At 75.1% G+C, this 55,480-nt stretch carries 50 protein-coding genes and 1 pseudogene (1 of these 51 only partly in view); 19 read left to right on the forward strand and 32 right to left on the reverse strand.

What is annotated here, in order from left to right:
* Positions 1 to 197 precede the first annotated feature (197 nt).
* Positions 198 to 806: an AraC family transcriptional regulator gene (locus ACH5AR_RS27150; RefSeq protein WP_396304131.1), complete on the forward strand. Its 609-nt coding sequence runs from the start codon at positions 198 to 200 to the stop codon at positions 804 to 806.
* A 37-nt stretch (positions 807 to 843) separates the two neighbouring features.
* Here ACH5AR_RS27150 and ACH5AR_RS27155 read toward each other — a convergent pair whose 3' ends face one another.
* Together ACH5AR_RS27155 and ACH5AR_RS27160 are read right to left on the reverse strand one after the other, a co-directional pair.
* Positions 844 to 1,569, reverse strand: a complete 726-nt coding sequence (locus ACH5AR_RS27155; protein WP_396304132.1) for a hypothetical protein — start codon at positions 1,567 to 1,569, stop codon at positions 844 to 846.
* Positions 1,570 to 1,607: 38 nt separating this feature from the next.
* On the reverse strand, positions 1,608 to 2,189 hold the full coding sequence (locus ACH5AR_RS27160) for a hypothetical protein (RefSeq protein ID WP_396304133.1): 582 nt from the start codon (positions 2,187 to 2,189) through the stop codon (positions 1,608 to 1,610).
* A gap of 289 nt (positions 2,190 to 2,478) precedes the next feature.
* On the opposite strand from ACH5AR_RS27160, the gene ACH5AR_RS27165 reads away from it, so the two are divergent.
* Entirely contained in the window at positions 2,479 to 3,690 is a 1,212-nt protein-coding gene (locus tag ACH5AR_RS27165) for a serine hydrolase domain-containing protein (RefSeq protein ID WP_396304134.1), read from the forward strand.
* Positions 3,691 to 3,794: 104 nt separating this feature from the next.
* Positions 3,795 to 4,322 (forward strand): hypothetical protein, encoded by a 528-nt coding sequence (locus tag ACH5AR_RS27170; protein WP_396304135.1) that lies wholly within the window; start codon positions 3,795 to 3,797, stop codon positions 4,320 to 4,322.
* 51 nt (positions 4,323 to 4,373) lie between these two features.
* On the opposite strand, the gene ACH5AR_RS27175 is transcribed toward ACH5AR_RS27170, so the two are convergent.
* Complete coding sequence (locus ACH5AR_RS27175) at positions 4,374 to 4,961, reverse strand: DUF3592 domain-containing protein (protein WP_396304136.1); 588 nt, start codon at positions 4,959 to 4,961, stop codon at positions 4,374 to 4,376.
* A gap of 208 nt (positions 4,962 to 5,169) precedes the next feature.
* Here ACH5AR_RS27175 and ACH5AR_RS27180 point away from each other — a divergent pair, with 208 nt between their 5' ends.
* Entirely contained in the window at positions 5,170 to 6,123 is a 954-nt protein-coding gene (locus tag ACH5AR_RS27180; protein WP_396304137.1) for an aldo/keto reductase, read from the forward strand.
* Between the two features lie 62 nt (positions 6,124 to 6,185).
* Here ACH5AR_RS27180 and ACH5AR_RS27185 read toward each other — a convergent pair whose 3' ends face one another.
* The 4 genes from ACH5AR_RS27185 to ACH5AR_RS27200 all read right to left on the reverse strand — a co-directional run bounded on the left by ACH5AR_RS27185 (position 6,186) and on the right by ACH5AR_RS27200 (position 10,670).
* Entirely contained in the window at positions 6,186 to 6,788 is a 603-nt protein-coding gene (locus ACH5AR_RS27185) for a GNAT family N-acetyltransferase (protein ID WP_396304138.1), read from the reverse strand.
* A gap of 83 nt (positions 6,789 to 6,871) precedes the next feature.
* Positions 6,872 to 7,555 carry a nitroreductase family protein gene (locus ACH5AR_RS27190; protein ID WP_396304139.1) on the reverse strand — a complete coding sequence of 228 codons (684 nt, stop codon included), beginning with the start codon at positions 7,553 to 7,555 and terminating at the stop codon, positions 6,872 to 6,874.
* A gap of 98 nt (positions 7,556 to 7,653) precedes the next feature.
* Positions 7,654 to 9,291: an ABC-F family ATP-binding cassette domain-containing protein gene (locus ACH5AR_RS27195; protein WP_396304140.1), complete on the reverse strand. Its 1,638-nt coding sequence runs from the start codon at positions 9,289 to 9,291 to the stop codon at positions 7,654 to 7,656.
* Positions 9,292 to 9,425: 134 nt separating this feature from the next.
* Entirely contained in the window at positions 9,426 to 10,670 is a 1,245-nt protein-coding gene (locus tag ACH5AR_RS27200) for a trypsin-like serine peptidase (protein ID WP_396304141.1), read from the reverse strand.
* A 463-nt stretch (positions 10,671 to 11,133) separates the two neighbouring features.
* Here ACH5AR_RS27200 and ACH5AR_RS27205 point away from each other — a divergent pair, with 463 nt between their 5' ends.
* Positions 11,134 to 12,747: an ABC-F family ATP-binding cassette domain-containing protein gene (locus ACH5AR_RS27205; RefSeq protein WP_396304142.1), complete on the forward strand. Its 1,614-nt coding sequence runs from the start codon at positions 11,134 to 11,136 to the stop codon at positions 12,745 to 12,747.
* Positions 12,748 to 12,779: 32 nt separating this feature from the next.
* Here the strand turns inward: ACH5AR_RS27205 and ACH5AR_RS27210 are convergent, their stop codons facing one another.
* On the reverse strand, positions 12,780 to 14,273 hold the full coding sequence (locus ACH5AR_RS27210; protein WP_396304143.1) for a S41 family peptidase: 1,494 nt from the start codon (positions 14,271 to 14,273) through the stop codon (positions 12,780 to 12,782).
* Positions 14,274 to 14,536: 263 nt separating this feature from the next.
* On the opposite strand from ACH5AR_RS27210, the gene ACH5AR_RS27215 reads away from it, so the two are divergent.
* Both ACH5AR_RS27215 and ACH5AR_RS27220 read left to right on the forward strand, forming a co-directional pair.
* The gene (locus tag ACH5AR_RS27215; protein WP_224280451.1) at positions 14,537 to 14,749 is read left to right on the forward strand and encodes a hypothetical protein; all 213 of its coding nucleotides are present in this window, start codon (positions 14,537 to 14,539) and stop codon (positions 14,747 to 14,749) included.
* Positions 14,746 to 15,135 (forward strand): toxin Doc, encoded by a 390-nt coding sequence (locus tag ACH5AR_RS27220; RefSeq protein WP_396304144.1) that lies wholly within the window; start codon positions 14,746 to 14,748, stop codon positions 15,133 to 15,135. The genes ACH5AR_RS27215 and ACH5AR_RS27220 overlap by 4 nt, the downstream gene beginning before the upstream one ends.
* An 87-nt stretch (positions 15,136 to 15,222) precedes the next feature.
* On the opposite strand, the gene ACH5AR_RS27225 is transcribed toward ACH5AR_RS27220, so the two are convergent.
* The 9 genes from ACH5AR_RS27225 to ACH5AR_RS27265 form a co-directional block, all read right to left on the reverse strand.
* Positions 15,223 to 15,873 (reverse strand): Pr6Pr family membrane protein, encoded by a 651-nt coding sequence (locus tag ACH5AR_RS27225; RefSeq protein ID WP_396304145.1) that lies wholly within the window; start codon positions 15,871 to 15,873, stop codon positions 15,223 to 15,225.
* A gap of 227 nt (positions 15,874 to 16,100) precedes the next feature.
* A complete protein-coding gene (locus tag ACH5AR_RS27230) occupies positions 16,101 to 16,853 on the reverse strand; it encodes a response regulator (protein WP_396304223.1) in 753 nt (250 codons plus the stop codon).
* 17 nt (positions 16,854 to 16,870) lie between these two features.
* The gene (locus ACH5AR_RS27235; protein ID WP_396304146.1) at positions 16,871 to 18,142 is read right to left on the reverse strand and encodes a sensor histidine kinase; all 1,272 of its coding nucleotides are present in this window, start codon (positions 18,140 to 18,142) and stop codon (positions 16,871 to 16,873) included.
* Positions 18,139 to 19,116: a hypothetical protein gene (locus ACH5AR_RS27240; protein ID WP_396304147.1), complete on the reverse strand. Its 978-nt coding sequence runs from the start codon at positions 19,114 to 19,116 to the stop codon at positions 18,139 to 18,141. The genes ACH5AR_RS27235 and ACH5AR_RS27240 overlap by 4 nt, the downstream gene beginning before the upstream one ends.
* An 81-nt stretch (positions 19,117 to 19,197) precedes the next feature.
* On the reverse strand, positions 19,198 to 19,797 hold the full coding sequence (locus ACH5AR_RS27245) for a GNAT family N-acetyltransferase (protein WP_396304148.1): 600 nt from the start codon (positions 19,795 to 19,797) through the stop codon (positions 19,198 to 19,200).
* A gap of 82 nt (positions 19,798 to 19,879) precedes the next feature.
* On the reverse strand, positions 19,880 to 20,914 hold the full coding sequence (locus ACH5AR_RS27250) for a hypothetical protein (RefSeq protein ID WP_396304149.1): 1,035 nt from the start codon (positions 20,912 to 20,914) through the stop codon (positions 19,880 to 19,882).
* Positions 20,915 to 21,008: 94 nt separating this feature from the next.
* Complete coding sequence (locus ACH5AR_RS27255) at positions 21,009 to 22,070, reverse strand: hypothetical protein (protein ID WP_396304150.1); 1,062 nt, start codon at positions 22,068 to 22,070, stop codon at positions 21,009 to 21,011.
* A gap of 4 nt (positions 22,071 to 22,074) precedes the next feature.
* Positions 22,075 to 24,186 carry a hypothetical protein gene (locus ACH5AR_RS27260; protein ID WP_396304151.1) on the reverse strand — a complete coding sequence of 704 codons (2,112 nt, stop codon included), beginning with the start codon at positions 24,184 to 24,186 and terminating at the stop codon, positions 22,075 to 22,077.
* A 21-nt stretch (positions 24,187 to 24,207) separates the two neighbouring features.
* Positions 24,208 to 24,543: a hypothetical protein gene (locus ACH5AR_RS27265; RefSeq protein ID WP_396304152.1), complete on the reverse strand. Its 336-nt coding sequence runs from the start codon at positions 24,541 to 24,543 to the stop codon at positions 24,208 to 24,210.
* A gap of 463 nt (positions 24,544 to 25,006) precedes the next feature.
* Here ACH5AR_RS27265 and ACH5AR_RS27270 point away from each other — a divergent pair, with 463 nt between their 5' ends.
* The 4 genes from ACH5AR_RS27270 to ACH5AR_RS27285 are packed head-to-tail and all read left to right on the forward strand — an operon-like array spanning position 25,007 to position 30,798.
* Positions 25,007 to 26,128, forward strand: a complete 1,122-nt coding sequence (locus ACH5AR_RS27270) for a CaiB/BaiF CoA transferase family protein (RefSeq protein ID WP_396304224.1) — start codon at positions 25,007 to 25,009, stop codon at positions 26,126 to 26,128.
* Between the two features lie 2 nt (positions 26,129 to 26,130).
* Positions 26,131 to 27,273 (forward strand): acyl-CoA dehydrogenase family protein, encoded by a 1,143-nt coding sequence (locus tag ACH5AR_RS27275; protein WP_396304153.1) that lies wholly within the window; start codon positions 26,131 to 26,133, stop codon positions 27,271 to 27,273.
* 42 nt (positions 27,274 to 27,315) lie between these two features.
* The gene (locus tag ACH5AR_RS27280; protein WP_396304154.1) at positions 27,316 to 28,530 is read left to right on the forward strand and encodes an acetyl-CoA C-acetyltransferase; all 1,215 of its coding nucleotides are present in this window, start codon (positions 27,316 to 27,318) and stop codon (positions 28,528 to 28,530) included.
* A gap of 27 nt (positions 28,531 to 28,557) precedes the next feature.
* Positions 28,558 to 30,798, forward strand: coding sequence for a 3-hydroxyacyl-CoA dehydrogenase NAD-binding domain-containing protein (locus ACH5AR_RS27285; RefSeq protein WP_396304155.1), 2,241 nt, complete (start codon positions 28,558 to 28,560; stop codon positions 30,796 to 30,798).
* A 126-nt stretch (positions 30,799 to 30,924) separates the two neighbouring features.
* Here ACH5AR_RS27285 and ACH5AR_RS27290 read toward each other — a convergent pair whose 3' ends face one another.
* The 4 genes from ACH5AR_RS27290 to ACH5AR_RS27305 form a co-directional block, all read right to left on the reverse strand.
* Positions 30,925 to 31,812, reverse strand: a complete 888-nt coding sequence (locus ACH5AR_RS27290; protein ID WP_396304156.1) for a MerR family transcriptional regulator — start codon at positions 31,810 to 31,812, stop codon at positions 30,925 to 30,927.
* A 161-nt stretch (positions 31,813 to 31,973) separates the two neighbouring features.
* On the reverse strand, positions 31,974 to 33,017 hold the full coding sequence (locus tag ACH5AR_RS27295; RefSeq protein ID WP_396304157.1) for an isopenicillin N synthase family dioxygenase: 1,044 nt from the start codon (positions 33,015 to 33,017) through the stop codon (positions 31,974 to 31,976).
* Between the two features lie 407 nt (positions 33,018 to 33,424).
* Complete coding sequence (locus ACH5AR_RS27300; RefSeq protein WP_396304158.1) at positions 33,425 to 34,072, reverse strand: response regulator transcription factor; 648 nt, start codon at positions 34,070 to 34,072, stop codon at positions 33,425 to 33,427.
* Positions 34,024 to 35,478, reverse strand: a complete 1,455-nt coding sequence (locus ACH5AR_RS27305) for a histidine kinase (protein WP_396304159.1) — start codon at positions 35,476 to 35,478, stop codon at positions 34,024 to 34,026. The genes ACH5AR_RS27300 and ACH5AR_RS27305 overlap by 49 nt, the downstream gene beginning before the upstream one ends.
* A gap of 242 nt (positions 35,479 to 35,720) precedes the next feature.
* Here ACH5AR_RS27305 and ACH5AR_RS27310 point away from each other — a divergent pair, with 242 nt between their 5' ends.
* Together ACH5AR_RS27310 and ACH5AR_RS27315 are read left to right on the forward strand one after the other, a co-directional pair.
* Positions 35,721 to 36,434 carry an ABC transporter ATP-binding protein gene (locus ACH5AR_RS27310; RefSeq protein ID WP_396304160.1) on the forward strand — a complete coding sequence of 238 codons (714 nt, stop codon included), beginning with the start codon at positions 35,721 to 35,723 and terminating at the stop codon, positions 36,432 to 36,434.
* Positions 36,431 to 38,824 (forward strand): FtsX-like permease family protein, encoded by a 2,394-nt coding sequence (locus ACH5AR_RS27315; protein ID WP_396304161.1) that lies wholly within the window; start codon positions 36,431 to 36,433, stop codon positions 38,822 to 38,824. Before ACH5AR_RS27310 ends, ACH5AR_RS27315 begins: the two co-directional genes overlap by 4 nt.
* Before the next feature lie 112 nt (positions 38,825 to 38,936).
* Here ACH5AR_RS27315 and ACH5AR_RS27320 read toward each other — a convergent pair whose 3' ends face one another.
* The 4 genes from ACH5AR_RS27320 to ACH5AR_RS27335 form a co-directional block, all read right to left on the reverse strand.
* The gene (locus ACH5AR_RS27320; RefSeq protein ID WP_396304162.1) at positions 38,937 to 39,695 is read right to left on the reverse strand and encodes a MerR family transcriptional regulator; all 759 of its coding nucleotides are present in this window, start codon (positions 39,693 to 39,695) and stop codon (positions 38,937 to 38,939) included.
* Between the two features lie 222 nt (positions 39,696 to 39,917).
* On the reverse strand, positions 39,918 to 40,457 hold the full coding sequence (locus ACH5AR_RS27325; protein ID WP_396304163.1) for a DUF2332 family protein: 540 nt from the start codon (positions 40,455 to 40,457) through the stop codon (positions 39,918 to 39,920).
* A complete protein-coding gene (locus ACH5AR_RS27330) occupies positions 40,454 to 41,002 on the reverse strand; it encodes a DUF2332 family protein (protein ID WP_396304164.1) in 549 nt (182 codons plus the stop codon). The genes ACH5AR_RS27325 and ACH5AR_RS27330 overlap by 4 nt, the downstream gene beginning before the upstream one ends.
* Before the next feature lie 54 nt (positions 41,003 to 41,056).
* The gene (locus tag ACH5AR_RS27335) at positions 41,057 to 41,944 is read right to left on the reverse strand and encodes a LysR family transcriptional regulator (RefSeq protein ID WP_396304225.1); all 888 of its coding nucleotides are present in this window, start codon (positions 41,942 to 41,944) and stop codon (positions 41,057 to 41,059) included.
* 55 nt (positions 41,945 to 41,999) lie between these two features.
* On the opposite strand from ACH5AR_RS27335, the pseudogene ACH5AR_RS27340 reads away from it, so the two are divergent.
* A pseudogene (locus ACH5AR_RS27340) lies at positions 42,000 to 42,194 on the forward strand (MFS transporter); the annotation flags it as partial.
* Between the two features lie 95 nt (positions 42,195 to 42,289).
* Here the strand turns inward: ACH5AR_RS27340 and ACH5AR_RS27345 are convergent.
* Complete coding sequence (locus ACH5AR_RS27345; protein WP_396304165.1) at positions 42,290 to 43,423, reverse strand: SUKH-4 family immunity protein; 1,134 nt, start codon at positions 43,421 to 43,423, stop codon at positions 42,290 to 42,292.
* 220 nt (positions 43,424 to 43,643) lie between these two features.
* On the opposite strand from ACH5AR_RS27345, the gene ACH5AR_RS27350 reads away from it, so the two are divergent.
* Positions 43,644 to 44,204 carry an ATP-binding protein gene (locus ACH5AR_RS27350; protein ID WP_396304166.1) on the forward strand — a complete coding sequence of 187 codons (561 nt, stop codon included), beginning with the start codon at positions 43,644 to 43,646 and terminating at the stop codon, positions 44,202 to 44,204.
* 144 nt (positions 44,205 to 44,348) lie between these two features.
* On the opposite strand, the gene ACH5AR_RS27355 is transcribed toward ACH5AR_RS27350, so the two are convergent.
* Positions 44,349 to 44,939 carry a DinB family protein gene (locus ACH5AR_RS27355; RefSeq protein WP_396304167.1) on the reverse strand — a complete coding sequence of 197 codons (591 nt, stop codon included), beginning with the start codon at positions 44,937 to 44,939 and terminating at the stop codon, positions 44,349 to 44,351.
* Between the two features lie 158 nt (positions 44,940 to 45,097).
* Between ACH5AR_RS27355 and ACH5AR_RS27360 the strand changes: the two genes are divergently transcribed.
* Entirely contained in the window at positions 45,098 to 45,937 is an 840-nt protein-coding gene (locus ACH5AR_RS27360; protein WP_396304168.1) for a class I SAM-dependent methyltransferase, read from the forward strand.
* 37 nt (positions 45,938 to 45,974) lie between these two features.
* On the opposite strand, the gene ACH5AR_RS27365 is transcribed toward ACH5AR_RS27360, so the two are convergent.
* The 3 genes from ACH5AR_RS27365 to ACH5AR_RS27375 all read right to left on the reverse strand — a co-directional run bounded on the left by ACH5AR_RS27365 (position 45,975) and on the right by ACH5AR_RS27375 (position 48,237).
* On the reverse strand, positions 45,975 to 46,547 hold the full coding sequence (locus ACH5AR_RS27365) for a dihydrofolate reductase family protein (protein ID WP_396304169.1): 573 nt from the start codon (positions 46,545 to 46,547) through the stop codon (positions 45,975 to 45,977).
* Between the two features lie 158 nt (positions 46,548 to 46,705).
* Entirely contained in the window at positions 46,706 to 47,485 is a 780-nt protein-coding gene (locus tag ACH5AR_RS27370) for an SRPBCC domain-containing protein (protein WP_396304170.1), read from the reverse strand.
* Positions 47,482 to 48,237 (reverse strand): ArsR/SmtB family transcription factor, encoded by a 756-nt coding sequence (locus tag ACH5AR_RS27375; protein WP_396304171.1) that lies wholly within the window; start codon positions 48,235 to 48,237, stop codon positions 47,482 to 47,484. Before ACH5AR_RS27375 ends, ACH5AR_RS27370 begins: the two co-directional genes overlap by 4 nt.
* Positions 48,238 to 48,388: 151 nt before the next feature.
* On the opposite strand from ACH5AR_RS27375, the gene ACH5AR_RS27380 reads away from it, so the two are divergent.
* From ACH5AR_RS27380 to ACH5AR_RS27390, 3 genes are all read left to right on the forward strand, one after another.
* Positions 48,389 to 49,135 (forward strand): hypothetical protein, encoded by a 747-nt coding sequence (locus ACH5AR_RS27380; RefSeq protein WP_396304172.1) that lies wholly within the window; start codon positions 48,389 to 48,391, stop codon positions 49,133 to 49,135.
* Between the two features lies 1 nt (position 49,136).
* On the forward strand, positions 49,137 to 50,855 hold the full coding sequence (locus tag ACH5AR_RS27385; RefSeq protein ID WP_396304173.1) for a DNA polymerase Y family protein: 1,719 nt from the start codon (positions 49,137 to 49,139) through the stop codon (positions 50,853 to 50,855).
* 64 nt (positions 50,856 to 50,919) lie between these two features.
* Positions 50,920 to 54,225: an error-prone DNA polymerase gene (locus tag ACH5AR_RS27390; RefSeq protein ID WP_396304174.1), complete on the forward strand. Its 3,306-nt coding sequence runs from the start codon at positions 50,920 to 50,922 to the stop codon at positions 54,223 to 54,225.
* Between the two features lie 35 nt (positions 54,226 to 54,260).
* Here ACH5AR_RS27390 and ACH5AR_RS27395 read toward each other — a convergent pair whose 3' ends face one another.
* Together ACH5AR_RS27395 and ACH5AR_RS27400 are read right to left on the reverse strand one after the other, a co-directional pair.
* Positions 54,261 to 54,764, reverse strand: coding sequence for a hypothetical protein (locus ACH5AR_RS27395; RefSeq protein ID WP_396304175.1), 504 nt, complete (start codon positions 54,762 to 54,764; stop codon positions 54,261 to 54,263).
* Positions 54,765 to 54,849: 85 nt separating this feature from the next.
* Positions 54,850 to 55,480, reverse strand: the 3' portion of a protein-coding gene (locus tag ACH5AR_RS27400; protein ID WP_396304226.1) for a TIGR03084 family metal-binding protein. Its footprint extends 221 nt past the window's final position; the window shows 631 of its 852 coding nt (coding positions 222-852); the start codon falls outside the window, past its right edge — the gene reads right to left on this strand; the stop codon is at positions 54,850 to 54,852.

Genomic DNA, 55,480 nt, shown 5'->3' on the forward strand with positions numbered 1-55,480 from the left:
CCCCACCCCCCCCCCGGGGGGCCCCCCCCCCCCCCCCCCCCCCCCCCCCCCCCCCCCCCCCCCCCCCCCCCCCCGCCCCGCCCCCCCCCGCCGGGGGGGGGGTGGGGGGGGGCCCCCCCCCCCCCCCCCCGGCGCCGGACGACCGGTGCGCGGCAGGGGTGCGAGACTGGAGGCCCGCCCTGTGAGGAGGAACAGTGATGCAGGTAGCCGTGGTCACCTTCGACGGGTTCAACGAGCTCGACAGCTTCATCGCCGCCGCACTGGTCAACCGCTGCCGCAAGGACGGCCTGGAGGCCTTCATCACGACGCCGACGCCGGTGGTCACCTCGATGAACGGCGTCGAGGTGACGGGGCAGCGCCCGATGGAGTTCGCGGCCGAGGCCGACGCCGTGCTGATCGGCAGCGGGGTGCGGACCCGCGACGTGGTCGCCGACAGCCGGCTGCTCTCCCGGCTGCCGCTCGACCCGGCGCGGCAGCTGATCGGCTCCCAGTGCTCCGGTGCGCTCGTGCTGGCCCACCTCGGGCTGCTGGGCACCATGCCCGTGTGCACCGACCGGACGAGCCGGCCCTTCGTCGAGGCCCGCGGCGTCACCGTGCTCGACGCGCCGTTCCACGCGGAGGGGAACATCGCCACCGCCGGCGGCTGCCTGGCCTCCCAGTACCTCGCCACCTGGGTCATCACCCGCACGCTCGGCGAGGCGGCCGCACGCGCGGTCCTCGACTACGTGGCCCCGGTGGGCGAGAGCCAGCAGACCGTCGACCGCGCCCTGCGCGCCACCCGCCCGCACGAACCGGCCCGCCCCTGACCCCGCCGGCCCCGTCGGCCCCGCCCCCCGGCCGTGGTCAGCGCCCTCCACCGGCCGCCGGGGCGGCCGTGGCCTGGCGCAGCAGCACCGCCGGTGACGGCGCGACGGCGCACCAGGTGTTCGCGGTGTCGTCCGCGGCCGGTGCCCAGGCGGCGACCACCGGCAGTTCGCAGTGGTCGCCGGCCTCCAGCGGGGGAAGCGTCCAGGACAGCCCGCGGTAGCCGCCGTAGTCGACGCCCCACCCGTGGAACGAGCGCTCGTACACCGCGTCGAGCAGCGCCGCCCACCGCCGGGGTGCCTCACCGCCCTCGGCGGCCCAGCAGATCGCCTCCTCGTCGTGGCCGCCGAGGGTGAGCCTGGTCCGGTCGTCCTCGACGGTGACGGCGGCCAGCGCCTGCCCGCCGTCGTACCCCGCCTCGGCGCCCTCCGGAAGCCCCGCCGACAGCTCCGCCGAGAACCGCACGCGGCGCAGCGGGGCGAGGGCGTCGATCCGCCAGACCGCCGCCTGGCAGCCCGTCAGCGGTCCGAACGCCTCGGGGTCGAGTTCGGGGTCGAACGGCGTCCGGAGCAGCTCGACGCGGGCTTCGGGACGTGCCCAGCGGGCGACGGTAGGGCCGCCCGGCAGGGCGTACAGCTCGTCGGGCAGGAGCGGCAGGCCGGTGTTCCCGACGGCCGTGGTGAAGGCCAGCGGGCCGAACGGCGTGTCGACGGTCGGCCGGGCGACTGGATTCAGGCGGGTGCGGGGCACGGCGGGGAGCAGCACCGCCCCAGCGTAGTGGGCCCCCGGCGCCCGCGGGCCGGCTACGCGGTCCGCGCGGCGCCGTAGTGGGCGGTCAGCGCGGCCGCGTAGCCGGCCGGGACGGTGCCCCCGCGGAAGATCGTCGGCAGCCAGTGCGCCACCGCGTGGGCGGCGTCGAAGCACGGTCCGTACCGGGCGATCCACTCCCGCCGCGCGGCCGCGTCGGGGAAGCCCCGGAAGACGGCGACCTCCGGATCCCGCTCGCCCCAGCAGCCCCAGCGGCCGGAGGGGCCGGTGACCGCGACGGTGTTCGCCATGACGTGGACCGAGTCCAGGAAGTCGCGGCCGCCGTCGTCGTCGAACCCGACCGCCGCCCAGTAGTCGTCCGGCGTGGCACCGACGGGCAGCGACACCGCCGTTGCGGTGGGAGCACCCGCCTCGACGACGAGCAGGTCGACCTGCCGGTCGCCGTGCAGCCGGGCCAGCGCGGCGAGCGCAGGCCAGGCCTCCGTGGTGAGCAGCACGGCGAAGTCGCAGAACACCGCGTCGTCCGAGAGCGTCCGGAAGGCCTGTGCCGGCAGCCTGGCGCCGAGGTCGAAGACGGCGGCGGCGCGGGCGCGGACGGCGTCCGGGGTCTGGGTCATGAAGCGGTGCCCTGGTCCTCGCTCTGGTGCGGTCGCCCCCGGTGGCGCACCTGACGGCGTCTTCGGAGGACGGGGCCAGGGTATCGCCACCGACGGAAGGCCCCGTGCTGGGGCCGCGCGGGAAGTCGGCCCGGCCGACTTCCCGCTCCGCGCCTCCGGGAAAACCCTGACGCGGAATCAGGGGACGGCGGCGCCCCGACCCTGATGTTCCGGGCGGGCGCGGCCGGAAGACTCGTCGCCGGGCCGGAAGCCGCCGGCCCGCACGACGACCAGTCTGGAGCCGGACTCCGTGAACCCGCACCCGCACCGCACCCGTTGGGCCGTCCTGGCCGCCGCCGGCGCCCTGGTGGCCGCGCTGGCCGCCGGGGCCGGCACGCCCGCCCTCGCCGCGGCGCCCTCCGCCCCGGCGTCCGCCACCGCCACGCGGCCCGCGCTGCCGCCGCTGGACCGGGCGGCGCTGCGGGCCGCCCTCGCCGACCGGCCCGCCGCCGACGTCTCCGCCGGGTTCGTCCGGGTCACCGGACCGGCGGGGAGGTTCGAGGGCAGCTCGGCGGAGCCCGGCATGCGGGTGGACCCGAGCGGCAGGTTCCGGATCGGGTCGGTCTCGAAGGTCTTCACCGCCACCGTCGTGCTCCAGCTCGCCGGCGAGGGCCGGGTCGACCTCGACGGCAGCGTCCGGCGCTACCTCCCGGACTTCCCCTTCGCGGAGGTCACCGTCGGGCAGCTGCTCAACCACACCAGCGGACTGCCCGCCGGCACCGACGACTTCTGGGGCGACGGCACCACCGGCTGGTTCGAGCGGCACCGGTTCGACGCGCCGACCCCCGAGGAGATCGTCGCCGGGCTGAACGGCCGGGCGCTGGCCTTCGACCCCGGCACCGCCCAGCGGTACAACGGCATGAACACCTTCGTCGCCGGGCTGGTGGTCGAGGCCGTCACCGGCCACCGCTACGCCGACGAGCTGCGCGACCGGATCATCCGCCCGCTCGGCCTGCGCGACACCGACCTCCCGGACGGCGACGACCCCGGGCTGCGGCACCCCGCGACCCGCCCGTACCTGACCGTCCCCGACGCGGGCGGCGGCTCGCACCGGGTGGACGTGACCGAGCAGAGCCCCTTCCCCTGGGCGGAGGGCGGCATGATCTCCAGCGCCCCCGACCTGGAGCGCTTCATGACCGCCCTGTTCCGCGGCCGGCTCCTCCCGCCCGCGCAGCAGGAGAAGCTGTTCACCGTCCCGGACGTGCCCGTCGTCCCGGGCGGCAACCACTGCCCGGACGGTACCGCGTGCATGAGCATGGGGCTCGAGAGCGGCGAGGCGGACGGCATCGTGGTCTGGGGCAAGACCGGCTCCCGGCCCGGCTCCACCAGCGGCGTCTTCGCCACCCGCGACCTCTCCCGCACGGTCGTCTACTCGGTCGACCCGACCGCGCTGACGGGTGCCGAGACGCCGTACGCCCTCGGGCTGCTGACGACCGCCTTCGGCCTGGCGCCCCGGCACTGACGGGCCCCTCCGCCTGCGGGAGGAGGGGCGGTCGGCTCGTTCGGGGGAGGCGGAGGGGCCGTGCGGGGGAGGTGCGGCCGGGCCGGGCCCGGGACGGTGGACCCATGCTGAAGAACATCCCGGTGGGCGACACCGAACGCCCCGTTCCCGGCTGGGCCCTGCGCCTGGCCAAGGCCCTCCCGTTCGTGGTGCTGCCGCACTGCCTGTGGCGGCTGCCGTTCGCCTTCGACTTCCGGATGGGCACCGTCGACCCGCACGCCCCCGCCTACGTCTGGTGGTGCACCCCGTACGTGATCGGCCTCAGCGTGCTCACCGAGGCGCTGACGGTCCTGACCCTGGGGCTGGTCAGCGGGTGGGGCGAGGTGTTCCCGCGCTGGGTGCCCGGGCTGCGCGGCCGGCGGGTGCCGCCGCTCGCGGCGGCCGTGCCGGCCGTGCTCGGGGGCCTGGTCCTGACCGCCCTGTTCGACGGCATCCCGCTCGCCTGGCTGGGCGTGTTCGAGGAGGTCGGCTACCGCAACGGCTGGTGGCTGCTCCTGGGCCGGGCCTGCACCTCGACGGCGGTGCTCTGGGGCCCGGTCACCGTCGCCCTCGGCATCGCCTACTACTACCGCCGCCGTCCGGCCGCGGCGTGAGCACCCCGGGGGCCGGCCGGGGCGGAGCCGGACGGGCGGGCGCGTCGCCGCTCAGGAACAGGAGAAGCGGCCGGAGCTCGGGTCGAGGGTGCAGGCGGAGGACGGGTGCTCCCGGGCGGGCGCGGGGGTCGAGGCCGGGAACCCGGGCGGCCGGTGGTCGTTGCGGGAGCCGTCGAGGGAGCCGTAGCCGGCGATGAGCAGGCCCGCCCCGCAGGCGATCGCGATCAGGCCCACCACGACCTTCGCCCCGGCCCCGGCCGCGGCCCCGGCCCGGCCCCGGTCGGCGACCACCGCCCGGTGCGGCTGGTCGGGCAGGTAGCGCACCGCCACGCGGTCGCCCACGACGCGCGGCGCGCCGGAGGTGTCCGTCAGCCGGATCTCGTCGCCCTCCCGGGTGCGGAACCCGAGGACCACGTGCCGCCGCGCCCGGGTGCGCCGGCCGTACGCGTCCGAGCCCACCCGTTCGTGCGTCACGTACGCGTCCAGGCAGCGGGCCTCGGCCGGCAGCCCCTCGGTGAGGGTCCGGGCCGCGAGGCGGGCCCGGCGCACCCCGAGCACCGACCCGCCCACCCCCAGGCCGACGGCCAGCAGTCCGAAGACGCAGAACAGGACGCCGACGGCGGTTCCGCCCTGGGACATGTCCACCCCCCGTGGATCGTTCGGACCCCTGCCAGGAGGACGAGGAGCGCGGTGGTCCGGTTCCCCGCCGCCTGCGCCGCCTGCGCCGCACGGGCCGCCCGCGCCGCACGGGCCGCGCGAGGACGGGCTTGACCTTGAGCGCACTCCAAGGTGAATGCTGAAGCCGTTGATCACGCACCACCACGCGAACCACGATGGGAGCACCGTCATGCGCAACGCCCCGTTCGGTACCGACGGCCCGCAGATCGGCGTCATCGGTCTCGGCTGCATGGGGATGACCTGGGCCTACGACCTGCAGAACCGGGACGACGAGAACTCCGTCCGGGTGATCCGGCAGGCGCTGGACCTCGGCGTCGGCCTGATCGACACCGCCGACATGTACGGCCCCTACACCAACGAGGAGGTGGTCGGTGCCGCGCTGGCCGGGCCGTACCGGGAGCGCGCCTTCCTGGCCACCAAGGTCGGCATCGTGCCGGGCGGCAAGGGCCAGCAGGAGCGCGACGGGCGCCCCGAGCACGTGCGCCGCTCGATCGACGAGAGCCTGCGCCGGCTGGGCGCCGACCACGTCGACCTGTACCAGCTGCACCGGGTCGACCCGCAGGTGCCGATCGAGGAGACCTGGGGCGCCCTCGCCGAGGTCGTCGCGGCAGGAAAGGCCCGCAGCATCGGGCTCTCCGAGGTGACGGTCGAGGAGATCAGGCGGGCGCAGGCCGTGCACCCGGTGGCCTCGGTGCAGTCCGAACTCTCGCTGTGGACCAGGGATGTGCTGGCCGACGTGCTGCCGTACACCGAGGAGCAGGGCATCGCCTTCCTGCCGTTCTCGCCGCTCGGCCGCGGCTTCCTGACCGGCGGCATCACCTCCTTCGAGGAGCTGGCCGCGGACGACTTCCGCCGCCGGCTGCCGCGCTTCCAGCAGGACGCGCTGAAGGCCAACCTGGAGCTGGTCGGCACCGTCCGGACGGTCGCCGAGCGGATCGGCGCCACCCCGGCGCAGGTCGCGCTGGCCTGGGTGCTGGCGCAGGGGCGGTACGTCTTCCCGATCCCGGGCACCAGGACGCCCCGCTACCTGGTGGACAACGTGGGGGCGGCCGGGATCGAGCTCTCGGCGGCGGACCTCGCCGAGCTGGACGCGCTGCCGGCCGCGAGCGGCTCGCGCTACTGAGGCGCCACCCGAGGCGCTACCGAGGCGCTCGGGGCGCCCTCCGGCCCTCCGGGCGCGCGGCCTCAGCGCTCCATGACCCACACCAGCTGGCGGCCGGTCTCGCCCGGGGCCCGGACGGCGACCTCCGCGATCCGGTCCAGCCGGTAGCCGAGCTTGCGCGGGACGGCCGCGCTGGCGCGGTTCGCCTGGTCGCAGCGGATCTCCACCCGGGTGATCCCGGGCAGCGCCAGTGCGGCCTCGGTCAGCGCCCCGGCCGCCGCGGTGGCGATGCCGCGGCCGACGTGCCCGGTGGCGACCCAGTAGCCGATCTCCAGCGCCCCCGGGCCGATCCGCCCGTGCAGGCCGAGGGCGCCGATCACGCCGCCGGGTTCGGCGTCCAGGCCGGCCAGGTACATGAAGTCGGTGCCGGCCTCCCAGGCGGCCGCGCCGGCCCTGGTCAGCTCGGCGGTCTGCGCCCGGGAGGGGGCCTCGGCCGCCCACTCCAGCCAGGGCCGCAGGTGGTCCAGGTTGGCGCGGACGGCCCGGTTCAGCGCCGCCGAGTGGGTGCTGCGGCGGCGGCGCAGCCAGAGGCCGCCGGGCAGCCGCAGCCGTTCCGGCGGCCGCCCGGCGGTCACCGCCGCCACGGGTGGGGCGAGGCCGCAGGACCGTGGCTGTGCTTGGCTCATGACGGCGATTATGTCCTTGGCCCGGACCTGTCACCATCGGGTTTCCCCCCGGTGGCGGGCGCGCCCGGCCCCACCCCGGCGCGTCAGAGCCGGACCATCACCTCGTCGAGCTCCTTGCGCCGCAGGTCCGGCACGCGCGCCCCCTCGGCCGGGTAGCCGACCGGGATCACGTACGCCGCGCGCTCCTCGGCCGGGCGGTCGCACACCTCGTTGAGGAACTTCATCGGACTGGGCGTGTGGGTCAGCGTGGCCAGCCCGGCCTGGTGCAGCGTGGCCAGCAGCAGCCCGACCGCGATCCCCACCGACTCCTTGGTGTAGTACGGCCGCGGCGAGTCGGGGCCCTTGTGCACCTCGAACACCACGATCACGGCCGGCGCGTCCTCCAGGAACGGCTTGCGCCAGTCCGTCCCGATCGGGGCGAGCGCGGCCAGCCACTCCTCCGACGCCCGGTGGCCGTAGAACTCGCGCTCCTCGGCCTCGGCCGCCTCGCGCAGCCGCCGCTTGCGCTCCGGGTCGGTGATCACCACGAACCGCCACGGCTGGACGTGCGCCCCGCTGGGCGCGGTGCTCGCGGTCCGGACCGCCCATTCGACCACCCCCTCCGGGATCGGGCGGGTGGAGTAGGCGCGGACGGTCCGGCGCTGCGCCATCACGTCGTGGAAGGACCTGCTGCGGGCCTCGGCCTCGTGGGCGGGCACCGTCATGGGGGTGAGCGGGACGGTCGGGTGGGACGTCCCCGCCACGGCGCTGTCTGTGCTGTCAACCATGGCGGACAGCACAGCACATGACGGCCCGTCCGGGAAGAGGTCCAGACCGGGAGGTAGAGACCAATCCGGGAGGGAGGGGACGGGCCCCGGAGCCCGTCCTACAGCTCGTGCACCCGCCCGTCCCGGACCTCGATCCGCCGGTTCACCGCCACCGCGTCCAGCATCCGCCGGTCGTGGGTGACCAGCAGCAGGGTGCCGGTGTACGAGCCGAGCGCCGACTCCAGCTGCTCGATCGCGGGCAGGTCCAGGTGGTTGGTGGGCTCGTCCAGCACCAGCAGGTTGACCCCGCGGGCCTGGAGCAGTGCCAGCGCGGCCCGGGTGCGCTCGCCGGGGGAGAGGGTGCCGGCCGGGCGCAGCACGTGCACCGCCTTCAGGCCGAACTTGGCCAGCAGGGTGCGCACGTCCTCCGGCGCGAGCTCCGGCACGGCGGCCGCGAAGGCCTCCAGCAGCGGCTCGCCGCCCAGGAACAGGCCGCGCGCCTGGTCCACCTCGCCGACCACCACGCCGGTGCCCAGTGAGGCGCTGCCGCCGTCGAGCTCCAGCCGGCCGAGCAGGGCGGCCAGCAGGGTGGACTTGCCCGCGCCGTTGGCGCCGGTGATGGCGACCCGGTCGGCCCAGTCGATCTGGAGGTCCACCGGGCCGAAGGCGAAGTCGCCGCGCCTGGCGACCGCCGCGCGCAGCGTCGCGACCACCGAGCCGGAGCGCGGCGCGGTGGCGATCTCCATCCGCAGCTCCCACTCCTTGCGGGGCTCCTCGACCACATCCAGCCGCTCGATCATCCGCTGGGTCTGCCGGGCCTTGGAGGCCTGCTTCTCGGTGGACTCGGCGCGGGTGGCGCGGGCCTTCTTGTCGTTGTCGCCGCCCTTGCGGCGGGCGTTGCGGACGCCGTGCTCCATCCAGTTGCGCTGCATCTGCGCCCGGGCCTCCAGCGAGGCCCTGGTGTCGGCGTACTCCTCGTACTCCTCGCGGGCGTGCCGGCGGGCCACCGCCCGCTCCTCCAGGTACGCCTCGTAGCCGCCGCCGTACAGGTTGACCTGCTGCTGGTGGAGGTCCAGCTCCAGCACCTTGGTCACGGTGCGGGCCAGGAACTCGCGGTCGTGGCTGATCACCACGGTGCCCGCGCGCAGGCCCTTCACGAAGGACTCCAGCCGCTCCAGGCCGTCCAGGTCGAGGTCGTTGGTCGGCTCGTCCAGCAGGAACACGTCGTAGCGGGAGAGCAGCAGCGAGGCCAGGCCCGCGCGGGCGGCCTGGCCACCGGACAGCGCGGTCATCGGCAGGTCGAGCGAGACCTTCAGCCCGAGCGAGTCGGCGACCTCCTCGGCCCGCTCCTCCAGGTCGGCGCCGCCGAGGTCCAGCCAGCGGTCCAGGCCCGCCGCGTAGGCGTCGTCGGCACCCGCCCGGCCCTCGACCAGGCCCTCGGTGGCCTCGTCCAGCGCGGCCTGCGCGGCCGCCACGCCGGTGCGGCGGGCCAGGAAGTCGCGCACCGACTCGCCCTCGCGGCGCTCCGGCTCCTGCGGGAGGTGGCCGACGTTGGCGCTCGCCGGGCTCAGCCGCAGCGAGCCGCCCTCGGGGGTGTCCAGGCCGGCCAGCAGCCGCAGCAGGGTCGACTTGCCGGCGCCGTTCACGCCGACCAGGCCGATCACGTCGCCCGGGGCGACGACCAGGTCCAGGCCGGAGAAGAGGGTGCGTTCGCCGTGGCCGGCGCTGAGGTCCTTGACTACGAGTGTCGCGCTCATGATGGGGCCGATTGTAGGAGGATCCGGGCATGCGGCGGAAAAGGGCGGGGGCCGCGGCCTGCTCGGCCGCGGCCCCCGGGCCACCGTTCGACGGGTCAGGTGGCCCCGGTCACCCGGCGCCGGTCACCCGGCCGTCACTTGGCCTTCTTCGAGAAGTACTCGAACATGTGCTGGGCCACGTCCTCCAGGTACGGACCGGCCTCGTAGGTGTTCGCGCCGTTGCCGATGGAGGTGTCACTGACCAGGGCGGGCTTGCCGTCCTTGGTCGCGAACCAGCCGCCGCCGCTGCTGCCGCCGGTCATGTTGCAGCCGATCAGCAGCATCGCCGGGCGGCTCGGGTCGCCGGTCTTCCTGGACGGCTTGCCGCCGTCGCAGTGCTCCAGCTCCACGCCGTCGAACGGCTTGCCCTCCGGGAAGCCGTAGTTGCTGACGGCGCCGACCTGGTCACGCGGCGCGTTGAACCAGAGCGGGACGGAGCCGCCGACGGTCTCCTCCAGCGACTTGCCGCCCGGGTTGGGGTTGGCGACCTTGACGATGCCGAAGTCGTACTGGCTCCACGGGCCGCCCTTCTCCGGGTCGGCCTCCGCGGTCCACTGCGGCGAGACCATGCCGGACGTGGCGGTCCACTCGCCGTACGGCTCGGCGTCCTCCAGCTTGGCCTGCTTGTTGCCGTTGCTCAGCACGCCGTTGCTGTTGAAGGCCGGGGCGAAGGTGATGTCGGTGTAGTACGTGTTGCCCTTGCCGCCGTGCAGGCAGTGGCTGGCCGTCCACACCAGGTTGCTCTTGCCGGGGTTGGCCGGGTCGGAGACGACGGTGCCGGAGCACACGTAGTCCTCGTTGCCGTCCTTGAAGAAGATCTTGCCGTTGACGTGCATGTTCTTCGGGAACGGGTGCGCCACGGGCTTGGCCGGGACCATCGCGGGCAGCGGGTCCGCGCCGCCGGCGCCGCCCCCGGTGCCGCCGCCGGGCTGGGCCGCGGTGGGCTTGGCCGTGGGCTGCGCGGTGGGCGCGGCGGTGGTCGGCGCGGCGCCGGTGGGCTGGGCGGGCGGCTGGGTCGCGTCCGGGGCGGGCTGCGGCAGCGGCTTCGGCTTGGCCTCCAGCAGCTTCTGCAGCGTCCAGTAGCCCTTGACGGCCGGCTTGATGACGTTGGCCTGGGCCCACTTGTCCCAGTCCTCCAGCTTCCAGGTCTTCAGCTCGTCGAGCGTCGGAAGCTTGATCGGAGCCGCGCCCGGTGCGCCGGAGGCGCCGGCCGTGCTGCCGGGAGCGGCGGTCACGGCGGGGTCGGCGTTGTCGGGCCCGCACGCGGCGGCGGCGACCATGGTCAGCGCGGCGACGGAAGCGCCCAGGACGGCACGGCCCGACCGGGATATCGGTGACATGAGTTCAAATCCCCCTGTTGACTACCGCCATGCGGCCCGTCCCCGGGTGCGGCCCCACTCGGCCGCAGGCATGGCAGGGGAGGAGTCTGCCATGCGGCGCGGGAACTCCCGAATTCCGTGCGGGGCCCGGGAGGGGCCGTCACCGGACGGTCACGGGATCGGCACCGGGCCTTTGCCCGGTAATTCGGTTGCGCGCCGGTCGGGGGCTGCCTAGCGTGGTCCGGGTCGTCAGCCAGACAAGGAGAAGGCCGTTGCTCTACTGAGGTCCCGGGACACCGCCCCCGCCGCGCAGGCCCTTGTGCCGTCGTCGCGCGGTGCGCGAGTGTGCGACCTCAGTCACGGCCCGTGGCGCCCCCTTCGGTGACGCCCCCCTTCGCTCCCTTCCGGTCGTGCCCGTTTCCGCACCCGCGGTGTCTCCCCGTGTTGCTCACCACCCCTTCGGCAACCACCCCGGGAGGCCTGTATGGCACACCAACCCACCACCACCGCCGTCCTCTGCACCGAGCTGTCGTTCGAGTGGCCCGACGGCAAGCCCGTCCTGGACGGTTTCCAGCTCGCTGTCGGCCCCGGCCGCACCGGTCTGATCGGGCTCAACGGCGCGGGCAAGTCCACCCTGCTGCGGCTGATCGCCGGCGAGCTCACCCCGACCGGCGGCACCGTCCGGGTCGACGGTGAACTCGGTTACCTGCCCCAGGGGTTGACGCTCGACACCACCCTGCGGGTGGACGAGGCGCTCGGCATCCGCGCCGCCCGCGAGGCCCTGCACGCGATCGAGTCCGGCGACACCGACCAGCGCCACTTCGACGCGATCGGCGACGACTGGGACGTCGAGGAGCGCGCCCGCGCCACCCTCGACCGGCTCGGCCTGCAACGCCTCGGCCTCGACCGCGCCACCGGCGAGCTCTCCGGCGGCGAGGCGGTGCTGCTGCGGCTGGCCGCGCTGCTGATGGCCCGCCCCGACGTCCTGCTGCTCGACGAGCCGACCAACAACCTCGACCGGGCCGCCCGCGAGCGGCTCTACGAGGCGGTGGCCGGCTGGACGGGCGTGATGGTGGTCGTCAGCCACGACCGCGAGCTGCTCGCCCACGTCGACCGCATCGCCGACCTTCGGGACGGCGAGGTCACCTGGTACGGCGGCAACTTCGAGGACTACGAACGCACCCTCGCCGCCCAGCAGGAGACGGCCGAACGGCAGCTGCGCAACGCCGAGGCCGACGTCCAGCGCCAGAAGCGGGACCTCGCCGAGGCCCGGGTCCGGCTGGACCGCAGCGCGGCGTACGGCAAGAAGCGCTCGGTCACCCGCAACGACCCGCACATCCTCGCCGGAATGCTCAAGCGCAAGGGCCAGGAGACGGCCGGCCGGCTCCAGGGCATGCACGCCGAGCGCCTGGAGGAGGCCAGGGCGCGGCTCGACGCGGCCGAGGAGGCCGTGCGGGACGACGCCGAGATCCGGATCGACCTGCCGCGGACCGCCGTCCCGGCCGGGCGCACCGTGCTCACCCTGGACAGGGTCCGACTGCCCTACGGCACCACCGCCGAGCTCGACCTGCGCGGGCCCGAGCGGATCGCCCTGGTCGGCCGCAACGGCGCCGGCAAGACCACCCTGCTGCGCACCATCGCGGGCGAGCTCGCCCCGCTGGCGGGGGAGGTCGTCACCCCGGTGCCGCTGCGCCACCTCCCGCAGCGGCTCGACCTGCTGGACGACGGCCGCTCCGTGGTGGAGAACGTCAAGCGGTTCGCCCCGGCCGCCGGGGACAACGCCGTCCGCGCCCGGCTCGCCCGCTTCCTGTTCCGCGGCGCCCGGGCCGACCAGCCCGCCGCCACCCTCTCCGGCGGCGAACGGTTCCGCGCCACGCTGGCCGCCCTGCTGCTGGCCGACCCGCCGCCGCAGCTGCTGCTGCTCGACGAGCCGACCAACAACCTGGACCTCGCCAGTGTCCGCCAGCTCACCCAGGCGCTGGCCGCGTACCGGGGCGCGCTGATCGTGGCCAGCCACGACCTGCCGTTCCTGCGCGGCCTGGCCCCCACCCGGTGGCTGGAGCTGGACGGCGAACTGCGGGCGGTGGAGCCGATGTAGGCCGTCGCCGTTGCTGCTGCCGTGGCTCCGGGCTAGCCCTGTTCGTTCCCGGCGTCGGTGGCCTCCCCGGTGTCCGCGGCCTCCCCGGTGTCCGTGGCAGCCGCGGCGGCACCGGCCTCCGCCGTGTCCTCGGCGAGCAGCCGGCGGGCCGTGCTCAGGGCCGGGTCCCTGAGCGCGGCCAGGTCGGCCGGGGCGAACACCGGGACGCGCACGTGCGGCGGGATGCCCGGGCCGTCGAAGGTGCTGCCGTCGCGGGTGAGGAACTTCTCGTTCGGCAGCCCCACCAGGAAGTCCGGCGAGAGCGCCTTGACCAGCACGTCCGAGAAGACGCCCTGGGTGTTCTGGCCGATCCGCACGACGCGCGGGGAGCGGCCGATCAGCGCCTGGGTGAAGGTCTCGGCCGCGCTCATCGACTCCGGGGAGGTGAGCAGCGCGACCGGCCCGGTGAAGTGCGCCCCGGCCGAGGGCCGGACGGCGATCGGTTGCGGCCGGGTGTACCGGGTCGGATCGGCCGGGTCGTTGCGGGCCGCTTTGCGGTAGGCGACGTACGGGCGGTCGGTGAGCCGGGAGGCGATCCGTAGCCCGAGCTCGTCCGAGCCGCCGCCGTTGGCGCGGACGTCGATCACCAGCCCGGTGGTCCCGTCCGGGTCCGCCAGCAGCGCGTCCAGCGCGCGGTCGAGCTCCTTGGCCTGTTCGGAGAAGAACCCGGGGGCGTAGCCGCCGAACCCGTCCACCCGCAGGTAGCGCAGCCCGTCCGGGAGTTGGCCGACGGTCAGCCGCTCGTCGCCGAAGGACCGCTCCGGGCCGACGAGCTGAGCGCTGACGGCCTGCCGGAACCGGGCCAGCTCGGCGTCCGTCGGCGGCACGGTGTCCGGCCGCCGACCGAAGTAGACGCCGTGCGGGCGGTCGGTGATCCGGCCCAGGCTGATGTGCGCGTCGCCCATCTTCTCCAACAGGCCGATGAGGACCTGCTGGAGCTGGTCGGGGGTGGTGGCCGGGCCGATCCCCTGGCGCGCCCGCGCGCACTCGCGGGCCCAGTCGATGCCCTTGGCGGCGAAGAAGGGGTAGTTCTCGGCGAAGTCCTCCGCGAACCGGTCGAAGACCGCGAGCGGGTCGTTGGGCGCCGGCCGGGTGCAGAGCGGCGGCAGCGCGCCGATCCGGTCCAGCGTCTTCGTCCCGACCGAGCCCTCCTCGTGGTCGATCAGCCGGTTCGGGCCCTGCGGGGTGAGCGTCAGGGCGTGGTCCCCCTCGACGAACCGGACGGCGCCGTCCGGCCCCGGGGCGCTGCCCGCGTCCCGGTCCGCGACGATCCAGCCCGGTACGCAGCTGTGCGCGGTGACGTCGTAGCTGGTCAGGTGCCCGCCGGAGACCGTCACCACCAGGCCGTAGCCGTCCATCTGCCAGACCCCCTCCAGCGGGCCGGCCGGCCCGCCCCGGGCCGCGGCGGCCCCCGGCGCCGCGAGCCCCACCGCCGCCGCGAGCGCCACCGCCGCGGCCGCCGCCCTGCCCGTGATCCTGCGTGTCATCTCCGGCCTCCGCCGAATCCCCGGCCTCCCCCGCGGAACCCCTCCGCCACCGTGCCGACGACGCTACGGTCCGCCCGGGGCCCGGGCATCGGCCCACGGACCACACCCGGCCTGCGCCTGCGGGCGTACCCGTCTCCTCCCCGGGGCCCACCGCGGGCCGGGCGGACCGTCCCCCGGAAGGCTGGACGTGAACGGTTTTGACTGCGGGTGAAAATCCGTCGTCCCCGGCGCCAACTGCCCGGCGCTCCACTACCATCGGCGGCATGCCTGCGCTCAACATCGAGTACACGGAGCACGAGCTCGCCGCGATCCGCGAGGCCGCCGCGGCGGACGGCAAGACGGTGAAGGCCTACGTCCACGACCTGAGCGTGCGGGAGCAGCAGCGGCGGGTCTTCGTGGACCACGCGGTGGCGTTCTGGAAGGCGCACCGGGCCGAGTTCGACGCCGCCTTCCCCGAGGACGCCCCCGCCGCATGAGGGGCGGGGGAGTGGCGCTGCTCCACGTCGACCTGCGCTGGCTGCTCGACGTCCAGGAGCTGGCCTCCCCGGAGGACCTCAGCGTGCGGGACTACTCGGCGCTCCAGGCCGCCGTGGCCCGGCACCGGGTGAACACCGCCCAACTCGGCCACGACGCCGACCCGTCCTGGTGCGCGGCCACCCTGATGCACACCATCGTGCTGCTGCGCCCGCTGCCGGTGCGCAACAACCTCTACGCCTGCATGACGACGGCCGCGTACATGCACGCGGCCGGGGAAGGGCTCGACCCGCCGTACGGGGCGCTGGTGGAGCTGGCCCGCGGCATGGCGGAGGGCCGGGCGGACGTGTACGCGGCGGCCGACCGGATCCGCGCCTGGCGGATCTGAGGCCGGCCGCCGCAGGGCTCGGGCTTGGGGGCGGGGCTTGGGGGGTCGGGGATTGGGGCGGGGGCTTGCCGGGTCGCCCCCTGCCGCTCAGGCCTGCGGCGCCGGCCGCAGTCTGTCCGCGACCCTGCTCCCGAGCCGGTCCAGCCCGACGACGAGGGCGGCGAGCACCACGAACTCGACGGTCAGCAGGGCGATCTGGCCCCAGACGTAGCCGTAGCCCTTGGTGGTCGGGTCGAAGAAGAAGTAGGGATAGGGCATCGGGTAGTCGTCGAACAGCGCGTTGCGGGTGAGTACGATCGCCGCGTAGCCGAGCGGGAACGCCAGCCAGAGCGGTATGTCCTTCCAGGCCGAGGCGTTGCGCGGCCTGAGCACCAGCCAGTCGGCGATCACCAGCACCGGCGTCACGTAGTGCAGGAAGAACGACGACCAGTGCGCCAGCCTGTCCGGCCCGCTGACCAGCCCGGGCAGCGGGTTGGCGCCGTGCTCCAGCAGGACGTGCGAGACCAGCCCGGTGATCAGGATGTACAGCGTGGCGGCGCCGCGCAGCCGGGGCGCGGGCGCGTCCACGGTGTCGCGCTTGAGCATCCAGTACACCGCGCCGACGAAGTAGCCGAACACGATCACGTTGCTCTGCACCGTGAAGTAGACCAGCGGCGCGGTGCCGAGGACCAGGCCGAGGCCCGCGGAGAGCACGATGCCCATGCGCCACCACAGCGCGGGTCGGGTCCGGACTGTCATGCGGCCACCAGTTCGTTCCAGGCGATACGGGAGGTATCGGACGTTCGAGGGGGAAAGCCGCACTCTACTCGCTCGTACCCGATCGGACGGAATCCGCGTTCGACCACCCGTCGGTGCCGACGGGTGCGTCGGCCGCCCTCGTGGGTGTCAGCCCGGTCGTCCGGTCGTCCGGTCGTCCGACCGCCCGACCGCCCGACCGTCCGACCGTCCGACCGTCCGACCGCCTGTCAGCCCGGCAGTACGAAGCCCGACTCGTAGGCCGCGATGACCGCCTGGGTGCGGTCCCGGGCGCCCAGTTTGGCCAGCACGCTCCCGACGTGCGTCTTCACGGTCTCCTGGCTGACCACCAGCTCCCGGGCGATCTCGCCGTTGTTGAGCCCGGTCGCCATCAGCCGCAGTACCTGCCCCTCCCGCTCGGTCAGCCGCCCGATCGGCCCCCGGTCCGCCGCCCCGGCCCCCCGGCGGCGGTCCGCGCCGTGGCGCAGCGCGAGGTCCCGGACGGCCGCCGGGAACAGCAGCGAGTCGCCGCGCGCGACCAGCCGCACCGCCTGCACCATCTCCTCCGCGCGGGCCCGCTTCAGCAGGAACCCGGCGGCGCCCGCGCGCAGCGCGTCGTACACGTGGTCGTCGTGCTCGAAGGTGGTGACCACCAGGATGCGCGGCGGCTCGGCCATCCCGGCGACCAGCTGCTCGGTGGCCCGGATGCCGTCGATGCCGGGCATCCGGACGTCCATCAGCACCACGTCCGGGCGCAGTTCGCGCACCAGCGGGACGACCGCGGCGCCGTCGGCGGCCTCGCCGACCACGGTGAGGTCCGGTTCGCTGTCGATCACCACCCGCAGACCCAGGCGGACCAGCCGTTCGTCGTCCGCGATCACCACCCGGATGTCGGCGGCGCCCGCGCCCGCTCCTGAAGCCGCGCCCGAGCCCGTGCCCGCCGCGTGGTCCGCGCCCGCACCCGCGCCCGCCCCGTGGTCCATGCCCTCGTCGCCCCCGTTCACGTCGTCCCTCCCACCGGCAGCCAGACCGCCAGCCGCCACGTCGTTCCGTCCTCGTCCGGCCCCGCCGTGCTGCCGCCGTGCAGGGCCGCCGCCCGTTCCCCGATCCCGCGCAGCCCGCGCCCGCCGCCGGGGCGGCTCGGCCGGGCGGCGCCGAGCGGGTTGGTCAGGTCGATCTCCAGCCGGCCGCCGGACAGCCCGACCCGCAGCCCGGCCGGGGCGGCGGGCCCGGCGTGGCGCAGCACGTTGGTCAGGCCCTCCTGCACGATCCGGTACGCCTCGCGGGAGACGGGCCCGGGCAGGCCCGCCAGCCCCGGCGCCAGGTCGGCCCGCACCACCACCCCGGCCCGGCCGAGCTGGCGCAGCAGGTCGTCCAGCCCGGCGAGGGTCGGGCCGGCCGGGCCGGCGGCCTCCGGGTCCTCCTCGCGCAGCAGTCCGAGCACGGCGTCGAGTTCGGCGACGGCGGCCCGGGCGGTCTCCTCGATCGCCGCGAGCGCCTCGGCGGCGAAGTCCGGGTTGCTGCGCAGCACCCGGGCGGCGGCCGAGGCCTGGATGCCGACGGCGCTCAGCGCGTGCCCGACGGAGTCGTGGAGCTCGCGGGCCAGCCGGTTGCGCTGGGCGAGCACGGTGGCCCGGCGCTCGGCGGCGGCCACCCGCTCCTCCGGGGTCGGGCCGAGCAGGTCCGGTGCCCAGCGGGCCAGCAGCGCACCGCAGACGGCGTTGGTGCCGACGATCAGCAGTAGCAGGCCGAGGCCGAGCACCGGCCCGCTGACCGGCCAGCCGGGGACGTCCTGCTCCCACCCCTGGACGAACTGCCTGGTCCCGCCGAGGCCGCCGATCAGCACCACCGCGAAGGGCGTGCCGGCCAGCGTCATCCCGGAGACCACCCCGCCGAACAGGAGGTGCAGCACGTACCAGAGCGCGGTGCGCCACCGGGCTGCCCAGGAGCGGGCCGGGCCGGTGGCCAGCTCCTGGGGCCGGTCCGTCGAGCACAGCGCCCGCGCCGCCGCGCCCTCCAGCCCCCGCACCACCGGCACCAGCGCGGTCACCGCGGCCAACGGCAGCGAGGTGAGCAACGACAGGACGTACAGCAGCAGTTGGCGCCCGGGCGGCTGGTTCGGGTTGAGCGCCCCGAACAGCACCACCGACAGCATCCAGTACGGCATCAGGAGCGCGCCGCCCAGCACCAGGTGCACCCAGCGCAGCCGGGCCCGCCGCCCCACCGCCGCCGCCGCCGTACGCCGCACGCGGCCGCCCACCCCCGTGATCACCCGCGCGACTCTACGGCAGCGGCGCGGCGCAGGGCGCCCCGTTCGGTCAGTGCCGTCGCCCCGACGGCCAGCATCAGCACCGCGGCCACCACCTGGGCGGACTCCACCAGGGTGAACAGCCCGGGCACGGCCGACCGCAGCTCGGTCACCCGGGCCGACATCGATCCGAAGGCCACCAGCTGCCAGGAGCCCCAGCCGAACAGCGAGCCGGCCGCCGTCCAGGCCACCACCAGCGGCCCGACCAGCCGGCGCCCCGGGTGGACGCGGAAGACGAGGACGAGCAGCGCCGCGGTCGCGGCCACCGCCATCACCGCGGTGACGCCGTTCATCAGCGCCACGCCCCGCTTCGGGGCCTCCACCATGCTCAGCGGCAGCCCGGCGGTGCCGCCGAGCGCCCAGTAGGCCCGGGCCGCCGCCACGCCCGCGGCGAGCAGCGCGGCGACGCAGGTGAGGACGCGCTGCACGGTCAGCGCGGGGGAGGCGGGCAGGTCGCCGATCCGCTCCCGCAGCAGCCCGGGCCAGCGGCGGCGGGCGTACAGCGCGAAGGCGGTGATCAGCGCGAGGCCCTGGACGGCGAAGCCGCCGTACACCACGAAGAAGATCCAGCCGCCGAGGCCCTTGTCGTCCGGGGAGCCGCTCTCCGGCCCGAGCACCAGGAAGCCCAGCACGTACACCGGCAGGGCGACCAGGATCGTGCCGAGCAGTCCGGTCGCCACCCACATCGGGAACGCCACCAGCCCGGCCGGCGCCCGCCGCCCCCACGGCCGGGCGAACGCCAGCGCCAGGGCGACGGCGATCGCGTCCATGCCGAAGGTCAGCAGGTTGACCAGCCACAGCCGGTCCATCTCGGCCGGATCGTCCGCCCCCACCGGGTGCCCGGTCAGCCACAGCAGTTTCAGTGTCAGGTACGGCGCGGTCGCCGCCACCGCCGTCCAGGCCGCCCCGGCCCGGATCCTGCGCTCATCGATCCTCATGCCCCCACGCTCCCGCGCGGGCCGGGCCCGCGGCCTCCGCCCGGGGTGCGATCCCGCTCCCCCCGGCGGGGGATCCCGGTCTCAGACCGACGCGGCGGCCGGGGCCGCGCGGTGGATCAGCCGGTCCTCCTCGTCGGTGCGGCCGTCCGGGTCGGCGACCAGCCCGAGCCGCTCGGCGAGCCGGCGCGAGGGCAGGTTGTCGGCGTGGATCAGGGCGACCACCGGGACACCGGGGTGGCGCGGCAGCGCCTCGGCCATCGCCGCCCGGGCGGCCTCCGCCGCGTACCCCCGGCCCCAGGCGGACGGCCGGAACCGGTAGTAGAGGTTGAACACCCGCTCCCCGTCCAGGGTGTGCAGGTAGAGCCCGGCGAACCCGATGACCGTCTCCGGCGCCTCCCGGGCGGCGACGGCGCAGTACCCCACCCCGTCCCGCACCCAGTCGGCGACGAAGCCGTCCAGCATCTCCTGCGCCTGGGCGAGCTCCCGCTGCGGCCCGTACGGGTTGTACCGGTTGGTCTCCGGATCCCCGTGGATCGCGAACACCGCCGCTGTGTCCCCCTCCTGCGGCCGCGTCAGCACCAGCCGCTCGGAGACGGCGACGATCGTGCGGGCGGTGCGGGCGGTGCGGGCGGTGCGGGCGGTGCGGGCGGTGCGGGCGGCTTGGTCGGTGCCGGTGGTCATGCTGCATTCCCCGTCTCTCGCGTAACAGGCCTTCCGCACGGTAGACCATTACCCCGATGCCCGCCCACCCATTTCCGGACCACTACAGGATCGGCTCGCAGCCGATCGCCCTGCCCCCGGCGGTGAGGAACTGCTCCCAGGTCGTCGCGCCGATCAGGTCGCGGAAGCCGTCGGCCTCGAACCGGAAGCGGGTCGGCTTGCCCTGGCAGGTGGCCGTCACCTCGTTCTGCCCCGCCCACTGGGCCCGGCCGAACGCCGGCTCGGAGTCGCCGGTCCACGGTCGGACGAGGCGGGGATCGGTGTCGATGACGAACGTGATCGAGGACCTGCGGTCGGCGACCGCACGGATGCTGCAGGCCCAGAGCGGATCGCTCGCCGTGGTCACGGTCTCCCGGTAGTCGGGGCCACCGGGCGTGGCGGGCACCGTCAGCCCCGGCAGGCCGCAGACGGCGTCGCGGTCGAGCGGGCGGTCCGTACCCGCTGCGGTCAGCCGGCTCGGTGCCGGAAGGGGCGCGCCGCCGCACCCCTGCTGCGCCGCGACGCGGTTGGCCACCGAGGTGGCGAGCCCGGCGAGTTTCGAGGCGTCGGAGGAGCCGGACTTGACCGTGGCCCGCTGGCCCTTCGCACATCCCTCCGGGAGCAGGGCGAAGGCGTACGACGACGTGTGCACGGCGCCGGCCGCACCGCCGTTCGCCGCGGCGGTGAACAGCTGGGACTCCGCGTCGACCTTGAACCTGGCGAGGTCTCCGGCTGTCGGGAGTTCGACGACGACGACCCGTTCGTTGCCGAAGACCCCGTTGTCCACCGTCACCACGCAGGAGGCGCCCGGGGCGTCCAGCTTCCCGTCGCCGTACGTCGTGGCGCTGACCTTGCCCCACCCGAGCGCGTCGTTCAGCGCGCCCGCGCTCACCGCACCGCCGCACACGCTGTCCGGCCCGAACGCGTTGGTCAGGTTGTCCGCGAGGGCCGCCCCCGCCCCCGCCGTGACCGCCGCCACGGCCACCGCGGCGACCACCGCCCGCACCCGCAGCGGCCACGTGGTGAACCCCCGCCGGTCGGGCGCCGGGTCCCTGCGCCCGGCGCGACCGTCGGCGGAGGCGTCGTCCTTGTCGTCCATGGTGTGTCGTTCCCCGGTTGTCGCTCATGGGTCGGATTCAGGCGGGCTCCCGTGGGCGGCCGGTAGGGCTCCGGCCGCCCACGGGCGGGGGTGGCTAGAGGATCGGCTCGCAGCCGATCGCCTTGCCCCCGGCGGTGAGGAACTGCTCCCAGGCCTCGCCGGTGTCGGGGAGAGGCCCGTGGACGGTGATGTCGGAGTCCATCCGGAAGTAGGTCGGCTTGCCCTGGCAGGTGGCCATTACCTCACTCTTCGTCATGGGCGAGCCGGCCCAGCGCGACCGCCCGTACGCGGGGGAGGCGTCCTTCTCGGACAGCGGGCCGCGGACCCGGGGTTCGGTCCCGATGGAGAAGGAGATCGAGGGCCGGCCTTGGTCCGTGCTGATCCGGCAGACCCACAGCGGGTCGAACGCCGTGCTCACGGTCTCCTGGAAACCCTTGCCCCCGGCCGTACCGGAAGCGGCGAACCCCGGCAGGCCGCAGACGGAGGCCGGGTTCAGCGGATGCTCCTGCCCGGCCTGGGACAGCTCGCGCGGCGGGGGAAGCGGCGCCTTCCCGCACCCCTTGTCCGCCGCGAGGCCGTTCGCCGCGGCCACCGCGAGGCGGGCGAGCTTCCCGGCGCCCGGTCCGCCGGGGCCACCCGACCTGACCTCCACGCGCACCCCGTTGCCGCATCCCTCGGGGAGCAGCGCCCAGGCCCGGTCGTCGCGGGCCGCCCCGCTCGCGCCACCGTTCACCGAGGCGGCGAACAGCCGGTCTCCGGAGTCGGCCAGATAGGGGCCGAGGTCGTCGGCCTGGAGGACCTGCACGAAGACGGACCGGTCGTCGCCGAACACGCCGTGGCTCACGCTCGCCGTACAGAACGCCCCGCCACTGGGTGACTCCCAGGCGCCGTTCGTCTCGCTGCGGACGGGGCCGGACCCGAGCGCGTCGTTCAGCGCGCCCGCGCTCACCGCACCGCCGCACACGCTGTCCGGCCCGAACGCGTTGGTCAGGTTGTCCGCGAGGGCCGCCCCCGCCCCCGCCGCGACCGCCGCCACGGCCACCGCGGCGACCACCGCCCGCACCCGCAGCGGCCACGTGGTGAACCCCCGCCGGTCGGGCGCCGGGTCGACCTTGCCGACTGGTCCGGCCGAGGTCTCATGCTGTCGTCCCGTCACGGGATCACCCCTTCCCGAAGGCCGCGGTGTGGGCCTGGGTGATCGACGTCTGGTAGTGGACGTTGGCCGAGTCCGCCAGCTGACCGAGGAGAGGGTCGCGTTCAGGTACGCCGCGCTCGTGGGCCTCCTTCATCAGCATGGCCTGCACCTGGGACTGGCCCACGGTGTAGAGCTTGCTGAGGTCACCCTGGGCCTTGGTGTCGATCTCCGAGCTGACCTTGGCCGCCCATTCGGACGTGGCGGCGTCGACGTAGCGCTGGGCTATGTCTCCCACCGGCAGCCAGCTCGTGCCGGGGAGCATGTTCGCCACCGTGCCGACGTAGTGATAGTCCATTTTGGCCTTCCAGTTGACCTTGAACTGCTCGTCGGACTTGTGGTCGGTGATGGTGTCTGCCTGGACGGCATCGAGGGCGCCGAGCGCCTTGGCAGCCTGGTTGACGGCACCTTCGAACTTCGGATCCGGTCGGCCGTTGACGTCCCTGAACGCTTCCGGTCCGCACTCGGCCATTCGTCGTGCCGCCTCCTGGGTCTCGGCCAGGTGGATCAGGGAGTACGACTCAGGGTCCTCGGCGGTGCCGCGGATCACCCGGAGCAGCTGTTCGCGGGTGGTGCTCAGGCCGCCGGGCTCGGAGGCGCCCGGGAGGTCCTTGCTGAGGATGTCGTGAGTGTCGCCGATGTACTCACTGACCACGTTGGCCATCGGGCGGCGGAGTCCTGAGTACAGAGCGTTCTCGTTGCCCGCCTTGTCCCCGCCCAGAGTGGAGAGCGCGGTGTCCGTGATCCGGTTCATCACGGCGTCGTGCGGCCGCACCGGCGGCTGGCCGGGCTCGTGGCCGGTCGCGGCGGACTCCAGCATCTCCGCGAACACACGGTGGGAGGTGTCCCGTACGACGCTCTGGGGAAGCTTGCCCTCCTCGCTCTCGTCGAGCCAGGTGCGGTCCTTGAGCAGGTAGACGAGGTTCTGGTTCCTGCCTGGGTCGAGGAATTCCTGGGTCGTCGCCACGTCGCCCTTCATCATCCTCAACAGCGGGGTCAAGGGGTCGCCCTTCTGGGGGTCGGTGATCCACTCCGGGCCCCACAGCTCCTCGCCCTTGGCCTTGCTGCTCCGCTCGTAGTCCACCAGGTCATTGCCGACCTTGAGCAGGAACCCCTTGTCGTACGTGCCGCCGGCGCCCATCAGCGAGGTCAGCGCCGGGTAGTTGTCGTTCCATCCCGCCGCCGAGCCGCCCGGGCGGCGGGCGGCTGTGAGCAGGCCGTCCTGCCACTCCTTGCCCATCCCGCCGTCGCGGGTGGCGGTGGCCAGGGCGACGGACAGGTTCTTGTAGACGTCCTGGTAGCCCGCGGCGTTGTGGTTGCCGTGGGCGAGGCCGTCGTAGACCTTGCTGTACTCCAGCAGGGCCTCGGGGCCGGTCCTGCCGCCGGCGTTGAGGCCGTTGAGCAGGGTGGTGGAGAAGTCCTTGTTCTCCGCGTTGGCGGCCATGAGGGCCTGCAGCTGCTTGAGCTGGTCGTCGGTGAGGCTGCCGGCCTTGGACATCAGGTCCGTGGCCCGCTTGGCGTCGGCGACCGGGCCGGCACCGCCCGGGGCGGGGTTGAAGGCCGTGGTGCTGGTGCCGATGTCGGCCCGGAGGTCGACGGTGGCCCTCTGGTCGGCGGCGGTGGCCTTCGCGACGGCCTTGTTGAGCCGGTCCGACAGCGCCTGGGCGTTCGCCCGGATCGTGCGCTCGGCTTCGGGGTCGTTCCTCGACTCCTTCGGCACGGTCCAGTTGACCGCACCGTCGGCGGTGACGCTGAGGGAGGAGTCGGCCTGCGCGTCGTGGAGCGCCGCGTCCAGGTCGCGCCGGGCGGCGGCGAAGTCCTCGGCAGCGGTCTTCATGATCGCGGCGAGGGCGGTGGCGACGGCCGAGGCCTGTTTGAAGTCCCCGTCGATCTCCTGCATCGACGTGGTCGCCGCGTCGGCGGCGTCGCCCTTCCACCCGGCCCGCTGTGCGGTGCTGGTGAGGTCCTTGGTGACTCGCCCGTCCAGGGCGGTCAGGGCCTTGGCCACGCCGGCCCAGGCTTCGGCGGCGTCGTTGACCGCGGAGAAGTCGGCCTCGTGGAGTTCCTTGAAGGACACCATCTGTCTGTTCCTCCTCGTCCTCTACCGGCCCGCGCGGAAGTCGGTGGCGATGGTGGTCTCGTTGGAGTTGTAGTACTGCCGCGTCCGGTCCAGGTTGTTGGCGGCATTGCCGAGCTTGCCGTGCAGGGCCTTGCACTGCTGCAGCCACCGTTCGGTGCTGCTGGTGAGGGCGCCACCGAAGGCGAAGCCGCGGATCCTGGTCGACGCGGTGCTCGCGTACTCGGTGAGGCTGTGCGCGCCGGGGCCCGCCTTGCCGTTCGCGTCATCGAGGTCGGCGGCTATCTGGCGGGCTATCGCGGCGGAGGCCGTGAGCTCGTACGGGGTGTCCAGCCGGGTGGTCGCCCTGCCGGGCGGCATGAGGGGGAGCGGCGGCACGCTGGTGTCGCCGGGCTGCGACGGATTGGCGTACGGCGACCCGACGGCGGACGGGGCCGCCGGCCCCGGCCCCGGCCCCGGTGTCGGGGCCCCGGCCGGAGCGACCGGTCCCGTGACGAAGTTCTGGTTGCCCATGGCGTGCTGTGTCCCTCCCCGGTCGGCAGAGCGGTCCTCCCCCTCTCTGCGGTATGACGACCGTACAGGGAGCCTCCGTCAGTGCACGGACCCACCCTCCGTGGTGCCGGGTGCGCGGGGCGTGGCCGGGGCCACCGGGGCCGGGCCGCGCGGGAATCGGGGCGCCGGAGGGGTGCGGAGGTCTTGTTACCGGCGGGTCGCTTGCCTATCATCCCGAGTGTTACAGCTTTACTGTCAAACCCGGCGGAAGGGTTCAGTGCCAGTGGGCGACACGAGCGGGGCACCGGGGGCCGGAGGGCCGTTGGCGGGGGTGCGGGTGGTGGAGCTCGCCGGGATCGGCCCGGGGCCGTTCGCGGCGATGCTGCTGGGGGACCTCGGGGCGGACGTCGTGCGGGTGGACCGGCCGGAGCCCTCGCCGCTCGGCACCGACCCGGCGTACGACCTCAGCAACCGCAACAAGCGCTCGGTGCTGGTCGACCTGAAGGCCCCCGGGGGCCCCGGGCGGGTGCTGGACCTCGTCGAGCGGGCGGACCTGCTGATCGAGGGCTACCGGCCGGGCGTCGCGGAGCGGCTCGGGGTCGGGCCCGAGGCCTGCCTGGCGCGCAACCCGGCGCTGGTGTACGGGCGGATGACCGGCTGGGGCCAGTCCGGCCCCCGGGCGCGGACCGCCGGGCACGACCTCGGGTACGCGGCGGTCGCCGGGGTGCTCGGGATGGTGGCGGCGCCGGGCGGGGCCGACGAGGCCCCCGGCATCCCGGCCAACCTGCTGGGCGACTACGCGGGCGGCTCGCTCTACCTGGTCGTCGGCCTGCTCGCCGGGTTGCACCACGCCCGGGCCACCGGCGCCGGGCAGGTGGTCGACGCCGCGATCGTGGACGGCGCCGCGCACCTGGGCAGCATGCTGTGGGGCCTGCTCGCGGCCGGCCACTGGCAGGACCGCCGGGGCGTCAACCTGCTGGACGGCGGCGCCCCGTTCTACGCGGTCTACCGGGCGGCCGACGGCGGGCACCTGGCCGTCGGCGCGCTGGAGCCGCGCTTCTACGCGGAGTTCGCCCGGCTGCTGGAGCTGGGCCCGGACGCGCCCGACCAGTACGACCCGGCCCGCTGGCCCGAGCTGCGCGCCCTGATCGCCGCCCGCTTCGCGACCCGTACCAGGGCCGAGTGGGAGGCCGTCTTTGCGGGCTCCGACGCCTGCGTGGAACCGGTGCTGACGATGCGTCAGGCAGCCGCCGACGGCCACCTGGCGGCGCGCGGCACGTACGTCGAGGCGGGCGGCGTCACCCAGCCCGCCCCCGCCCCGCGCTTCTCGGCCACCCCGGGAGCCCTGCGCCGCCCGCCCGCCAGGCCGGGCGCGGACACCGCCGAAGTGTCCCGGGACTGGCGCGTCCCCTCCCTCGACCCCCTCAACCCCTCGGCAGAGCAAGGAGAGTAGCGGTGCAGCGCGAGATCCTCACCGAGCAGCACGAAGACTTCCGGGCCACCGTGCGGGCCTTCCTGGCCAAGGAGGTGCTGCCGCACTACGACCGCTGGGAGAAGGCCGGGATCGTCGACCGGTCCGCGTGGCTCGCGGCCGGCCGCCAGGGCCTGCTCGGCCTCGCCGTCCCCGAGGAGTACGGCGGCGGCGGGACCCCGGACTTCCGCTACGCGGCCGTGCTGGCCGAGGAGTTCGCCAGGGCCGGCGCGTCCGGGCTGGCGATCGGCCTGCACAACGACATCATCGGCCCGTACCTCACCTCGCTCGCCACCGAGGAGCAGAAGCGCCGCTGGCTGCCCGGATTCTGCTCGGGCGAGCTGATCACCGCGATCGCGATGACCGAGCCCGGCACCGGGTCCGACCTCCAGGGCATCCGCACCCAGGCCGTCGACCGGGGCGACCACTTCCTGCTCAACGGCGCCAAGACCTTCATCTCCAACGGGATCCTCGCCGACCTGGTGATCGTGGTCGCCCGCACCACCCCCGAGGGCGGCGCCCGCGGGCTGAGCCTGCTGGCCGTCGAGCGCGGCACGCCCGGCTTCGAGCGCGGCCGCAACCTCGACAAGATCGGCCAGAAGGCCCAGGACACCGCCGAGTTGTTCTTCGAGGACGTCCGGGTGCCGAAGGAGAACCTGATCGGCGAGCTCAACGGCGGCTTCGTCCACCTGATGCAGAACCTCGCCCAGGAGCGGCTCACCATCGCCGCCGCGGCGATCGCCGGCGCCGAGTACCTGGTCGAGATCACCACCGACTACGTCAAGCAGCGCGAGGCCTTCGGCCGGCCGCTCGCCAAGCTCCAGCACGTCCGCTTCGAGATCGCCGAACTGGCCACCGAGTGCGCCGTCACCCGCGCCTTCGTGGACCGCTGCATCACCGAGCACAACCGCTGGGCGCTCACCCCGGCCGACGCCTCGATGGCCAAGTGGTGGGCCACCGAGCTGCAGAAGCGCACCGCCGACCGCTGCCTCCAACTGCACGGCGGCTACGGCTACATGAGCGAGTTCCCGGTCGCCCGGGCGTTCACCGACGGCCGCATCCAGACCATCTACGGCGGCACCACCGAGATCATGAAGGAGATCGTCGGCCGCTCCGTCCTCGGCTGACCGTCCCTCCCCAAGCCCCCTGCCCTGAAAGGCGTTCCCACCGTGACCACCGAAGCGTACGTCTACGACGCGATCCGCACCCCGCGCGGCCGGGGCAAGGCCACCGGCTCGCTGCACGGCACCAAGCCGATCGACCTGGTCGTCGGGCTGATCCACGCACTGCGCGACCGCTTCCCCGGGCTGGACCCGGCCGCGATCGACGACATCGTGCTCGGCGTGGTCAGCCCGGTCGGCGACCAGGGCTCCGACATCGCCCGGATCGCGGCCATCGCGGCCGGCCTGCCCGACACCGTCGCCGGCGTCCAGGAGAACCGCTTCTGCGCCTCCGGCCTGGAGGCCGTCAACCTGGCTGCCGCCAAGGTCCGCTCCGGCTGGGAGGACCTGGTCCTGGCCGGCGGCGTCGAGTCGATGTCCCGGGTGAAGATGGCCTCCGACGGCGGCGCCTGGTTCGCCGACCCGATGACGGCGTACGAGACCAACTTCGCCCCGCAGGGCATCGGCGCCGACCTGATCGCCACCATCGAGGGCTTCTCCCGCACCGACGTGGACGCCTTCGCCGCCGAGTCCCAGGCCCGCGCCGCCAAGGCCCAGGCGGACGGCCTGTTCGACCGCTCGGTCGTCCCGGTGCGCGACCGCAACGGCCTGGTCGTCCTGGAGCGCGACGAGTTCATCCGCCCCGGCACCACCGTCGAGACCCTGGCCGGCCTCAAGCCCTCCTTCGCCGGCATCGGTGAGGCGGGCGGCTTCGACGCCGTCGCCCTGCAGAAGTACCACTGGGTCGAGGCCATCGACCACGTCCACCACGCGGGCAACTCCTCCGGGATCGTGGACGGGGCCGCGCTCGTCGCCATCGGCAACCGCGAGGTCGGCGAGCGGTACGGGCTGCGCCCGCGCGCCCGGATCGTCTCCGCCGCCGTCTCCGGCTCCGAGCCGACCATCATGCTCACCGGCCCCGCCCCGGCCACCCGCAAGGCGCTCGCCAAGGCCGGGCTCACCGCCGCCGACATCGACCTGGTCGAGATCAACGAGGCCTTCGCGGCCGTCGCCCTGCGCTTCATCCGCGAACTCGGCTTCCGCCACGACCAGGTGAACGTCAACGGCGGTGCGATCGCGCTCGGCCACCCGCTCGGCGCCACCGGCGCGATGCTGCTCGGCACCGTGATCGACGAGCTCGAGCGGCGCGACCAGCGCTACGGCCTGATCACCCTCTGCGTGGGCGGCGGCATGGGCATCGCCACCATCGTCGAGCGCATCTGACCTCCCCTCCCAGACCTGGAGCACCTGATGAGCGACACCACCACCATCCGCTGGGAGCAGGACCAGGAGGGCGTGGTCACCCTCGTCCTCGACGACCCCACCCAGTCCGTCAACACCATGAACGAGGCCTTCACCGCCGACTTCGAGGCCGTCGTCGGGCGGCTGGCCGCCCTCGCCGCCTCGGACGGCCTGCGCGGTGTGGTGATCGCCTCCGGCAAGAAGACCTTCTTCGCCGGGGGAGACCTGCGGATGCTCTCCGCCGCCCGCCCCGAGGACGCCGCAGCCGTGTTCGAGAAGTCGATGCGGATCAAGCGCGCGCTGCGCACCCTGGAGACCCTCGGCAAGCCGGTCGTGGCCGCCGTCAACGGCAGCGCGCTCGGCGGCGGCCTGGAGATCGCCCTCGCCTGCCACCACCGGATCGCCCTCGACACCCCCGCCAGCCGGATCGGCCTGCCCGAGGTCACCCTCGGCCTGCTGCCCGGCGGCGGCGGGGTGGTCCGCACCGTCCGGCTCTTCGGCATCACCGACGCCCTGCTGAAGTTCCTGCTCCAGGGCCGCCAGTACCGCCCGGCGCAGGCGCTGGAGCACGGGCTGGTGCACGAACTGGTCGACACCCCCGAGGAGCTGACCGCCCGGGCGCGCGCCTGGATCGAGGCCAACCCGACCGCCGTCCAGCCCTGGGACGTCAAGGGGTACAAGATCCCCGGCGGCACCCCGGCCACGCCGGCCTTCGCCGCCAACCTGCCGGCCTTCCCGGCCAACCTGCGCAAGCAGCTCGGCGGTGCGCCCTACCCGGCCCCGCGCAACGTGCTGGCCGCCGCGGTGGAGAGCGCCCAGGTGGACGTCGACACCGCGATGGCGGTCGAGGCCCGCTACTTCACCGAGCTGGCCTGCGGGCAGACCAGCAAGAACATGATCCAGGCGCTGTTCTTCGACATGCAGGCCGTCAACTCCGGTGCCGGGCGCCCGAAGGACGTCGAGAAGCGGCTGGTCCGCAGGGTCGGCGTGCTCGGCGCCGGGATGATGGGCGCGGGCATCGCCTACGCCTGCGCCAAGGCCGGCATCGAGGTCGTGCTCAAGGACGTCAGCGTCGAGGCCGCCGAGCGCGGCAAGGCCTACTCCCGGGGGCTGCTGGACAAGGCCGTCGCGCGCGGGCGCTCCACCGAGGCCAAGCGCGACGAACTGCTGGCCCGGATCACCCCCACCGCCGAGACCGCCGACCTGGCCGGCTGCGACGTGGTGATCGAGGCGGTCTTCGAGAACACCGAGCTCAAGCACAAGGTGTTCCAGGAGGTCGAGGGCGTGGTCGGCCCCGACACCCTGCTCTGCTCCAACACCTCCACCCTGCCGATCGGCCTGCTCGCCGAGGGCGTCGAGCGCCAGGCCGACTTCATCGGGCTGCACTTCTTCTCGCCGGTCGACAAGATGCGCCTGGTCGAGATCATCCGCGGCCCGCGCACCGGGGACGAGGCGCTGGCCCGGGCCTTCGACCTGGTCCGGCAGATCGACCGGACGCCGATCGTGGTCAACGACTCCCGCGGTTTCTTCACCTCGCGGGTGATCGGCCAGTTCCTCAACGAGGGCGTCGCCATGGTCGGCGAGGGCGTCCACCCGGCCAGCGTCGAGCAGGCCGCCGCGCAGGCCGGGTACCCGGCCAAGGTGCTCTCCCTGATGGACGAGCTCACCCTCACCCTGCCGCGCAAGATCCGCGACGAGTACCGGCGCTCGGTGGAGGCCGCCGGCGGCACCTGGACGCCGCATCCGGCGGACGCGGTCGTCGACCGGATGGTCGACGAGTTCGGCCGCCCCGGGCGCAGCGGCGGCGCGGGCTTCTACGAGTACGGCGCGGACGGCAGGCGCGGACGGCTCTGGCCGGGGCTGCTGGAGCACTTCGGGGGGTCCTCGGCTTCCGCCGGTGCTTCTGCCGAGTCCTCCGCCCAGTCCTCCGCCGAGCCCTCGGCCGAGCCCTCGGCCGTTCCCTTCGAGGACCTCAAGGAGCGGATGCTGTTCAGCGAGGCGCTGGACTCGGTGCGCTGCCTGGAGGAGGGCGTGCTGACCTCGGTCGCCGACGCCAACGTGGGCTCGATCCTCGGCATCGGGTTCCCGGCCTGGACGGGCGGCGTGTTCCAGTACATCAACGGGTACGAGGGCGGCCCGGCCGGCTTCGTGGCCCGTGCCCGCGAGCTCGCGGCGGCGTACGGCGAGCGGTTCGCGCCCCCGGCGCTGCTGGAGCGCGTCGCGGCCGAGGGGCGGACCTTCACGGACTGACCGCTGCGGGCTGGCCGCCACGGGCTGGCCTTCAGGGGCTGGCCTTCAGGGGCTGACCTTCACGGGCTGGTCGGTCCCGGGTGAGGGCGTGCGCCGCGCGTCCCCACCCGGGGCCTGTCCCAGGGCCTACTCCGGGGCCTGTCTCGGCTCCGGTTCCGGTTCCGGTTCCGGGGCCTGTCTCCTCTCCGGTTCCGGCTCCACGGGCGGCTCCGGGTCCTGCCCCGGATCCCGGCCGAGCTCCTCGCCCAGCTCCTCCCGGAGCGAGCGCTGGAAGGCCGTGACCAGGGCCTGTGCCACCATCGGCTGGATGTGGTCCGTCAGCGCGCGCATCCGGGCCAGCTCCGCCGGCTCGGGCTCGCTCTCCCGGTAGGGCTTCCACACCGTCTCGCGGAACAGCCGGTGCAACTCCCGGGCCGTCGCCCGGCTGTGCTCCAGCACCACCCCGCGGGCGGCCAGCAGCGTCTCCAGCGGGATCGGCACGTCGAGGATCCGCACGCCCAGCGGCAGGAGCCCGGGATCCGCCCGGAACACCTCCGGATCCCGCGTCCGCTCCAGCGCGCCCATCGCGGCGAGCCGTTCGACCTGCTCCTCCGTCAGCCCCCGCCCGGCCCGCCGCTCCAGCTGCGCCCTGGTGACCTCCTCCGGGGTCTCCGGCGTCCAGGACGCCACCAGCGCGCGGTGGATCGCCAGGTCCATCGGCGAGCTGTCCTCCGGCAGCCGGGCCAGGTACCGCTCGATCGCGGCCAGCGTCAGGCCCTGCCGCTGCAACTCCTCGATCAGCCCCAGCCGGTCCAGGTGCGCCTCCCCGTACAGCCCGACCCGCCGCGGCCCCAGTTCCGGCGGCGGCAGCAGCCCCTTCGTGCCGTAGAACCGGACCGTCCGCACCGTCACCCCGGCCCGCGCCGCCAGCTCGTCCACCGTCAGCCGTACCCCGGCCCCTGATTCGGCCCCGGTGCCGGTTCCGGCCCCGGCCCCCGTTTCGGTCCCGGGCCCGGCCCCGCCGTGGTCCCCCATCCGCCGCCTCCCGCGCTGGCACACTCCTGCTGTGACAGCAGCAGTGTGACAGTGCGGGCCGGGGCGGTCCACCGCACGGGCGGGCGGGTGTTCGGCCTCCGCGCGACGGATGCCCCCGCCCGTACGGGCGGGGGCATCCGGGGGTCCGTCGCCGCGGTGGGTCAGACGAGGGCCGCGTGGTGGCGGCGGGTGACCTCGGGGTGGGCCCGGGTGTAGCCCTTCCACTCGTTGAGGCCGAAGTCGGCGAACAGCGGGTTGTCCGGGTCCTCGGTGGCACGGGGGGCGTGGTGGGCGAGCGGGAAGTCCAGCGGTGCGATGTGGGCGTCGAGGCGGGGGTTGTAGAAGAAGGGCACCGAGAAGCGCTCGCGGGCGCCGGGCGGGCTCACCACGCGGTGGCTGGTGGCCTTGAGGTAGCCGTCCGTGGCCACCTCCAGCAGCTCGCCGAGGTTGACGACGAAGGCGCCGTCGAGCGGCGGGACGTCCAGGAAGGTGCCGTCCGCGCGCTCGACCTGGAGGCCGCCGACGGTGTCCTGCAGCAGCAGGGTGATGAAGCCGTAGTCCTTGTGGGCGCCGACGCCCTGGCCGGCGCCGTCCGGGGCGGTGCCGGGGTAGCGGACCAGCTTGAGGCGCAGGTGGGGGTGGACCGCGAAGGCCTCGTCGTAGAAGTCGGGGCGGGCGCCGATCGAGGCGAGGAGCTCGTGCAGCAGGCGGCGGGCCACCGCGCCGAGGTGGTCGATCCAGCCGAGCGCGGCGGTGCGCAGCTCGGGGAGCGCCTCGGGCCACTGGTTGGGTCCCTCCAGCCACCAGTACGGGGGCTCGCCGCTGCCGGGGACGTGCGGGGGCAGCTCGGCGCCGATGTCCAGCTGGTCGCGCCAGTCCTGGCTGCCGCCGGTGCGCTCGTCACCGGTGCGGGTGTAGCCCCGGTAGTGGGGGGAGTTGAGGTTGCTCACGGCGAGCCGGTCGGCTTCCGGGAGCGCGAAGAAGGCGCGCATGGCCCGGGTGAGCGCGGCCGTCTCCTCCGGGGTGACGCCGTGGCCGACCAGCTGGAAGAACCCGACGCCGGTGGCCGCGGCGCGGAGCTCGTCGTGCAGGCGGCGGCGGTCCTCCGGGCCGCCGTCGGCGAGCGAGAGGTCGATCACCGGGAGGGCGTCCACCGGGGCGGAGCCGGTGCCGGTCTCGGATATGGGCGTGTACTGCTGCGTCATGTGTGACATCCGCTGGGTCTCGTCCCGGCTGGTCCCGGTGGTCGACCGGGGACGCCGGAGCAGCGCCTGGTGCGGCGGGTGCTCCGGGAGCCGGGAGGTGGCGGCGGCCGGGCAGGGGCCGCCGGTGAGGGTGGGTGGCGCGAGGTTCAGCCGGAGCGTCGACAGGACATGGTCGTCACGCGGAGCAGGTCCACGTGGCGGCGGCGAACAAGGATGAGCACCTCACCAGCCTAATTGACCCGTTCTGCGGCAGGCGAGCCCCGTGCAGCGGAGGGCCACTCGCCACTTGTCGGTGATCTATCACGTTGTGGGTCGGGTCGGTGGTACCGGATCCCGGGCGGGGCCCGGTTCGGGGCTGCGGTCGGTACGGGCGGTGGCTGCGGTCGGTACGGGCGGTGGCGGCTCCTTCAGGAGTTGTTGAGGTAGGCCAGGACGGCCAGGACCCGACGGTTGTCGTCGTCCGAGGGCTGGAGGCCGAGCCGGACGAAGATCGACGCGGTGTGCTTGGCGACGGCCCGCTCGGTGATCACCAGCTGCTGGGCGATCGCCGCGTTGGACCGGCCCTCCGCCATCAGCGCCAGCACCTGCCGCTCACGCGGGGAGAGGGTGGAGACCGGGCCGGCCGAGGAGTTGTGGGTGAGCAGTCGGGTGATCACCTCCGGATCCATCGCGGTGCCGCCCTGGGCGACCCGCCGTACGGCGTCGATGAACTGGGTGCCGTCCATCACCCGGTCCTTGAGCAGGTAGCCGATCCCGCCGGTGCTGCCCGCCAGCAGCTCGCGCGCGTACAGCTGCTCGACGAACTGGGACAGCACCAGGACGGGCAGGCCCGGATGGGCCTGGCGGGCCGCCAGCGCCGCCCGCAGCCCCTCGTCGGTGAAGCCCGGAGGCAGCCGGACGTCCACCACGGCGATGTCGGGCCGGTCCGCGGCCACCGCGGCGAGCAGCTGTTCCCCGTCCTCCACCGCCGCGGTGACCTTCATGCCGTTGGCCTCCAGCAGCCGGGTCAGGCCGTCCCTGAGGAGGAAGAGGTCTTCGGCGATGACAACGCGCACGGGATCTCCAGGTTCACAATGGTCGGTCCACCGGGCGGGCTGCTGATCGCTAGCACCCCGTCGAAGGCGGCCAGTCGGCGTTCGGTTCCGCTGAGGCCCGTCCCCCGGGACGGCTCGGCGCCGCCGCGCCCGTCGTCGGTGACCGATATCCGCAGCAGCCCGTCACTGTGCCCCATCTCGATCCACACCCGCGAGGCCCCGGAGTGCTTCACCGCGTTGGCCAGCAGCTCCGTCACCGCGAAGTAGGCCGCCGACTCCACCGGGGCGGGCGCCCGGCCGGGCAGGCCGCCGGCGAAGCCGACCGGCAGCGGCAGGTCCAGCGCCGTCGCCCGTACCGCGTCGGCCAGGCCGCGGTCGGCGAGCACCGGTGGGTGGATGCCGCGGACCAGGTCCCGTAGCTCGCCCAGTGCCTTCACCGAGGACAACCGGGCCTCGGCCAGCAGCGGCCCGAGGGCGTCCGGGTCGTCCTTCAGCTGCTCGGCGACGGTCAGCAGCATGCCCAGCGCCACCAGCCGGGCCTGGGCCCCGTCGTGCAGGTCCCGTTCGATGCGGCGCAGCTCGGCCGCGCCGGCGTCGATGGTGTCCGCCCTGGTCCGCGCGAGGTGGCTGACCCGGCGGGCCAGCTCGGCCCGCCGGGAGGGCCCGAGCAGGGCGCGGGCGGCCGCCTCGTGGATCCGCAGGACCGGTGGGGCGGCCCACAGGGCGGCGACCGGGGCGACGGTCAGGCCCGTCGAGTAGACGACGCCCAGGGCGAAGAACCGGCCGTCCCGGCCGAACACCTCCAGGGCGACCGGGGCCAGCAGGACGCTCGCGGCGGTGAACAGCACGGCGCCGCCGCTGAGCAGCGTCCAGACGAAGTCCCGCCAGATCGCCGGGTCGGCGAGCCAGCCGCCGGCCCGCAGCCGCTGCCACGCCCCGGCCCCGTTGCCGCCCGGGCGGCGGTACGGTACCGGGATCGGCCGCCCGCTCCACTTCCCGACGGTGCGCCTCGTCTCCGTGGCGATCCAGCGGGCGCCGAACAGTCCGAGCACCAGCAGCGAGGGCGCCAGCCAGGCCGCACCGGACCGGCCGCCGGGCGCGGCGCCGCCGTAGATCTGCGCCGCCATCAGCGCTATCGCCCCGGGCGCGAACAGCGCGGCGCCGACCGCCCGGCCGCCGCCCCCGGTGGCCCAGCAGAGCGCCCAGACGGCGACCGGCCCCAGCGGCAGCGCGAGGACCAGCGGCCCGCCCGGGTGGAGGCCCTGGGGCTCGTCCGGCCCGAACAGCGCGGTGGCCAGCAGCACCGGCCCGGCCAGCAGCGCGAGGAACCCCGTCACGGCCAGTGTCACCGCGTACCACGCCCGCACGCCGTCGGTGCAGGCCCGGCCGACCCGAAGGGCCAACCCGTCCAGTACTCCCGTGTTCATCCGGCGCGCCCCCTTTCCCTTCCGCGGCCCCCCGTGGACCTCGGTTCCGACCTTTCGACGAGTCAGTCTGCCGGGCGCGGGCCTCCGGCGCTTTAGGCCTGAACACCCAGTTCGGGGTGTATCTGGATACACCCAGCAGAGGCCGCCCAGACGGCTGTCGGCACGTGCCGCCGATTCGTAGCGTGATGTTCCGTCAGCCGGCCCGGGGTTCCCGGGGCCGGACCCCGAACCGTGGAGGGCCCGTGAACGCGCCGATCATCCGGATCCGCGGCGTCAGCAGGACGTACGACAGATCCGACGCCGCCCGCCCCGCCCTGTCCGGGCTCGACCTGGAGGTCCGGGCCGGCGAGGCGGTGGCCGTGCTCGGCCGGTCGGGCAGCGGCAAGTCCACCCTGCTGAACCTGATCGCCGGGCTCGACCGCCCGAGCGAGGGCGAGGTGGAGGTGGACGGCGTCGCCGTGCACCGGCTCGGCGAGGCCGCGCTGGCCGAGTACCGGCGGGCCCGGATCGGCATGGTGTTCCAGTTCTTCAACCTGCTGGACGACCTGAACGCGGAGGACAACGTGCTGCTCCCGGCCCAGCTGGCCGGGATGGGGCGGGCGCAGGCCCGGGCCCGCGCCCGGGAGCTGCTGGAGCGGCTGGGGGTGGCCCGGCACGCCAAGGCCTTCCCGGGCCGGCTCTCCGGCGGCGAGCGCCAGCGGGTCGCGGTGGCCCGGGCGCTGATGAACCGTCCGCCGCTGCTGCTGGCCGACGAGCCGACCGGGGCGCTGGACACCGCCTCGGCCGCCGACGTCCGCGACCTGCTGCGCGGGCTCAACGCCGAGGGCCAGACGATCCTGCTGGTCACGCATGACACGGCGCTCGCCGGGGGGTGCGCGGACCGGACGGTCGAGCTGCTCGACGGCCGGCTGGTCCGGGACACCGCCGCCGTGGCGGCTCCTGGGGGTGGCCGATGAGCGCGCTCGGCAAGGTGGTGCGCGCCGGGGTCGGCCGTCGGCGGGTGCAGACCGTGGTGATGGTGCTCACCACGATGGTGTCCGTGACGGCGTGCGTCCTCGCGCTCGGGCTGCTGGTCGCCGCCCGGGGCCCGTACCAGCGCTCCTTCGCCGACCAGCACGGCGCCCACCTCAACGTGCTGTACGACCGCGCGTCGGCGAGCCCCGCGCAGCTCGCCGCGACGGCCCAGGCGCCCGGTGTGACGGCCTCGGCCGGCCCCTACCCGGCGGTCGCCGTGCAGCCGCGCTCCGGCCCCGGCACCCGGATCCCGCCGGCCGGGAGCCCGCTGCCGCCGATGACGCTGGTCGGCCGCGCCCAGGACGGCCCGCTGGACGGCTTGCGGATCACGGTCGGCCGCTGGATCGCGGGCCCCGGCGAGGTGGTGTTCCCGGACGGGCGCTCCCCGCTGGCGGTCGGCGACACCATGGAGTTCCCGGACCTGCCGGGGCGCCCGACGCTCAAGGTCGTCGGCCTGGCGGCCTCGGTCTCCTGGAGCGCGGACGGCTGGGTCGCCCCCGAGCAGGTGGCCGCGCTGACGGCGCACGGCGCGGAGCCCGCCGTCCAGTACCTCTACCGCTTCGCCCACGCCGACAGCGACGCCGAGGTGGAGGCCGACCGTGCCGCCCTGGCCGCCGTCCTCCCGGGCGGGGCGCTGGCCAAGGCCACCTCCTACCGGGCCGCCCAGGAGGAGGCGAACCGGACGGCCTCGACCTTCGTCCCCTTCGTCACGGCCTTCGGGGTGCTCGGCCTGGCCATGTCGGTGCTGATCATCGGCGTCGTGGTCAGCGGCACCGTCAGCGCCGCCACCCGGCGGATCGGCATCCTCAAGTCCCTCGGCTTCACCCCGGCCCAGGTGGCGCGCGCCTACGTCGGCCAGGCGCTGATCCCCGCCGGGATCGGCACGGTGCTCGGCGTGCTCCTCGGCAACCTGCTGTCCGTACCGGTCCTCGGGCTGGCCCACAAGGCCCTGCGCGGCGGGCTGCTCGGCATCCCGGCCTGGGTGGACGCCGTGGTCGCGCTGACGGCCCTCGGCGCGGTCGCCGGCACCGCGCTGGTACCGGCGCTGCGGGCCGGGCGGTTGCGGACGGTGGAGGCGCTCGCGGTCGGCCGGACGGCGCCGGGCGCCAAGCGGGCAGCCGCCCGTGGAGCGGTCGGCGGGGGCGGCCCGGCGGGCCGGTGGGCCCGGGCGCAGGACCTGGTCGGCCGGTTGCCGGTGCCCCGGTCGCTCAGTCTCGGCCTGGCATCCCCGTTCAACCGGCCGGGCCGCACGGCGACCACCGGTGCCGCCGTGGCACTGGGCACGGTCGGGGTCACCCTCTGCGTCGGCCTGACGCTCTCGCTGGGCTCACTCCAGGAGGGGCTGGAAGCAGACCGCGCGGGCAAGGTGGTGGTCCAGGCCCCGATCGAGGGCGCCGAACAGCCCGTCGGGCAGGTGGACGAGGCGGCGGTGGCCCAGGCCATCGACTCCCGTCCGGGCACCCGGGCCTGGTACAGCAGCGCCCCGGCCGCGGTCGACCTGGCGGGGAGCACCGGGCGCTCCGACGTGGTCGCGTTCGACGGCGACGCCTCCTGGAGCGGCTTCCAACTGGTCTCCGGCCGCTGGTTCCACGGCCCGGGCGAGGTCGTGGTGGCCACCGCCCATCTGCGGGCCACCCAGGCGAAGGTCGGTGACACCGTGACCCTCACCGCGCACGGGCACAGCACCCCGGCGACGATCACCGGTGAGGTCCTGGCCACCCGTGACGTGGTGTTCACGGACCGGGCCACACTGGCCCCGCTCGGCGGCGTGATCCAGGGGGACGCCCTCGCCTTCCGCATCGACCTCACCCCGGGGACCGACGCACAGGCCTACGCCGACGGGCTGGACCAGGCGGTGAAGCCACTGGGCCTGGGAGCCGAGCCAGGCGGCGAGCACATCAACCTCGTGGTGCTGGCGATGAACACGCTGGCGGGCACGCTCACGCTGCTGCTCGCCGTGGTGGCGGGGCTCGGGGTGCTCAACACCGTGCTGCTGGACACCCGGGACAGGGTGCACGACCTCGGGGTGTTCAAGGCGCTCGGGATGTCGCCCCGGCAGACCGTCGGCATGGTGCTCACCTCGGTCTGCGGCAGCGGGCTGGCAGCCGGCTTGATCGGCGTCCCGGTCGGCATCCTGGTGCACCACCAGGTGATGCCCGCGATGGCCCGGGCCGCCGGGATGGGAGTGCCGGCCGCCGACCTCGCCGTGTTCGCCCCGTCGGTGGTGGGGCCGCTGATACTCGGCGGCCTGGTGCTGGCCCTGCTGGGAGCCGTCCTCCCGGCGGCGTGGGCGGCCCGCACCAGGACGGCCACGGCGCTGCGCACGGAGTGACGGCGGGCCGGGCTGGACGGCGCCGTCCAGCCCAGCCCGTCCAGCCCAGCCCGTCCCGCCGAGCCCGGCCCGTTCAGCTCAGCCCGTCCCGCCGAGCCCGGCCCGGCCCGGTTCAGGACAGCTGCGCCGCCGCGTACGCCTCCATGGCGGCACGCTGGTACGCGGCCAGACCGGGGGCGATAGCCTCGTACGCGGCGTGCCACTGCTCGTTCTCGGTGCAGGAACGGGCGATCGCCAGGTACTCCTCGCGCGGCACCGGCCGGATGGCGCGGAGCAGCCGGTACTCCTCGCCGATCGTGCTCTGCACGGGCTCGGCGTCGACCGGGTGGCCGGCTGCCATCAGCTCCGCCAGGTGGATCATGCGGGCGGTCCGCTCGCGCTGTCCGGCCTCGACCTCGGCCGGGGTCATCGCGGCGGTCGTGCGCCGGGCCGCCTCGGCGTGCTCGGGGAAGTCCCGCAGGCTGGCGTCGACGTCGTCGGGCTGGATGCCCTCGAACAGGTTCTCGGGTCGGTTGATGGTCATGGGCGTGCCGTCCTTCCGGGAGTGTTCCAGGTCGGCGATCGTGCGGGACACGGTGGCGGCCAGGGCGTCGAGCCGGTCGCGCTCGGCGACCAGCCGCCGGCGGTGGCCCCGCAGGGCCTCCAGCTCGTCCACCTGGTCACCCAGGATCCGGGCGATCTCGGTCAGGCCCACGCCCAGCGCCCGCAGTACCAGGATCTGTTGCAGCTGGAGCAACTGCCGCTCCTCGTAGTAGCGGTGGCCGTTGGAGCCGATCCAGGCCGGCGGGAGCAGTCCGATCTCGTCGTAGTGCCGGAGCGTCCGAGCCGTCACACCGGACATCCGGGCCACCTCGGCGATGGGCCAGGCCATGGCTGCCTCCTTCCTCTCCATGCCCTCGTGTCGATGCCCCCGTGTGTCCTGTCCCCACGTTCGCGTGGACCGAGGCCGGTTCTGCGGCCTCGCTCACGACGGTAGAAGCTGCCGCTGCGGCAGCTTCAAGCCCGAACCCGCGTCGACTGCACGCCGCCGCCCGCGAGCCGCCGCCCGCGAGCCGTCGCCCGCACGTGGCCGCCGGCTGCCACCGGGCGGCGCCTACGCCTCGCCGAACCAGTCCAGGGACTGCCCGTGCGGTCCGGTGAAGGCCACCGGCCGCTCGTCCAGGGCGAGCGCGAACAGCCCGGAACCGGCCGGGGCCGGGCGCGGAAGGCGCCGGGCGACGGTCGGCAGCACCGAGACCGCCTCGTTGGAGATCCAGTGCCCGGGCAGCTCGCGCATCGTCGCCGCGAATTCCTCCCGCTGTTCCGGCGGCAGGTACGCGAGCACCGCGCTGTGGAACACCACCGGGGTCGCCCCCGTCGGGGCCTGCGCAACCAACTCCCGTACCGTCGCGTTGAGATCGCCGCGCACCAGCAGCGGCGGTTCGGCCCGGGCGATCCGGACGGCGCCGCGCAGCCGCTCCAGCCGGTGGGCCTGCTCCGGCCAGACCAGCGACTCCAGCCAGCGCATGTCCTCCTCGGCCCGCACGTCCAGCGGATTGAGGTCGATCCCGGCCCGCCAGACCACCTCGGGCAGCCGTTCCCGCAGGGAACCGGAGAACGGCACGGGCCCGCTCACCACGCAGTCCAGCGTCACCGGACCCGGCTCCGGACCCGACTCAGTACCCGCCTCCGAATCCAGCTCCGGACCCGCCTCCGGGCCCGCCCCCGAACCGCCCCCGAACCGGCCCCGAACTCGGCCGCGAACCCGGCGCCCGAATCGTTCAGCTGCCGGTACCGATAGCGGTACCGGTCCGGGTACAGGCAGAGCCCGGCCGAGGCGCCCACCTCGATCAGGGCGAGCGGCTGCGGCAGCGCGGCCAGCAGCGGCAGCAGGGTGGCGCAGCGGCCTGCCTCGTTGGTCTGTGTCCGCCGCTCCAGCATCGTCGCCGAGACCCCGGCCCAGTGCTCCGCCGTCCAGTCGTGGAAGGCGGGCCAGCCCTCCGTCACCGGCCCGCCCAGGTGCCGGACGGCGCCGAACAGCAGGTTCGGCTGCCGCTTCGCCGCCGGAAGCCCGTCCAGCAGCGCGCACAACCGCCCGTCCCCGGCGACCCGTTCGGCCAGCTCCTGGTAGATCGGCGAGTTGCCGCGCGCCTCCCGCTCCGCGAACGCCCGGTACAGCTCCTGCGTCTCGTCGTGCATGCCCGCAGATCCTTTCGACGCCCTCTCGGATTCGGATGATCCGATCGACCCAGGCTATGCCGGGCCCGCCGCGCCTCCCGCCACCCGCAGGGCGCTGACCAGTGCATCGAGCACCGGCCGGCCCCAGGAGCCCTCCCGCACGGCGGCGTGCAGGGTGCGCACCGGTTCGGGGCCGCGCAACCGCCGGACGACGACCTCCGGGTGGCGCTGGGTCAGGCCCAGCTCGGGGACCAGTGCCACCCCCAGACCGGCCGCCACGAAGCCCTGTGCGGTGGCGTAGTCGGCGCTGTCCACCGCGACCGCGGGGCGGAAGCCGACCGCCTCGCAGGCGGCCCGGACGATGTCCCGGCAGGGGCCGGGCGGCTCGGCTCCCACCCAAAGCTCGTCCGCGAGTTCGGCCGCTTCCAGCACGCGCCGGGCGGCGAGCCGGTGGCCCCGGGGCAGGACGGCACGGTACGGATCGTCCCGCAGGTGGACCAGCCGCAGGCCGTCCGGGGGCGGCGCGTCCGTGGCGCGGACCACCACGGCCAGGTCGGCGCGGCCGTCCCGTACCTCGGTGAGCGGGTCCTCGGGGTCGGTCGTCCCGAGGTCGAGCCGTACACCCGGGTGCTCCCGGCGGAACGCGGCCACGGCCGGGGCCACCAGCGCGGCACCGGCCGTGGCGAAGTAGCGGACGGTCAGACTGCCGCTGCGCCCGGCCCGCAGGTCGGCCAGCGCGGCGCCCGCCTCGGCGACCTGCCGGTCGATGGCGGCGGCGTGCCCGGCCAGCAGCAGCCCGGCGGCGGTCGGCCGGACGCCCCGACCGATCCGCTCCAACAGCGCCGTCCCGGTCTCCCGCTCCAGCGTCGCCACCTGCTGGCTGACGGCGGACGGGGTGTAGCCGAGGGCGGTGGCGGCGGCGCTCACCGAGCCGTGGTCGACCACGGCGCGCAGGACCAGCATCCGGCGGGCGTCCGTGGCAGGGGCGGGCTGGCTGCTGGTCTCGCTCAAGACCGGGATGGACAACGTGGTCGGGGTGAGCCTGCGTCAGCGGATGACCCCGGACGCGCTGCTCGGCCGGATGAACGCCACGTTCCGCTTCCTGCTCACCGGCGCGCTGGCGGTCGGCTCCGCGCTCTCCGGCCTGCTCGGCGAACTCCTCGGCCCGCGCGCCACGCTCTGGATCGGCGGAGTCGTCCTGGCGACGGCCTTCCTGCCGGTGTTCCTGTCCCCGCTCCGCACCCGCCGCAGCCAGCCGCAACCCGCCGAGGCCCACCCCGAGCACCCCGAGCACCCCGGCCAGGGCGTTCAGCCGAGCAGCCCGCCCATGTGCCCGTCCTCGGCGAGCAGCCGCCAGGAGCAGCCGGGGGAGGCGAACGCCTCCGGGTCGACGGCCTCCACCAGCCGGTCCACCACCGCGCTCAGCAGCGACTGCGGATCGAACACCGCCCACGTGTCCCGGGCGCGGCCGTAGTCCCAGCGCTCCCACTCGGCGCGCAGCCGCTCGTACGTCCAGAGGGCGTAGAGCAGGGCCGACAGGTCGCGGTTCAGGTACGCCTCGGGGTGGCCGTCGTCGTACCAGTCCGGCAGCTCCAGCCGGCCGGTGGCGCCGTCGAGGGCGATCGTGAGATCGGTCGGCCAGTCCCCGAGGGCGAGGAAGTCGCGCTGGTACGGGCGGTCCTCCTCGCCGTCGAAGTACTCGGGGTACGCCTCGCCCATGGTGACCAGCGGCTCCTCGCACACCCCGAACATCGCCCCGCCCAGCGGCAGGCCGACCTCGGTCAGCAGTTGCCGGGTCGGCCGGTGCACCAGGGCGGCGGGCAGGTCCTCGGCCCGGAAGCGGTGCACCCGCCCGGGGCCGCCGTCCTGGTCCGTCAACGCGGCCAGTTCCGCCACCAGCTCCGGGGTGATCGCGTACGCGGGCCCGCCCGGGCCGCCCGGCAGGGCGCCCCAGCCCAGCGCCCGCACCAGCAGCGCGGTGCCCCAGTGCGGGGGCGGTACGGAGCCGTCGCCGAACAGCCCGGGATCGATCTCCCGCATCCGCCGCTCGGCCGCCGCCAGCACCTCGGCCAGCACGGCGGGCCCGCGCCGCCCGTCCATCTCCTGCGGCTGCCGCGCCGCCTCGGCCACCGCGTCCACCTCGCGCACCAGGCCCGCCAGCGCGGCCACGTCGGAGGCCAGCAGGTCGCGCCGGGGGCCGCCGCCGTCCAGGAACACCTGACCGGTCACCCCGTCCAGCAGCACCAGGTGGCCCGCGGCGAACGGCGTGCAGTACTCCGTCTCCCCGAGGACGAACAGCCGCTCCGCGTCCGTCGGCACCGCCGTCAGCTCCCCGCCCCCGATGGCCGCGAAGTCCAGGAACGCCCCGGCGGACGGCAGGCCCTCCCGGGCCAGGAACTCCCGGCTCGCCGCGTGCACGACCCCGCCCGGCAGCTCCGCCAACCGCTCACACCCCACGTGCCCCACCCCTCCCGGCCTACCCCGTGACCCACAGACCCTAGCGGCCCGGCCCGACACCTTCCGGCCCGACACCTCCCGGCCCGACACCGCCGCTCCCCCCTCCTCGCCCGACACCTCCTGCCCTCGACTGCCGCCGTGCCCGTCCCCCTTCGGGGCCCGCACCGCCGCCGCCCCCGGTCCGTGGGGTCCGTAGAGTGCGGGGATGAAGCGCTATCTGCTGACCGGCACCCCGGGGGCCGGGAAGACGGCGGTCCTGCGGTGGCTGGAGTGCGCCGGCCACCCGGTGGTCGAGGAGGCCGCCACCGACGTCATCGCGCTGCGCCAGGCCCAGGGCGAGCCGGAGCCGTGGACGGACCCGGCGTTCGTGGACGCGGTGGTCACCCTGCAACGGCGGCGGCAGGAGGGGGCCGTCGGCCGACCGGGGGAGGTGCGGTTCTTCGACCGCTCGCCGGTGTGCACGTACGCCCTGGCGGTGTACCTCGGCCATCCGGTCACGCCGGTCCTGGCCCGGGAGCTCGACCGGATCCGGGCGGAGGAGGTCTACGAACGCCGGGTGTTCTTCGTGGAGAGCCCGGGCTTCGTCACCCCGACCGAGGCGCGGCGCATCTCCTACGAGGAGTCGTTGCGGTTCGAGCGGATCCACCGGGAGGCCTACGCGCAGTTCGGGTACGTGTGCGTGCCGCTCGCCCCGGGGCCCCTCGCCGACCGGGCGGCGGCCGTCCTGCGGCACGTCGGAGCACCGGGTGACCGGCACGGAGGCTGACGGCCCGGCCGAGGCCGCCGGCTCAGCCGAGGCCGCAGACCCCGGCCCGCCCGCCCGTCGGCTCAGCCCAGGCCCGCCCGCCCGTCGGCTCAGCCCAGGCCGCAGACCCAGGACGCCGCCCTCCCGGCCCGCCCGCCCGCCGGCTCAACCCAGGCCGCCGGCCTCCCGGGCCGCCCGCTCCACCCGCTCGTGGTGGGCCCGCCACCAGTCGGCGTCGCCGGGGGTGGTGTTGGCGCCGTCGGAGCGCTGGCCGGTGGCGCCGTCGACGAGTTCGCGGACCAGGTCGGCGTGGCCGACGTGGCGGTGGGTCTCGGCGATCATGTGGACGAGCACCCGGTGCAGGGTCTGTTGGTGGCCGGCGCCGAACGGCACCTTGCCGACGGCGTCCAGCGGCAGGGCCTCGATGGTGGCGTCGGAGTGCGCCCAGACCCGCCGGTAGCGCCCGACGACCTCCTCGGTGGGCTCGTCCGCCCGCGCCCACAGGTCGCCGTTCGGCTCGGTCCGGCCGGTGATCCACAGCGGGGCCGGCTCGGGGAAGGGGCGGCCGAAGGTGTCGCCGAAGTAGAGCGCCTCGGCGCCGGTGACGTGCTTGACCAGGCCCAGCAGGTTGGTCCCGGTGGGGGTGAGCGGGCGGCGCAGGTCGTACTCGGAGAGGCCTTCGAGCTTCCAGAGCAGGGCGTCGCGGGCGTCCTGGATGTAGATCCGGAGGTCGTTCTTGTCATCGCTGGCGGTCATGGGACCAGTCTGTTGACCGCAGGAGGCGTGTCCATCGATTTCCGCCCCGCCCCGCCCCGCCCGGTTCCGTCCCGCTCGACCCCGCTCCCGTCCGCCGGTCAACTCGCACTACGATCAACTCCGTTGACCGGAGGGCGGAGCCCAGGAGAGGAGCGGCCATGACCGACGATGCCTGGTCCTGGGACGAGACGCTGTTCGCCGGGACGGCCGCGTACTACACCCGGGGCAGGCTCCCGTACGCGCCCGGGCTCGCGGAGGCGCTGGCCGGAGCGCTGGGGCTCGACGGGCGGGGGCGGCTGCTCGACGTGGGGTGCGGGCCGGGCACCCTGGCGCTGGGGCTGGCGCACCTGTTCGCCGAGGTCGTCGGGGTGGACCCGGACGCCGGGATGATCGACGAGGCGCGGCGGGCGGGCGCGGGGGAGCCCAGGGCGACCTGGGTGCGGGCCCGGGGCGAGGAACTGCCGCCGGGGCTCGGTACCTTCACGGTGGCGGTCTTCGGCCAGTCCTTCCACTGGATGGACCGCGACCTGGTGGCGGCGACCGTACGGCGCATGCTGCGGCCCGGCGGCGCGCTGGTGCACCTCTCGGACCTGAAGGGCGAGTCGCGGCCCACCGAGGGGCTGCCGCACCCGCCGGTCCCGTACGACGCGATCGGCGAGCTGGTCCGGCGCTACCTCGGCCCGGTCCGCCGCGCCGGGCGGGGCCTGCTGCCGCACGGCACGCCGGGCGGCGAGGCGGCCGTCCTCGCCCGGGCGGGCTTCGTCGGGCCGCAGCGGATCGTCGTCCCGGGCGGGCAGCCGCTGGAGCGCACGGTCGAGGACACGGTGGCGGGCGTCTTCGCGCTCTCCTTCTCGGCCCCGCACCTCTTCGCCGAGCGTCGGCCGGCCTTCGAGGCGGACCTCCGCGGCCTCCTCGCCCGGACCTCGCCGTCGGGCCTCTTCTCGGAGCGGCAGCCGAGCAGCGAGGTGCACGTCTGGCGTACTGTGGAAGGGAGTTGACCGCCCCGCCACGAAAGGCCGCAGGGCGGCCGCGCGGTCAGCGGACGACGTCGAAGACCTGCTTCTGGAGGCCGTTCCCGTACGTCTCCTGCTCGACCAGCTTCAGCTTCTGGGTGTCCTTGTCCGTCGAGCTGAACAGGCGCTTGCCGGCGCCGAGCAGCAGCGGGAAGACGAGCAGGTGGTAGCGGTCGATCAGGCCGGCGTCCGAGAGGGCGTGGTTCAGGGTGGCGCTGCCGTGGACGATGATTGGACCGCCCTCGGTCTCCTTCAGCGCGGCGACCTCGTCGAGCGAGCGCAGGATGGTGGTCTCACCCCAGTTCGACACCAGGTCGTCCTCGGTGAGCGTGGTGGAGACGACGTACTTCGGCAGGGTCTTGTAGTGGGCGAACTCCGCCATGTCCGGCCACACCGGGCTGAACGCCTGGTAGCTGACCCGGCCGAGCAGCATCGCGGTGGCCTCCTCCTGCTCGCGTCCCTTGATCTCGAACGCCTCGGGGAGGAACTCGACGTCCTTGAAGGTCCAGCCGGAGTTGCGGTAGCCGGGTTCGCCGCCGGGGCCCTCGACGACGCCGTCGAGCGAGATGAAGGCGGTGCTGATCAGGGTGCGCATGGGGTTCCTCGGTTCTCGTGCGGTGCGGGACCGGGGCTGCCGGGCCCGGGTGGTCGGAAGATCGAACGGGTCGGAAGACCTGACGGGTCGGACGGGTCGGACGGGTCGAACGGGTCGGACGGCTCGGACGGCGGGAAGTCGAACGGGCCGAAGGGCCGTCAGCCGAGCACGCCGCCCAGCCACTGCTGCCAGGCGGCCTCGGCCCCGGCCCCCGTCCCGGCCCCGCCCTCCACCCCCGCCCCGGCCCCGTCCGCAACCGGGCCGAAGAGGTGGTGGAACATCAGGACCAGGCCGGAGCCGTGGTGGAAGGTGTAGAGCCCGTCGGCGGTGCGGACCCCGAAGCGCTCGTCGTCGGCCCACACCACCTCACCGTCCAGCGGTGGCAGGCCGGTCGGGCGGCCGTGGACCGGCGTGCCCACGGCCACCGGGAGCGGCAGCGACAGGGCGCGGGCGAGCAGGGCCCGGACCTCCGGTTCCGGGCGGCCGGACGACGGCGCGGCGGCGAAGACGGGGACGGCGGTGCGGCCGGGGAAGTGGGTGAGGTACTCGCGGAGCGTGTGGAGGTGGAAGGGCCACCCGCGGCGCAGCGCGTCGTACTCGTCCTGCCAGTCGTCGCCGAGCAGGCCGCTGTGGACGACGCGGAGCACGGTGGCGCCGCCGTCCCGGCCCTCGACCAGGTACTCGAAGGCCATGAACCGGCCGTCCTCGCCGGTGCCGGTGCGGAGGGCCAGGCGCTTGCCGGGGTCGTAGGCGGTGACGACCGACTCCTCGCGGTGGCCCCCGGTCTCCATGACGGCGGTGCCGCCCTCGCGCGGGTCCAGCTCGTTGCGGCCCATGAACCAGGAGTCGATGCCCGGTCCGGTGGCGATCGCCTCCCAGACCTGCTCCGGGCTCGCCGGCAGGGAGGTCTCCAGCTCGATCTCGAACGGGTGGGTCATCGGGTGTCCTCCTGGTCGGCCCGGGGGTCGGTCCGTTCGGTGCCGCGGTCGTCCGTCCCTGCCGCCGTCCCCGCCTCTGCCGTTCCCGTCCCGCCTGTTCCCGCCTCTGCCGTTCCCGTCCCGCCTGTCCCCGCCTCCGCCGCTGCCGTCCCGGCCGTGCCCGCCCCGGGCTGCGCGGTGGGGATCTGGTGGAGCCCGACGATCACCCGGTGGCTGCGGCCCCCGGGCGCGGACTCGTCGTGGTAGCGGCTGACGAGGGTGGCCACCGACTGGGCCAACTCCTCGGCGAAGGCGGCCCGGTCGGCCGCCGAGGCGAACCGTATCTGCGCGTCGATGCCGAAGCTGGCGACCCGTCGGCGGGCCCGGGCGGCGCCGGTCAGCAGGGCCCCGACCTCCTGCACCAGCCGGGAGCCGAGTGCCAGCAGCCAGCGGGCGGAGAGCTGGTCGGGGGAGCGGGCCGGGTCCGGACTCACGGCGGCCAGGGCGCTGGGGGAGATCACGTAGGAGGCCGCGGTGGCGCGGTAGACCCGTTCGGTGACGTTGCCCTTGCGGCGCTCCTCGGCGAGTTCGACGAGGCCGTGCCGCTCCAGCTCCTTCAGGTGGTAGTTGACCTTCTGCCGGGGCAGGCCCAGCCGGGCGGCCAGCATGGCGGCCGAGGCGGGCTCGGCCAGGGCGGCGAGGACGCGTGACCGCAGGGGGGCCAGCGAGGCCTCGGCCGCGGCGGGTTCTTCGATCACGGCGACTTCCAGCACCGTGCCAGCATCGAGCCGACAAAAAAATTTGTCAAGGAAAAAACGCTTGTCGGCAGCGGCCGCTGACCGGCGACGGCCGTTCGAAACGCGGGCGGGTGATCAGGACGGATCGGACTTGAATCTTTGCGAACAAATGTTCGATCCTGGGGCTGTGCCCGTTTTCGAATCTGTTTTCGAATCCACCGCCGAGCAGCCCGCACGCCCCGTGCTCCGCCCGGTGGCGTCCCCGGCTGCCCTGCCGGGGGAGCGGGAGGGGCGGGGGGAGCGGGCGGAACTGCTGCCGGTGCCGTCCGCACTGCGGGAGGTGCTGCCCGACGCCGGGCTGCGGCGGGGGACGGCGGTGTCGGTGGCGGGCGGGGACACCGGGCTGCTGCTGGCGCTCGCCGCCGGGGTGAAGGAGGCCGGGGGCGGCTGGGCCGCGGCGGTCGGGCTGCCGGACCTCGGACTGGCCGCCGCCGAGGGGTACGGGCTGGACCTGCGCCGGCTGCTGGTCGCGGACGACCCGGGGCCGCACTGGCCCGAGGTGGTCTCGGTGCTGGCCGGCGCGGTCGAACTGATCATGCTGCGCCCGGACGGACCGGTGCCGCCGAAGCTCGCCGCCCGGCTGGCGGCGGTGCTGCGGCGCAGCGGCTGCGTGCTGCTGGTCGCCGGGCCGTGGCCGGGCGCGGCCCTGCGGCTGGGGGTGCGCTCCGGCCGCTGGTTCGGGCTGGGCGACGGCCACGGGCAGCTGGCCGGCCGGCAGGTGGAGGTGGTGGCCGAGGGCCGGGGCTCGGCGGTGCGCGGCCGGACGGCCCGGCTCTGGCTGCCGGACGAGCACGGCGCGGTGCGCCCGCTCCGGGAGCAGGCGCACCAGCCGGTGGCGGAGCCGACGGCACCCCGCGTGGCGGCGGTGGTCTGAGATGGCGGACGACAGGACTCCCCGGGTGCTGGTGGTCTGGTGCCCGGACTGGCCGGTGGTGGCCGTCACCGGCGACGACCCGGTCGCGGTGACCGAGGGCGGGCGGATCCTCGCCTGTTCGGCGGGCGCCCGGGCGGCCGGGGTGCGGCAGGGGCAGCGGCTCAAGCTGGCCCAGCGGCTCTGCCCGGAGCTGGAACTGCGCGACCGCGACCCGGAGGCGGAGACCCGCCGCTTCGAGCCGGTGGTCGCGGCGGTGGAGGCGTTCACGCCCCGGGTGGAGGTGGTCCGCCCGGGCCTGTGCGCGATCCCGGTGAAGGGCCCGGGCCGCTACTTCGGCGGCGAGGAGGCGCTGGCAGCCGAGGTCGGCAGGGCGGTGGCCGAGGCCCTCGGGCAGCCGCTCGTCCCGGACGCCGTCCCGGGCGCGGTGGCCCCCGGGGCGGGGGCCGAGGCGGCAGCGGCGGCAGGGGAGGCGCCCGGGGAAGCAGCGGAGGCCGCCGCCGGGTCGGGCGGTGCCCCGCAGGCCCTGGTCGGGGTCGCCGACGGGCTGTTCGCCGCCGTGCTCGCCGCCCGGGCCGGGGTGCTGGTCCCGGCGGGCCGGACGGCGGAGTTCCTCGCCCCGTACCCGGTGGGCGCGCTGGGCGACGAGGCCCTGGCCGAGCTGCTCGGGCGGCTCGGCCTGCCCACCGTCGGGGCCTTCGCCGCGCTGCCGGCCGAGTCGGTCGCGGACCGCTTCGGCCCGTCCGGGACGGTCGCGCACCGGCTGGCCCGGGGCTTGCAGCCGCGCCCGCTGGTGCCGCGCGAGGAGGAGCCGGACCTCTCCGTCGAGCAGCGCTTCGACCCGCCGGAGCCGTCGGCCGAACCGCTGGTGTTCGTCGCCCGCTCGCTGGCCGAGCAGCTGCACCAGCGGCTGGCCGGGGCCGGGCTGACCTGCCGCCGGGTGGCCGTCGAGGTGGCCTGTGCGGACGGTCGGACGGCCTCCCGGCTGTGGCGGCACGAGGGCCGGCTGTCCGCGACGGCGCTGGCCGAGCGGGTCCGCTGGCAGCTCCAGGCCTGGCAGGGCACGGGCGCCTTCACGACCGCCGCCCCGACCGGCACCCCGAACGAGGCCTCGACCGGCACCCCGAACGAGGCCCCGACCGGCGTCCCGACCGACCAGGAGGGCTTCACCCTCCTCCGGCTGGCCCCCGACGGCCTCTCCCCGGACCAGGGCCGCCAGCTCGCCCTGTGGGGCCAGGCCGTCGCGGACGACCGGGTGGAGCGCGCGGTCGCCCGGGTCCAGGCGGTGCTCGGGCACGCCGGGCTGCGCCGGATCGAGCCGGCCGGCGGGCGGGGCCCGGGCGAGCAGGCGGTCAAGGTGCCGTGGGGCGAGCCGTACGAGGCGGCGGTGCCCGCCGACGCGCCGTGGCCGGGGCGGCTGCCGGAGGTGTGGCCGGCCGTGGTGCTGCGGGAGCCGGCGCCGGTGCGGGTGCTGGACGGCGCCGGGCAGCCGGTCACGGTGGACGGCCGGGCGGGGGTGTCGGCCCGGCCGGCCCTGGTCGTGGTCCGGGGCCGGGAGGAGCGGGTGGACGGCTGGGCCGGCCCCTGGCCGGCGGTCGAGTACTGGTGGGACCAGTCGCTGGCGCGGCGCCGGGCGCGGTTCCAGGTCGTGGTGGGCGGCGGCCGGGCGCTGCTGCTCACCGTGGAGGGGGGTGCCTGGTACCTGGAGGCCGGCTACGACTAGCGGCCGGCCGGCCCGAGCCTCCGGGGGGAGCGGAACGAGTACGAGAACGACGAAGGCGACCCCGATGGGCTTCACCAGCCACCCCACGCTCCCCTGGAGCGAACTGCACCGCAGGCTGACCGGCACGGCGCCGGACCGCACGGTCGTCCCGCTGCGCCGCCGCACTGAGGAGCCCGGAAGCACCGAGGGGCCCGGAAACGCCGAGGGGCCCGGAAACGCCGAGGAGCCCGGAAGCACCGAGGGGCCCGAGAACGCCGCCCGGCCCGACGACACCACGAAGCCCGACCGCGACGCCCCCTGGGCCGAACTGCACGTCCACTCCGCCTTCAGCTTCCTGGACGGCGCCAGCGACCCGGAGGACCTGGTCGCCGAGGCGGTCCGGCTGGGCGTGGAGACCCTCGCGATCACCGACCACGACGGCCTCTACGGCGCCGTCCGGCTCGCCGAGGCGGCCCGGGGCACCGGCCTGGCCACCGTGTTCGGCGCCGAGCTGACCCTCCGCGAGGGCGGGACGGAGGAGCACCTGCTGGTCCTCGCCCGTGACCCGGCCGGCTACCGCCGGCTCTCCGCCGCGATCGCCGCCGCCCAGCTGGCCGGCGGTGCCAAGGGCAACCCGGTGTACGACTTCGCGGCACTCGCCGGGGCGCACGACGGCCACTGGGCGGTGCTCACCGGCTGCCGCCTCGGCCGGGTCCCCGCCGCACTGCCCGACCGCGGCGAGGCCGAGCGGCGGCTCCGCTCCCTGGCCGAGGCGTTCGGCCGGGAGAACGTCCACGTCGAGCTGATCGACCAGTGGCTGCCCGGCGACGACCGGCGCAACGACGCCCTCGCCGCCCTCGCGGCGGAGCTGGGCCTCCCCGTCGTCGCCTCCACCAACGCCCACCACGCCGGCCCCGCCCAGGGCCGCCTGGCGCAGAGCCTCGCCGCGCTGCACGGGCGCCGCACCCTCCAGGAGGCGGTCGGCTGGACCGCGGCGGCCGGCACCGCGCACCTGCGCTCGGGGCGCGAGATGGCCGGCCGGCTGGCCCGCTTCCCCGGGGTGCAGCGGGCCACCGCCGAACTCGGCCGGGCCTGCGCCTTCGACTTCACCAAGCTCGACCCCGAACTGCCCGGCTACCCCGTCCCCGAGGGCGAGACCGAGACCAGCCATCTGCGCGCCCTGGTCGCGGCCGCCGGCCCGGCCCGCTTCGGCCCCGGCAACGCCGCCGCCCGCCGCCAGCTCGCCCGGGAGCTGGACGTGATCGAGGACCTCGACCTGGCCGGCTACTTCCTGATCGTGCACGACATCGTGGACTTCTGCCGGAGCCGGGACATCTGGTGCCAGGGCCGCGGCTCGGCCGCCAACTCGGCGGTCTGCTACGCCCTCGGGATCACCGCCGTCGACCCGGTCCACTACAAGCTGCTGTTCGAACGCTTCCTCTCCACCGCCCGGGACGGGCCGCCCGACATCGACCTGGACATCGAGAACCGCCGCCGCGAGGAGGTCATCCAGTACGTCTACGGCCGCTACGGGCGCGAGCACGCCGCCCAGGTCGCCAACGTGATCACCTACCGGCCCCGGCTGGCGATCCGCGACGCCGCCCGGGTGCTCGGCTACCCGCAGGGGCAGGTGGACGCGTTCAGCCGGCAGACCGACTTCCGCTCCGCCCCCGGCGCGGACGCGGTCATCCCCGACGACGTGCTCCGGCTCGCCACCCAGCTGCACGGCCTGCCCCGCCACCTGGGCATCCACTCGGGCGGCATGGTGCTCACCCGGGAGCCGATCGGGGAGATCTGCCCCACCGAGTGGGCCCGGATGCCCGGGCGCTCGGTGCTCCAGTGGGACAAGGAGTCCACCGCCGCCGCCGGACTGGTGAAGATCGACCTGCTCGGCCTCGGCATGCTCGCCGCCCTGCACGACGCCTGCGACCTGGTCGCGGAGCACCACGGGCTGCGCTACGACCTGGCCACCATCCCGGACGACGACGCGGGCGTGTACGCGATGCTGCGCCGGGCCGACACCGTCGGCGTCTTCCAGGTCGAGTCCCGGGCGCAGATGGCGACCCTGCCCCGGCTCAAGCCGGACCACTTCTACGACCTGGTGGTCGAGGTGGCGCTGATCCGCCCCGGACCGATCCAGGGCGGCTCCGTCCACCCGTACCTGCGCCGCCGCGCCGGGGCGGAGCCGCCCGGCTGCCCGCACCCGCTGATGGAGAACGCCCTCGGCAAGACCCTGGGGGTGCCGCTGTTCCAGGAGCAGATGATGCAACTCGCCATCGACTGCGCCGGGTTCACCCCCGGGGAGGCCGACCGGCTGCGCCAGGCGATGGGCGCCAAGCGCTCGCACGAGCGGGTCGCCCGGCTGCGCGAGCGGCTGCTGGGCGGGATGGCCGAGCGCGGCATCCCGCCGGAGGTGGCCGAGGACGTCTACGGCAAGATCGAGGCCTTCTCCAACTACGGCTTCCCGGAGAGCCACGCGATCAGCTTCGCCTACCTGGTGTACGCCAGCGCTTGGCTGAAGTACCACTTCCCGGCGGCCTTCACCTGCGCGCTGCTGGCCAACCAGCCGATGGGCTTCTACTCACCGCTCAGCCTGGTCGCGGACGCCCGGCGGCACGGCGTGCGGGTGCGCGGGGTGGACGTCAACGCCAGCGGGGCGCGGCCCACCCTGGAGCCGTACCGGGGGCCGACCCCGAAGCCGCCGCTGACCGCCGGGCGCCCGCAACCGGCGATCCGGCTCGGCCTGGAGACGGTGCGCGGCATCGGCACCCCACAGGCCGAGGCGATCGTGGCCGGGCAGCCGTACGCCGACCTGGAGGACTTCGCCCGCCGCACCGGCCTGCCCGGGCCCGTCCTGGAGGCGCTGGCGACCGCCGGGGCCTTTGACTGCTTCGGGCTCACGCGGCGTCAGGCGCTCTGGGCGGCGGGGGCGTTCGCCGGGATCTCGGCCGAACTGATCCCCGGCACGACCCCCGGCACCCAGGCGCCGGAGCTGCCCGGCATGAGCCCGGTCGAGGAGACCATCGCCGACCTGTGGGCCACCGGCACCTCCGCCACCAGCCACCCGCTCCAGCACCTGCGCGCCCACCTGGAGCGCGGCGGCGCGCTCAGCGCCGACCGGCTCCCGGACGTGCCGCCGGGGACGGCGGTGGTGGTCGGCGGACTGGTCACCCACCGGCAGCGGCCGCCGACGGCCGGCGGGGTGCTCTTCCTCAGCCTGGAGGACGAGACCGGGCTGATCAACGTGATCTGCAACCGCCCGGTCTGGGAGTCCCAGCGCCGCACCGCCCTGGACCGGGCCGGGCTGCTGGTGCACGGCCACGTCGAGCGCGACCGGGGCGCCACCAACCTGGTCGCCACCCGGCTCACCCCGCTGCGGATCGGCCTCTGAGCGGGGCGGGCGAGCGCCCCCGGGGGCGGGGGCGGCTAGAACGCGGGCTGGTCGCCGAGGTCGAAGACCCGCAGGTCGCTGAGGCGGACGGTGTACCAGACGTCCTGGCTGCCGCCGCCGTCCCAGAACTCGGTCAGCCGGACGGAGACGTAGCCCTCCTCCTCCCTGACCTGCCGGGCCGACCAGTCCGCCGGGACGTTCTGCGCGCGGAACACCGGGTCGGCGTCGTTCTGCTGCGCCCAGGCGTCCAGCCGGTCGTTCAGGTGCGGGGAGAGGTACTGCTCGCGGACCTGCCGCGGGGTCTCGGTGCTCCGGCCGAGCACGGCGGCGCGGTACGCCTCCAGGAAGGCGGCCACCTGGTGGGCGGCCGGGGTGGCCGCCCGTACCCGGGCTCCGGCGGCGACAGGGGCGGCCACGGGGGCGGGCGCCGCGGCGGCGACGGCCGGGGCGACGGCCGCGCCGCCGACGGCGAGCAGGGCGGCGGCGACGGACAGCGCGGTGCGCAGGGCGCGGGCGCGGACGGTGGGAGTACGGATCATGCGGGCATTCCACCATCCCGGAAGGCCCCGGCCCATCGCCGGAACGAGTGGTTTACCCCTACGGGGCAACTGATATGACGCGTCGTCAGACAGGACGGCTCTGCGCCGCGGGCGGGCGCCCCTTGCCGGGTGCCCCGGCGAAGGCCTGGGCGATGGGGAGCCAGGCGGTGGCGACCGGCCCGGTGGCGGTCAGGGCGAGGTCGTCCCGGTGGCGGCGCTGGGTCACCAGCAGGCAGAAGTCCAGGGCCGGGCCGGCCACCACGTCCTCGGCCCCGGCCGGCCCGATGGTCCAGGAGCCGCCGTCGGGCGCGGTCAGGTCGAGGCGGACGGGGCGGTCGGGCACGGGCAGCCCGTGCAGCGCGAAGGCGAAGCCCAGGGTGCGCAGCCCCAGGCGGGCGATGTGCCGCAGCCGGTCGGTGGGTTCGCGGGTGGCGCCCAGCGCGTCCGCGACGTCCTGGCCGTGCGCCCAGGTCTCCATCAACCGGGCGGTGGCCATCGAGGCGGGCTTCATCGGCGGGCCGAACCAGGGCAGCCGGACGTCGGCCGGGGCGGCGGCGAGCGCGGCCTGTGCCTCGGCCCGCCCGGCCCGCCAGCGGGCGAGCAGTACCGCGGGCTCGGCGGCGGCACCCGCGCGGGCACCCTCCTCGACCGGGTCGGCGCCGGCCGCGAGCAGTTCGGCGAAGCGCCCGCCGAGCGAGGCGCCGAAGCCCTCCGGG

The organism is Kitasatospora sp. NPDC018619 (assembly GCF_044391605.1).
Taxonomy (GTDB): Bacteria; Actinomycetota; Actinomycetes; order Streptomycetales; family Streptomycetaceae; genus Kitasatospora.

Coding starts and splice junctions, on each gene's coding strand:
- ACH5AR_RS27150 (WP_396304131.1), top strand. CDS start 198: ATGCAGGTAGCCGTGGTCACCTTCGACGGGTTCAACGAGCTCGACAGC.
- ACH5AR_RS27160 (WP_396304133.1), bottom strand. CDS start 2,189: ATGACCCAGACCCCGGACGCCGTCCGCGCCCGCGCCGCCGCCGTCTTC.
- ACH5AR_RS27170 (WP_396304135.1), top strand. CDS start 3,795: ATGCTGAAGAACATCCCGGTGGGCGACACCGAACGCCCCGTTCCCGGC.
- ACH5AR_RS27175 (WP_396304136.1), bottom strand. CDS start 4,961: ATGTCCCAGGGCGGAACCGCCGTCGGCGTCCTGTTCTGCGTCTTCGGA.
- ACH5AR_RS27180 (WP_396304137.1), top strand. CDS start 5,170: ATGCGCAACGCCCCGTTCGGTACCGACGGCCCGCAGATCGGCGTCATC.
- ACH5AR_RS27185 (WP_396304138.1), bottom strand. CDS start 6,788: ATGAGCCAAGCACAGCCACGGTCCTGCGGCCTCGCCCCACCCGTGGCG.
- ACH5AR_RS27190 (WP_396304139.1), bottom strand. CDS start 7,555: ATGGTTGACAGCACAGACAGCGCCGTGGCGGGGACGTCCCACCCGACC.
- ACH5AR_RS27195 (WP_396304140.1), bottom strand. CDS start 9,291: ATGAGCGCGACACTCGTAGTCAAGGACCTCAGCGCCGGCCACGGCGAA.
- ACH5AR_RS27200 (WP_396304141.1), bottom strand. CDS start 10,670: ATGTCACCGATATCCCGGTCGGGCCGTGCCGTCCTGGGCGCTTCCGTC.
- ACH5AR_RS27205 (WP_396304142.1), top strand. CDS start 11,134: ATGGCACACCAACCCACCACCACCGCCGTCCTCTGCACCGAGCTGTCG.
- ACH5AR_RS27210 (WP_396304143.1), bottom strand. CDS start 14,273: ATGACACGCAGGATCACGGGCAGGGCGGCGGCCGCGGCGGTGGCGCTC.
- ACH5AR_RS27215 (WP_224280451.1), top strand. CDS start 14,537: ATGCCTGCGCTCAACATCGAGTACACGGAGCACGAGCTCGCCGCGATC.
- ACH5AR_RS27220 (WP_396304144.1), top strand. CDS start 14,746: ATGAGGGGCGGGGGAGTGGCGCTGCTCCACGTCGACCTGCGCTGGCTG.
- ACH5AR_RS27225 (WP_396304145.1), bottom strand. CDS start 15,873: ATGACAGTCCGGACCCGACCCGCGCTGTGGTGGCGCATGGGCATCGTG.
- ACH5AR_RS27230 (WP_396304223.1), bottom strand. CDS start 16,853: ATGGACCACGGGGCGGGCGCGGGTGCGGGCGCGGACCACGCGGCGGGC.
- ACH5AR_RS27240 (WP_396304147.1), bottom strand. CDS start 19,116: ATGAGGATCGATGAGCGCAGGATCCGGGCCGGGGCGGCCTGGACGGCG.
- ACH5AR_RS27245 (WP_396304148.1), bottom strand. CDS start 19,797: ATGACCACCGGCACCGACCAAGCCGCCCGCACCGCCCGCACCGCCCGC.
- ACH5AR_RS27250 (WP_396304149.1), bottom strand. CDS start 20,914: ATGGACGACAAGGACGACGCCTCCGCCGACGGTCGCGCCGGGCGCAGG.
- ACH5AR_RS27260 (WP_396304151.1), bottom strand. CDS start 24,186: ATGGTGTCCTTCAAGGAACTCCACGAGGCCGACTTCTCCGCGGTCAAC.
- ACH5AR_RS27265 (WP_396304152.1), bottom strand. CDS start 24,543: ATGCCGCCCGGCAGGGCGACCACCCGGCTGGACACCCCGTACGAGCTC.
- ACH5AR_RS27285 (WP_396304155.1), top strand. CDS start 28,558: ATGAGCGACACCACCACCATCCGCTGGGAGCAGGACCAGGAGGGCGTG.
- ACH5AR_RS27290 (WP_396304156.1), bottom strand. CDS start 31,812: ATGGGGGACCACGGCGGGGCCGGGCCCGGGACCGAAACGGGGGCCGGG.
- ACH5AR_RS27295 (WP_396304157.1), bottom strand. CDS start 33,017: ATGACGCAGCAGTACACGCCCATATCCGAGACCGGCACCGGCTCCGCC.
- ACH5AR_RS27305 (WP_396304159.1), bottom strand. CDS start 35,478: ATGAACACGGGAGTACTGGACGGGTTGGCCCTTCGGGTCGGCCGGGCC.
- ACH5AR_RS27315 (WP_396304161.1), top strand. CDS start 36,431: ATGAGCGCGCTCGGCAAGGTGGTGCGCGCCGGGGTCGGCCGTCGGCGG.
- ACH5AR_RS27320 (WP_396304162.1), bottom strand. CDS start 39,695: ATGGCCTGGCCCATCGCCGAGGTGGCCCGGATGTCCGGTGTGACGGCT.
- ACH5AR_RS27330 (WP_396304164.1), bottom strand. CDS start 41,002: ATGCACGACGAGACGCAGGAGCTGTACCGGGCGTTCGCGGAGCGGGAG.
- ACH5AR_RS27335 (WP_396304225.1), bottom strand. CDS start 41,944: ATGCTGGTCCTGCGCGCCGTGGTCGACCACGGCTCGGTGAGCGCCGCC.
- ACH5AR_RS27350 (WP_396304166.1), top strand. CDS start 43,644: ATGAAGCGCTATCTGCTGACCGGCACCCCGGGGGCCGGGAAGACGGCG.
- ACH5AR_RS27355 (WP_396304167.1), bottom strand. CDS start 44,939: ATGACCGCCAGCGATGACAAGAACGACCTCCGGATCTACATCCAGGAC.
- ACH5AR_RS27360 (WP_396304168.1), top strand. CDS start 45,098: ATGACCGACGATGCCTGGTCCTGGGACGAGACGCTGTTCGCCGGGACG.
- ACH5AR_RS27365 (WP_396304169.1), bottom strand. CDS start 46,547: ATGCGCACCCTGATCAGCACCGCCTTCATCTCGCTCGACGGCGTCGTC.
- ACH5AR_RS27370 (WP_396304170.1), bottom strand. CDS start 47,485: ATGACCCACCCGTTCGAGATCGAGCTGGAGACCTCCCTGCCGGCGAGC.
- ACH5AR_RS27385 (WP_396304173.1), top strand. CDS start 49,137: ATGGCGGACGACAGGACTCCCCGGGTGCTGGTGGTCTGGTGCCCGGAC.
- ACH5AR_RS27390 (WP_396304174.1), top strand. CDS start 50,920: ATGGGCTTCACCAGCCACCCCACGCTCCCCTGGAGCGAACTGCACCGC.
- ACH5AR_RS27395 (WP_396304175.1), bottom strand. CDS start 54,764: ATGATCCGTACTCCCACCGTCCGCGCCCGCGCCCTGCGCACCGCGCTG.